The sequence below is a fragment of the Streptomyces sp. NBC_01549 genome, assembly GCF_026339955.1.
Taxonomy (GTDB): Bacteria; Actinomycetota; Actinomycetes; order Streptomycetales; family Streptomycetaceae; genus Streptomyces.
In genome coordinates, this window is sequence record NZ_JAPEPW010000010.1 from 1 (window position 1) to 46,049 (window position 46,049).

Annotated in this window: 37 protein-coding genes and 7 pseudogenes; 20 read left to right on the top strand and 24 right to left on the bottom strand. The window is 68.8% G+C overall.

Features of this window, described 5'->3' with window-relative positions:
- Positions 1-703: 703 nt before the first annotated feature.
- A complete protein-coding gene (locus tag OG819_RS57925; protein ID WP_266638807.1) occupies positions 704-1,843 on the bottom strand; it encodes a CdaR family transcriptional regulator in 1,140 nt (379 codons plus the stop codon).
- 87 nt (positions 1,844-1,930) lie between these two features.
- On the opposite strand from OG819_RS57925, the gene OG819_RS57930 reads away from it, so the two are divergent.
- The 4 genes from OG819_RS57930 (at position 1,931) to OG819_RS57945 (ending at position 5,691) form a co-directional block, all read left to right on the top strand.
- Positions 1,931-2,986: a ferredoxin reductase gene (locus OG819_RS57930; RefSeq protein WP_266638808.1), complete on the top strand. Its 1,056-nt coding sequence runs from the start codon at positions 1,931-1,933 to the stop codon at positions 2,984-2,986.
- Positions 2,987-2,993: 7 nt separating this feature from the next.
- Positions 2,994-4,112 (top strand): acyl-CoA desaturase, encoded by a 1,119-nt coding sequence (locus OG819_RS57935; RefSeq protein WP_075033503.1) that lies wholly within the window; start codon positions 2,994-2,996, stop codon positions 4,110-4,112.
- A 276-nt stretch (positions 4,113-4,388) separates the two neighbouring features.
- A complete protein-coding gene (locus OG819_RS57940) occupies positions 4,389-4,622 on the top strand; it encodes a hypothetical protein (RefSeq protein ID WP_266638809.1) in 234 nt (77 codons plus the stop codon).
- A 139-nt stretch (positions 4,623-4,761) separates the two neighbouring features.
- Positions 4,762-5,691, top strand: a complete 930-nt coding sequence (locus tag OG819_RS57945) for an ADP-ribosylglycohydrolase family protein (RefSeq protein ID WP_266658297.1) — start codon at positions 4,762-4,764, stop codon at positions 5,689-5,691.
- A gap of 231 nt (positions 5,692-5,922) precedes the next feature.
- On the opposite strand, the gene rox is transcribed toward OG819_RS57945, so the two are convergent.
- Positions 5,923-7,467: a rifampin monooxygenase gene (gene rox / locus OG819_RS57950; RefSeq protein WP_266658299.1), complete on the bottom strand. Its 1,545-nt coding sequence runs from the start codon at positions 7,465-7,467 to the stop codon at positions 5,923-5,925.
- Positions 7,468-8,030: 563 nt separating this feature from the next.
- Here rox and OG819_RS57955 point away from each other — a divergent pair.
- Positions 8,031-8,537 (top strand): hypothetical protein, encoded by a 507-nt coding sequence (locus OG819_RS57955; protein WP_266658301.1) that lies wholly within the window; start codon positions 8,031-8,033, stop codon positions 8,535-8,537.
- Here OG819_RS57955 and OG819_RS57960 read toward each other — a convergent pair.
- Positions 8,531-10,432 carry a hypothetical protein gene (locus tag OG819_RS57960; RefSeq protein WP_266658303.1) on the bottom strand — a complete coding sequence of 634 codons (1,902 nt, stop codon included), beginning with the start codon at positions 10,430-10,432 and terminating at the stop codon, positions 8,531-8,533. The genes OG819_RS57955 and OG819_RS57960 overlap by 7 nt on opposite strands.
- A gap of 244 nt (positions 10,433-10,676) precedes the next feature.
- Between OG819_RS57960 and OG819_RS57965 the strand changes: the two genes are divergently transcribed.
- Both OG819_RS57965 and OG819_RS57970 read left to right on the top strand, forming a co-directional pair.
- A complete protein-coding gene (locus OG819_RS57965) occupies positions 10,677-11,171 on the top strand; it encodes a hypothetical protein (protein WP_266638818.1) in 495 nt (164 codons plus the stop codon).
- Between the two features lie 281 nt (positions 11,172-11,452).
- The gene (locus tag OG819_RS57970; RefSeq protein WP_266638819.1) at positions 11,453-11,875 is read left to right on the top strand and encodes an SsgA family sporulation/cell division regulator; all 423 of its coding nucleotides are present in this window, start codon (positions 11,453-11,455) and stop codon (positions 11,873-11,875) included.
- Between the two features lie 141 nt (positions 11,876-12,016).
- On the opposite strand, the gene OG819_RS57975 is transcribed toward OG819_RS57970, so the two are convergent.
- Positions 12,017-12,721, bottom strand: a complete 705-nt coding sequence (locus OG819_RS57975; protein ID WP_266638820.1) for a TetR/AcrR family transcriptional regulator — start codon at positions 12,719-12,721, stop codon at positions 12,017-12,019.
- A gap of 248 nt (positions 12,722-12,969) precedes the next feature.
- Between OG819_RS57975 and OG819_RS57980 the strand changes: the two genes are divergently transcribed.
- Complete coding sequence (locus OG819_RS57980; RefSeq protein WP_266658326.1) at positions 12,970-13,422, top strand: hypothetical protein; 453 nt, start codon at positions 12,970-12,972, stop codon at positions 13,420-13,422.
- A gap of 120 nt (positions 13,423-13,542) precedes the next feature.
- A complete protein-coding gene (locus OG819_RS57985) occupies positions 13,543-14,079 on the top strand; it encodes a hypothetical protein (RefSeq protein WP_266656980.1) in 537 nt (178 codons plus the stop codon).
- On the opposite strand, the gene OG819_RS57990 is transcribed toward OG819_RS57985, so the two are convergent.
- The 8 genes from OG819_RS57990 to OG819_RS58025 all read right to left on the bottom strand — a co-directional run bounded on the left by OG819_RS57990 (position 14,036) and on the right by OG819_RS58025 (position 23,076).
- Complete coding sequence (locus OG819_RS57990; protein ID WP_266656978.1) at positions 14,036-14,953, bottom strand: IS5 family transposase; 918 nt, start codon at positions 14,951-14,953, stop codon at positions 14,036-14,038. The two genes, OG819_RS57985 and OG819_RS57990, sit on opposite strands and share 44 nt — an antisense overlap.
- A 143-nt stretch (positions 14,954-15,096) precedes the next feature.
- Positions 15,097-15,459, bottom strand: a complete 363-nt coding sequence (locus tag OG819_RS57995; protein ID WP_266658305.1) for a hypothetical protein — start codon at positions 15,457-15,459, stop codon at positions 15,097-15,099.
- A 175-nt stretch (positions 15,460-15,634) separates the two neighbouring features.
- Positions 15,635-16,024, bottom strand: coding sequence for a hypothetical protein (locus OG819_RS58000; RefSeq protein WP_266638822.1), 390 nt, complete (start codon positions 16,022-16,024; stop codon positions 15,635-15,637).
- Between the two features lie 97 nt (positions 16,025-16,121).
- On the bottom strand, positions 16,122-16,319 hold the full coding sequence (locus tag OG819_RS58005) for a hypothetical protein (RefSeq protein ID WP_266638928.1): 198 nt from the start codon (positions 16,317-16,319) through the stop codon (positions 16,122-16,124).
- A gap of 792 nt (positions 16,320-17,111) precedes the next feature.
- On the bottom strand, positions 17,112-17,759 hold the full coding sequence (locus OG819_RS58010) for a sigma factor-like helix-turn-helix DNA-binding protein (protein ID WP_266638823.1): 648 nt from the start codon (positions 17,757-17,759) through the stop codon (positions 17,112-17,114).
- A 449-nt stretch (positions 17,760-18,208) separates the two neighbouring features.
- Complete coding sequence (locus tag OG819_RS58015; RefSeq protein ID WP_266638824.1) at positions 18,209-19,411, bottom strand: epoxide hydrolase family protein; 1,203 nt, start codon at positions 19,409-19,411, stop codon at positions 18,209-18,211.
- A gap of 376 nt (positions 19,412-19,787) precedes the next feature.
- Positions 19,788-21,218: an NAD(P)/FAD-dependent oxidoreductase gene (locus tag OG819_RS58020; protein WP_266638929.1), complete on the bottom strand. Its 1,431-nt coding sequence runs from the start codon at positions 21,216-21,218 to the stop codon at positions 19,788-19,790.
- Positions 21,219-21,876: 658 nt separating this feature from the next.
- The gene (locus tag OG819_RS58025; protein ID WP_266638825.1) at positions 21,877-23,076 is read right to left on the bottom strand and encodes an epoxide hydrolase family protein; all 1,200 of its coding nucleotides are present in this window, start codon (positions 23,074-23,076) and stop codon (positions 21,877-21,879) included.
- A 546-nt stretch (positions 23,077-23,622) separates the two neighbouring features.
- On the opposite strand from OG819_RS58025, the gene OG819_RS58030 reads away from it, so the two are divergent.
- The 4 genes and pseudogenes from OG819_RS58030 (at position 23,623) to OG819_RS58045 (ending at position 30,505) form a co-directional block, all read left to right on the top strand.
- Positions 23,623-26,469: an AAA family ATPase gene (locus OG819_RS58030; protein WP_266638826.1), complete on the top strand. Its 2,847-nt coding sequence runs from the start codon at positions 23,623-23,625 to the stop codon at positions 26,467-26,469.
- Between the two features lie 171 nt (positions 26,470-26,640).
- A pseudogene (locus OG819_RS58035) lies at positions 26,641-28,083 on the top strand (SWIM zinc finger family protein).
- A 1,619-nt stretch (positions 28,084-29,702) separates the two neighbouring features.
- Positions 29,703-30,071 (top strand): annotated as a pseudogene (locus OG819_RS58040) (redoxin domain-containing protein); the annotation flags it as partial.
- 119 nt (positions 30,072-30,190) lie between these two features.
- Positions 30,191-30,505: a hypothetical protein gene (locus OG819_RS58045; protein ID WP_266638827.1), complete on the top strand. Its 315-nt coding sequence runs from the start codon at positions 30,191-30,193 to the stop codon at positions 30,503-30,505.
- A gap of 110 nt (positions 30,506-30,615) precedes the next feature.
- On the opposite strand, the gene OG819_RS58050 is transcribed toward OG819_RS58045, so the two are convergent.
- Positions 30,616-31,191, bottom strand: coding sequence for a TetR/AcrR family transcriptional regulator (locus OG819_RS58050; RefSeq protein WP_266638828.1), 576 nt, complete (start codon positions 31,189-31,191; stop codon positions 30,616-30,618).
- 243 nt (positions 31,192-31,434) lie between these two features.
- Here OG819_RS58050 and OG819_RS58055 point away from each other — a divergent pair, with 243 nt between their 5' ends.
- The 4 genes and pseudogenes from OG819_RS58055 to OG819_RS58070 form a co-directional block, all read left to right on the top strand.
- Positions 31,435-31,905: a VOC family protein gene (locus tag OG819_RS58055; protein WP_266638829.1), complete on the top strand. Its 471-nt coding sequence runs from the start codon at positions 31,435-31,437 to the stop codon at positions 31,903-31,905.
- A 325-nt stretch (positions 31,906-32,230) separates the two neighbouring features.
- Positions 32,231-33,673, top strand: coding sequence for an NAD(P)/FAD-dependent oxidoreductase (locus tag OG819_RS58060; protein WP_266658307.1), 1,443 nt, complete (start codon positions 32,231-32,233; stop codon positions 33,671-33,673).
- 230 nt (positions 33,674-33,903) lie between these two features.
- Positions 33,904-34,194, top strand: coding sequence for a hypothetical protein (locus OG819_RS58065; RefSeq protein ID WP_266658309.1), 291 nt, complete (start codon positions 33,904-33,906; stop codon positions 34,192-34,194).
- Between the two features lie 85 nt (positions 34,195-34,279).
- Positions 34,280-34,545 (top strand): annotated as a pseudogene (locus OG819_RS58070) (ATP-binding cassette domain-containing protein); the annotation flags it as partial.
- A 231-nt stretch (positions 34,546-34,776) separates the two neighbouring features.
- Here OG819_RS58070 and OG819_RS58075 read toward each other — a convergent pair.
- On the bottom strand, positions 34,777-35,277 hold the full coding sequence (locus OG819_RS58075) for a hypothetical protein (protein ID WP_266638832.1): 501 nt from the start codon (positions 35,275-35,277) through the stop codon (positions 34,777-34,779).
- Between the two features lie 308 nt (positions 35,278-35,585).
- On the opposite strand from OG819_RS58075, the pseudogene OG819_RS58080 reads away from it, so the two are divergent.
- A pseudogene (locus OG819_RS58080) lies at positions 35,586-36,146 on the top strand (transposase); the annotation flags it as partial.
- Positions 36,147-36,270: 124 nt separating this feature from the next.
- Here the strand turns inward: OG819_RS58080 and OG819_RS58085 are convergent.
- The 3 genes and pseudogenes from OG819_RS58085 to OG819_RS58095 all read right to left on the bottom strand — a co-directional run bounded on the left by OG819_RS58085 (position 36,271) and on the right by OG819_RS58095 (position 38,862).
- The gene (locus OG819_RS58085) at positions 36,271-37,011 is read right to left on the bottom strand and encodes a class I SAM-dependent methyltransferase (protein WP_266658311.1); all 741 of its coding nucleotides are present in this window, start codon (positions 37,009-37,011) and stop codon (positions 36,271-36,273) included.
- Positions 37,012-37,226: 215 nt separating this feature from the next.
- Positions 37,227-37,588, bottom strand: a pseudogene (locus tag OG819_RS58090) (GNAT family N-acetyltransferase); the annotation flags it as partial.
- A 2-nt stretch (positions 37,589-37,590) separates the two neighbouring features.
- Positions 37,591-38,862, bottom strand: coding sequence for a transposase (locus tag OG819_RS58095; protein WP_266658323.1), 1,272 nt, complete (start codon positions 38,860-38,862; stop codon positions 37,591-37,593).
- A gap of 85 nt (positions 38,863-38,947) precedes the next feature.
- On the opposite strand from OG819_RS58095, the gene tnpA reads away from it, so the two are divergent.
- A complete protein-coding gene (gene tnpA, locus OG819_RS58100) occupies positions 38,948-39,364 on the top strand; it encodes an IS200/IS605 family transposase (protein ID WP_266658313.1) in 417 nt (138 codons plus the stop codon).
- 102 nt (positions 39,365-39,466) lie between these two features.
- On the opposite strand, the pseudogene OG819_RS58105 reads toward tnpA, so the two are convergent.
- The 4 genes and pseudogenes from OG819_RS58105 to OG819_RS58120 form a co-directional block, all read right to left on the bottom strand.
- A pseudogene (locus OG819_RS58105) lies at positions 39,467-39,619 on the bottom strand (DUF6461 domain-containing protein); the annotation flags it as partial.
- 108 nt (positions 39,620-39,727) lie between these two features.
- Positions 39,728-41,431 carry an IS1634 family transposase gene (locus tag OG819_RS58110; protein WP_266647505.1) on the bottom strand — a complete coding sequence of 568 codons (1,704 nt, stop codon included), beginning with the start codon at positions 41,429-41,431 and terminating at the stop codon, positions 39,728-39,730.
- Positions 41,432-41,492: 61 nt separating this feature from the next.
- Positions 41,493-41,729, bottom strand: a complete 237-nt coding sequence (locus OG819_RS58115) for a DUF6461 domain-containing protein (protein ID WP_266658325.1) — start codon at positions 41,727-41,729, stop codon at positions 41,493-41,495.
- 2 nt (positions 41,730-41,731) lie between these two features.
- Positions 41,732-42,157, bottom strand: a pseudogene (locus OG819_RS58120) (DUF6461 domain-containing protein); the annotation flags it as partial.
- A gap of 969 nt (positions 42,158-43,126) precedes the next feature.
- Between OG819_RS58120 and OG819_RS58125 the strand changes: the two are divergent.
- Positions 43,127-43,324: a hypothetical protein gene (locus tag OG819_RS58125; protein WP_266658315.1), complete on the top strand. Its 198-nt coding sequence runs from the start codon at positions 43,127-43,129 to the stop codon at positions 43,322-43,324.
- A 30-nt stretch (positions 43,325-43,354) separates the two neighbouring features.
- Here the strand turns inward: OG819_RS58125 and OG819_RS58130 are convergent, their stop codons facing one another.
- From OG819_RS58130 to OG819_RS58140, 3 genes are all read right to left on the bottom strand, one after another.
- Positions 43,355-44,164, bottom strand: a complete 810-nt coding sequence (locus OG819_RS58130) for an AAA family ATPase (protein WP_266658317.1) — start codon at positions 44,162-44,164, stop codon at positions 43,355-43,357.
- A gap of 31 nt (positions 44,165-44,195) precedes the next feature.
- The gene (locus OG819_RS58135) at positions 44,196-45,440 is read right to left on the bottom strand and encodes a DDE-type integrase/transposase/recombinase (protein WP_266658319.1); all 1,245 of its coding nucleotides are present in this window, start codon (positions 45,438-45,440) and stop codon (positions 44,196-44,198) included.
- A 207-nt stretch (positions 45,441-45,647) separates the two neighbouring features.
- Positions 45,648-46,049, bottom strand: a 402-nt coding sequence (locus OG819_RS58140) for a helix-turn-helix domain-containing protein (protein ID WP_266658321.1), incomplete at its 5' end; no start/stop codon positions are given.

Sequence of the window (46,049 nt, forward strand, 5' to 3'; positions counted from 1 at the left end):
AACGCGGCGATCACATCCGGAAAGACAACAGCTTCTTAGATGCCAGAGACCATCACCAACACCACACCGCCGTTATCAGCGAAACCCCAACAACCGCAGACCAGAAGCCTCGCCACCACCGCCGAAGCACCCCGAAGGCGCCTGTCCCCTTCTCAGGAAACCCCCAACACTGCAGCTCACACCCAACCCACCACACCAACTATGAACCTCGCAATCACACGGTCGGTCGTCCGGTTGACGGAAGGGAGGTACGGGGCCGTCGCAGAACCACGGTGGTCCCCGGCGCGAGCGGCCCGGCCCCCCGCCCCTGGTGACCCGGCCTGGCCGCCCCGCCGGTCACCCAGCTGCAGCCCGCCGCGCGCCCGTGGGTCAGCTCGTGCCAGGACAGCGCACGACGACATGAAAGCCGTTTTCCAGGGCATAGAGGCCCAGATCACCGACCAGATGCTCGATGAGCGCGTCGACGAGCGGGCCGGTGCGCATCGTCCACCGGATCCAGTCGAGCCGTATCCGCCACCCCGCTTCTCAGAGACAGCGCCCCCGACGGGCTTCCCGAGGCCTTGTCTGGTCTTCACATCAACCCCCGGTCTCAGCTGGCTAATACCGCTCTTCCCCGGGCCGCATGAGCCAGCTGATGGCACCGAGAACGAGGCACGATTCCTGGACCGCTCGCGGGCGCGGTCGTGGACGGTCGAAGTACGCGTCAGCTGACCCGAAGACCGACCGCCAGCGTCAGTTCAAGGACCCGGTGTGGCGATGCGAGATCCGGAAACAGCTCCCGCAGCTGCGACATCCGGTACCGGACTGTCTGGGGATGGACGAACAACGCCGCCGCCACCTCGTCCCGTCTGCCGTGGTGCAGCAGCCACGCCCGCAACGTCTCCTCCAGCCGCCGTGCGGTCGCGACAGGCAAGGTCCGCAACGGTGCGAGAGCTCGGGCACGCAGGTCTGCGAACGCGTCCACGTCGGCGCTCAGCACCAGCTCGGGCAGGTGGTCCTCGGTGTCGCGAATATCAGAGGAGAGGGAGCGCGCGCGTACGGCTCGTGCGTACGAGGCTGACGCACGAGTCCACGGCCGGGCCGGGCCGACCACGGCGGTGCGGTCGGTCAGCTGCCGCAAGAGATGTGATCGGTCGGCATCGGGGACGAGCAGCACACCGGTGGCGTCCGGCAGATCGTCGAGGACGAGGGTGCTCGGGTCGAGCGCGCGGTAGGCAGGCCGGGCCTGGGCGGCGGGCAGCAGAACCGCGGTCAGCGAAACCGGAGGCTGCCACCCGGCCCGTTGAACAGAGGCCAGCAGCACGTCCGGGCTCGCGTCGGCGAGGAGGTCGCGGGCCAGGTGTTCCAGGTGGCGCTCGTGGGCCCTGCCCCGGGCGGCCAGTTCGTCGGCGTGGCCCGCGGCGCTCGCGGCGGAGAGCTCGTCGATGTAGGCGAAGGTCAGCTCGGCGAACTTGGCGACCTCGGCGGCGGGCAGACCTGCGGGTACGGCACCCGCTGCCAGGCATCGCCAGGCCACGCGGGCGCCGACGCGGTAGGCGCTGAGTAGGGCGTCCATCGAACGGCCGTCGCGCACCTCGCCGCGGCCCAGCTCGTAGGCTGCGTCACCGGCGTCGCCGCCTGTGGCGTTCCCGCTCGCGAGGTCCAGGTAGTGCCCCAGGGCGGTGCGGACGGCTCGGCGGATGGTGCCGCCCATGCGGCCCGAAAGGGCGTTGGCGTAGGAAGGGACCTCGTCGATGATCGCCTGGACGACCTCGTCGGCGGTGGTCTTCAGCGCGGCCCGAAGTGCGGTGACCGTCGTCTCATCCAGGGCCAGTTCGCTGGCCCTCCGGATTGCATGGCTCACGTTTTTGTTCCCTGCGAACAATTCAGCCGACCAGATTTACGTCCTGCGGTCAGGACTTTACGCCTTGAGGCGCAGCAAGCTGGAGTCATGACGAGTGCAGCCCTCCGCAGCAGGGCGTGGAAACTGCTGGAGATGGTCACGACGCCGCTGCTGCCGTCGGACTACCTCGACCTGGTCAGCCCGCTGCGTGCGGGCGCTGACCTGCGTGGGCGCATCGAGGCCGTGCACCCCGAGACGGGTGACGCCGCCTCCATCGTGATCAGGCCGGGACGGGGCTGGCGCGGCCACACAGCCGGTCAGTACGTGCGGATCGGGGTCGACGTCGACGGGGTGCGCCTGTGGCGTGCCTACTCCATCACCTCGCCGACAAACCGCCAGGACGGCCGCGTCACGATCACCGTGAAGGCGATCCCGGACGGCAAGGTCAGCAACCACCTGGTCCGCAGGGCCAAACCGGGCACGCTGATCCAGCTCGACCAGCCGACCGGTGACTTCGTGCTGCCGCAGGCCAAGCCCGCCAAGGTGCTCTACCTGACGGCCGGCAGCGGCATCACGCCCGTGATGGGCATGCTGCGCGACATCGAGTTCGACGACGTCGTCATGGTCCACTGCGCGCCACAGCCGCAAGACGTGATCTTCCGCAACGAACTGCACGACCTGGTCGCGGACAAGAAGCTGCGGCTCACCGAGGTGCACACCGACACAGACGGCATGCTCGACATCGCCCGTCTCGACGAACTCGTGCCCGACTGGGCCGAGCGCGAGACCTGGGCTTGCGGGCCCGCGGGCCTGCTCGACGCCGCCGAAGAGCACTGGACCGAGCACGGCGTCCAAGAGCGCCTGCACACCGAACGCTTCCGCCCCAGCATCGTCGTCGCCGGCGACGGCGGCGAGGTCACGTTCAGCGCCACCGGCAAGACCGTCGACGCGGACGGCGCCACGCCGTTGCTGGACATCGGCGAGGAGGCCGGCGTGCTCATGCCCTCCGGGTGCCGCATGGGCATCTGCTTCGGCTGCATCACGCCGCTCAAGGCGGGCGCCGTCCGCGACCTGCGCACCGGCGAGATCACCGAGGCCGAGCCGGGCGTCCTCATCCAGACCTGCGTGTCCGCCGCGGCGGGCCCCTGCGACATCGAACGGTAGGAGCACCTTGACCGCCATCGACCCCACCGCCCACCTGACCGCGGAGCAGATCGAGGAGCTTGGCCGCGAGCTGGACGCGATCCGCGACGAGGTGATCGCCAGCCGCGGCGAGAAAGACGCCGCCTACATCCGTAAGGTCATCTCGGCGCAGCGCAAGCTCGAGCTGGTCAGCAGGGGCGTGCTGCTGTTCTCGATCTTCCCGCCCGCGTGGCTGCTCGGCACCGCCGGTCTGTCCGTGGCGAAGATCATGGACAACATGGAGATCGGCCACAACGTCCTGCACGGCCAGTGGGACTGGATGCGGGACCCGAAGATTCACTCCACCACCTGGGAGTGGGATCACGTCTCGCCGTCCGAGCAGTGGAAGCACTCGCACAACGAGCTGCACCACACGTACACCAACGTGATCGGCAAGGACAACGACCTCGGCTACGGCATCATGCGCGTCGACGAGGACCAGAAGTGGCACCCGTTCCACCTCGGCCAGCCGCTGTGGAACTTCATCAACGCCTGCTTCTTCGAGTACGGCATCGCGGCGTACGACCTGGAGCTCGGCAAGAACCTGCACAAGCGCCGCCGAAAGAACCCGGAGTTCCGCGCGCGGGCCAAGGCCGTGGGCCGCAAGATCCGCAAGCAGGTGCTCAAGGACTACGTGATCCACCCGCTGCTGTCGGGCCCGTCGTTCCTCACCACGCTCGCCGCCACGTTCACCGCGAACCTGGTCCGCAACATCTGGTCCCACTCGGTGATCATGTGCGGGCACTTCCCCGAGGGCGTGCAGGTCTTCGAGCGCCGGTCGATCAAGGGCGAGACGCGCGGCCAGTGGTACCTGCGCCAGATGATGGGCTCGGCGAACATCAGCGGCAGCAGGGCCATGCACTTCATGACCGGCAACCTGTCGCACCAGATCGAGCACCACCTGTTCCCGGACCTGCCGAGCAACCGGTACGCCGAGGTCGCGGTGAAGGTGCGCGCGCTGTTCGAAAAGTACGAGCTGGAGTACGTCACCGGGCCGCTGCCCAAGCAGGTGTTCTCCGCGTGGCGCAAGGTCTTCCGGCTCTCGCTGCCGAACAAGAAGCCCAAGGTCAAGACACCGGACCGCGAGCAGGAGCTCGTCGCGGCCTGATCCCGGTATTGGTTCAGATCTTTCGGCCGAACCCGGCGGCACCGCCGGGTTCGGTGAGATCCGTTGCGGACGGTGGGCGGCCGCGACATCAGACCGTACGACACGGGATCCGGGCAGCCCGGTGTCCGGCTGCGCTGCCTGGACGTGCGCCAGGAGCTCAGCACACAGCCCCCGGCGAGGTGTTGTAGTGCGCTGACCTGCCGTGGTCGGGCCGGTAGTCGGGTGCGTACGCGCACTCGGTTTGCCGACGGGCGGGCTGGGTGGAAGGCATGGGCTGTGACGTGGACACTGCCGGAACCGATGCTCGCCGCCCCTGTGTCCGACCCTGCGCTGCTGCCGGGATGGGCGGGTGAGCCGAAATGGGACGGGTTCCGGGCAGGGGTCTCCGTCGACGCGGGCCAGGTGGTGCTGCGCTCCAGGCGCGGCACCGACATGGCGCCGGCCTTTCCGGAGGTGGTGGCCGGGGCTGCGCAGCTGCCGGACGCGACCGCGCTGGACGGCGTTATGTGACCTGTACGGGTGTCTCAGGCCCAGGGTGTCTCACGCGGCGCGCCTCTGTAGACGAGACGCGTTCGCCGCCGATGGTTCGGGGAGCCGGAGAAGAAATAGGGCCGCGCGGCCGTCGGCGCGGCACAGATAACCTGCGCGAATGAAGCGGATTCAGCGGGCCGCTGGCGCGGTCGTCGGCTCAGCGGTGGGTGACGCTCTGGGCGGCCCCTTCGAGTTCGGTCCCCGGGGAGCGTTCTCCGCGCGGTTTCCCGTGCCTGGTGCCGGTGGCGAGATGTGCGGAGGCGGTGGCTGGGACCCCGGCGAGGCCACTGACGACACGCAGATGGCCGTCCTGGTCGCGGAGTCGCTGCTGGAGCGGGACGGGCTGGATCTGCCGGACGTCTTCGCCCGCTTCCAGCGGTGGGCAGCATCAGAACCGAAGGACATCGGCTTGCAGACCGAAGACGTCCTGACCAACGGCATGCCCTGGGACCTCGCCGCCGCGATCCATTTCCAGGTCAACCAACGAGCGGCGGGAAACGGCTCGTTGATGCGGGCATCGACCTCCGCGGTCCACTTCGCACCCGCCGGCCAAGAAGCCACCATGGACGCGGCCCGCCGCATCGCTGCCCTCACCCACGGTGACCGCGCGGCCTGGGAAGGCACCGCGATCTTCCACGAACTCATCCGCGTCACGTTCGAGGACACCGACCCTCTCACCGCGCTCCCGGACATCCTGGCTCTTGTCCACCCCGACCACCGCGGCCGTTATGCCACTGTCCTCGCGCCCGACTGGCACCCCGATCAGGCGACCGAGTTCAACGGTGCCGTCTGGCCCTGCCTGGGCTCCGCCGTCTGGGCCCTGCGCACCACCACCGGCTTCGAAGATGCGATACGCGCGGCGATCGACCTCGGCGGCGACACGGACACCGTCGCCGCGGTGACCGGAGGCCTCGCGGGGGCGTACTACGGGCTGGATGCAATCCCCGCCCACTGGACCCAGCCGCTCCATGTCCCCCTCCCAGGATTCAACGGACGGGTGCTGCACCTGGCAGATCTGCTCCACCTTGCACACCGCCTCGGAGGCTGAACCGGGTCCTGCTCATCAACCGGCCGTCAGACGAACGCATGGCCGTCTGCGCCGATCCACTCCGCGGTGCTCTTGCGCCGTCTTCCGGTCGCCACTCGGAGGCTGACCCTCCTCGCAGGCCGGCCCTGGCGCCAGAGCACCGCGGCTGATGCTGTCTCCAGCCTTCCGATGGTCAGTCGCTACTGGCCGTTCCGATCATCCTCACGGGCCTTTTCGGTTGCTCAGGGGACATCAGTCGGCGGGCTTGCCGAACCAGCGGGAGAGGTGGTCGTCCAGGTCCTGCTGATCGTCGCCGATCCAGGCGACGTGGCCGTCGGGGCGTAGCAGGACGCATGGAACATCCAGTACCGCAGTGGGATCCGCGAGGTGATCGACCCGGTCTGACCAGCCGCCGACGGTCAGGCGTTCGGTGCGGTCCAGCAGCAGGCCGCGGCCGCGATGCAGCAGACCATAGAGGTGGCCCTGTTTCACGTCGATGTCGCGCAGGCGGCGGCCGAGCAGGTCGGGGCCTTCGCCGAAGTCGTAGCGGATGCCGATCGCGGTGATCTTCTCGATCAGAAGGCGGTTCACCTCGTCGAGGTCCATCAGTTCGGTGAGCAGCCTGCGCATGGCCTGCGGGCCCGGTTCGGTGGACAGCAGTTCCATCTGGGCGCGGGTGTTGTCCAGCACGTCCTCGGCGACCGGATGACGTTCGGCCTGGTAGGTGTCCAGCAGTGTTCCCGGCGCCCAGCCGCGGATCTGTGCGGCCAGTTTCCAGCCGAGGTTGAATGCGTCCTGGACGCCCAGGTTGAGGCCCTGTCCGCCGGTGGGCGGATGGATGTGTGCCGCATCTCCGGCCAGCAGCACCCGCCCGACCCGATAACGTTCCGCCAGCCGGGTGGCATCCCCGAAGCGGGACAACCAGCGCGGGGAGCGCACGCCGAAATCGGTTCCGGCGATGGCGCGCAGCTGTTGTTTGAAATCCTCGAGGGTGGGCGGTTCCGCGCGATCGCTGACTTCCGCGACGGGGACTACGACGCGGTAGACCTCTTCGCCGAAGGGCCTGAGACTGAATCGCTTATCGGTCTCGTGGATTTCGGTCACCTTGGCGGCGATCTCCTCCTGCGGCACGCCCACTTCCATCTCGCCGATCAGCGTCTCGGTCCGCGAGGGCTCGCCGGGGAAGCCGACGCCGAGCAGTTTGCGCACCGTACTGCGCCCGCCGTCACAGCCGACGAGATAGCGCGAACGCAGCTGTTCGCCGTCGGCCAGCTCGACGGTCACGCCCTCGTCGTCCTGCTCGAAGTCGGCCACCGCACAACCGCGCCGAACCTGCGCACCCAGTTGGATCGCATGTTCTTCGAGCAGGTGAACGATGACCGGCTGCGGGATGCCCAGCAGATAGGCGTGCGCGGAATCCAGGCCCTTGGGCGCGGGTTTGGTGATGGCGGCGAAGAATCCGCCGGCCGGACGCTGTCTTCCGTGTTCGAGCATGCGATCCAGCAGTCCGCGCATTGCCATCAGCTCGAGACTGCGAATATGCAGACCGACTATGCGGGCGAACGGCACGGGCTCGGTTTCCTTCTCCAGAACGAGTACCCGCACATCGTGCAGCCGCAGTTCGGCGGCCAGCATCGCGCCAGTCGGCCCGCACCCGGCAATGATCACGTCGAACATGAGGGGCGCGCGATCAGCGCCGGAGGTCGGCGACCGGAGTCCGGGGACGTCGCCCACGGTGACGTCGCGCTCGACCGTATCGTTCGACGACGGCTCGGTGGTGAACTGCGGAGAGTCCATAGGTGTTGCCTTTCGGGAGTGCCTTGTTGGTGAGGCGCTCCCGGCGACACCTACGTCAATCGCCGGCCGTGACGGATAGGGGGAGCACCCACATCGATACAGCGTTCATGGGTCTCACCTCCTCGGGCGGTGTCACGGTCCACTGCAAGCTACAAGCCCGAGCATCACACCGTCCAATCCTTATCCCAGCCACGTGATACGACTCCGAACGGGCCCGTGGGGTCGCAGGGCGAATCCGGCGTGGCGGCCCGGCTGGTCACGGTCGGCGGTCCGATCCCGGCCGCCCCGAGGCGGACCGGATCTCGGAAGGCGCTTTCCTGATGAGGTTCGCTCGTGGCCACTGCGTGAACTGGTGGTAGGCGGGCTTGACGGCCAGCGCGATGACGACGTACAGCAAGACGACCCGAATGAATCGACTTCCGCGTTCGAGCGCGCAGTGGACGCCAAGTCGGGCACCCGTGAGGCTGCATGCGGCCATACCGCACGCCGGAGCGATCGGGGTCCGTCGCATCGGGTGGGCAGGCTGATCTCCAGGCTTGGCTGACCGGACGCAAGAGCCGTCAGTGTCGGCGCAGTTCCGCAGACCAGTCCCGGAGCTGGTCGGCGAGGGCGAGGTTGTCCCCACGGCTCACGGTCTGCAGCAGCTGGGCGCACACGGTCGCTTCAGCGGCGAGGCCGGCCGGGCTGCCCGGGACGGGGAAGGTGTCGCGTGCCTCCTCCTCCTCGCCGAATTCGGCTCGTGCGCGGGCGCGATGATCGTCGACATCTCGCTGGGCTCACTTCAGACGGCCCTCATCCCCCACGCCCTGCGCGCCCGCGTCAACGGGGCTTACCGCACCCTCACCCACGGGATGCGCCCGCTGGGCGCGCTCGCGGGAGGAGCGCTCGGCACGGCCATCGGGCTACGCCCGACACTGTGGATCGCAACAGCCGGGACCGTGATGTGCCTGGTCTGGGTGCTGCCTTCGCCGGTCCCACGTATCCGCGAACTGCCCGACTCCCCGCCAGAGCCGGCACACGGCGCACCATCGGCATCGGCGAGCGCATCCTCACCCTCGTCCGGCTACTGAACTTGAATGGGTGCTGTCGGGACAGGAGGGTGCACGGGCACGCTCGGCGACGGCCCGTGCGGATGCTCGTGCAGCTCGCACGCCAAGATGTGCGAGTGCCTGAGAGCGAAGTAGATCTGCTGACATTGCTTCGTAAGTTTGATGACCCGCAGTGGCTGGAGTGGCCGCAGCACTACAAGCGCACCGAAACCGCCACCCTGTTCGGCCGCCTGACAGCCCGGATGGAGGCTCGATTCTCTGAGAGGAGCAGACCGGACGCTGCGGCCCGGTGAGGTTCCAGACGATGTATCCGCCGATCTTCCAGCCGGGGGCCGTGGACAGGTCGTAGATGTACTGCGGGCCTTCGTCGTCCTTTGGCCCCTCCCATACGTCGATACGGGCCTGCAGGGAGGGGCAAGGGCCTCGAGGTAGGGGTGCTCGACCATGTCCTCGGGGTGCAGCACGCAGGGGGCCGGTACGAGTTCTTCGCGGCCGACGGCCTCGGGGACCGGATGCTCGGTCAGCGGCGTGCCGATGTCCTCGGAGTGGCGCCGGAGGAGTCGTACGTGGAGGTTGTGGCGGGTGTCGGCGAGGTGCGGGGCGTGCCGGCCGCGTTTGAAGCCGTCGATGATCTCGATCTCTCCGGCGGTCGGTCCGGATCGCGCGTCGCGCCGCCGGGCCTGCTCCAGGATCTCCCGCTTACGCATTACCTCGGTGTAGCGGAAGCCGCTGGATCGCTTGTGGGGGATGGCGCACACCGGCCAGGGCTCGTCGGCGGACCACAGCATCGGTCCGCCGACCGAACTGTCGCGTGCCGTGGGGTGCCGCGGCGCGGGTGCAGGAGTGTCGAGCCAGCCGGTCAGCTCGAATCCCTTGTTGCCGTAGGCGGAGTACTCGAGGCGGACGGGGACGGAGTTGGCTCCCCCGTAGATCGGAGTGATGTCGTACTGGATGACCTCGTCCCTGTCGTCCACGGCCCGGTAGATCTTGTCCTCGATGAGGCCGCGCTGGTAAAGGGAGTTGGTGGGGTTGCTCGTCTGGGTCACGAGGTTGTGTTTGGCCGCGTGACCCACACCTGCGCCGCCGAGGCGCCGCCCCCCCTGCTCCCGCTCCCGCAACCGCTCGAATCCGACCGACTCGTCCCTCTCGACGTCCGCAGACACGACCGCCTCGGCGGCATCCCCCGCGAGTACCAACATGCCGCGTAACCAGCACGGACGTGGTTCTCGGCACCTACAAGGTCGGTGGGGGCGAACTCGAAGTACATGCGGTCCGACGTAGCCGCTGCCGCAGGAACAGCCGTCAGCTGTACCGCACCTGCCGACGCCCTTGTCGCCGTCGGACATCCAGAACTTGCCGCCGTCGGAGAACAGCTTCGTGCGCTCCGAGACGCCCAGTCCGACCGACGAGTCGATGTGGACGGGGTAGGCGGTGTCCTTCCGGTTGGAGAACCCGACGGCCAGGTGCCGGCGGCGCACGGAGAGGCTCCGCGGGAGCGTCTCTTCGGGAACTCGACGCACAGGCGCGCGCGGAAGTCTCGCGGTACGTCGCGGAACTCGTGGCGGACACCGCCGATGTGCACGCTCTTGCCGCTGAGGGCGGCGCCTGCGGCCCGGGCGTCGGTGCCAGGGGCGGGCGGTGCGGCAAGGGGGGGACGTGTCGTCGTGGTCGACGAGGAGGCGGGTGGGCAGCGGGCTGCCGCCGGTGGGCTCGATCACCTCCCGCTTCCCGTCGAGCAGGAGCCGGATGAGGAAGTGACCGGGGCGGGCCGCCGTCATGGAGCGGGTGCAGTCCTCGCAGGAGGTGTCCATGAACCACCGGACGAACTCGGCCGCGCTGCCGCCTGCCACATGGAGCTCGTACACGGAGGTGGCGCGTCGGCCGCGGGAGAGCCGGGCGGTGATGTTGGACGACATCCCCGATGCGCAGGTCGCGGCGCAGGCGGCGCCTGATCCCGGCGGCTCCCAGCGCGAGTCTGGCGTCGGCACCCCGGGTCCCGGATGCCCGTTCCCGCAGGTCAGACCCGGTGCCCGCTGCCTCGGCCGCCGTCGCGCCACTCGTGTCAGTCGCCCCCTCCGACGTGCTGTGATGAGCCTCACCGCAAACATGAGGGCCCCCTCGAGTACGCTGGGCAGCGTCGAACATGAGGGACCCCTCCGGATGATCCTCACCGTTCGGCACCCGGCCGATCCGGATTCCCCGGATCACGGACAGGACGGCCGCCCGGTCAACGGAATCGCGGCACATCACATGGAGATGACCATGAACAAGTGGATCAAGCGCGTCTCGACCGCTGTCGCTTCTACGGCGCTGGCAGGCGGAGCCCTTCTCGGAGTCAGCGGCACGGCGTCAGCGGCGACGGCCTCGGCGCCCGGGGAGCACACGCAGTCCGCGATCACCGCCTTCGCCACCAGCGGCGACCGCGCGGACGGCTACCAGAGCGCTCACCACCAGGCACAGGACGACAGCTGGGGCGCGCCCCGCGGCTGGTACACGAACGACGACCGCCAGGGCCACTACGGGGAAGAGCGCTGGAACGGCAGCCACGCGTACGTCTGGAACGGGTACCGCTGGGACGAGGCGACGACGTGGTACCGCGTCAGCGCCGAGCGCTGGCACCTCGACCAGGTCGCATGGTACGCGGACCAGCGCTGATGTGGCCGCAGGCCGGCACGGTCGGTTTGACCGGCCGCAACGACGTGGCTATGGGCTGCGCCGTTGCGACTCGTCAAACCGACCGCTCACCGAGCCGACATCGAGCGCGAACCGGTGAAATCACCGCCCGGCCGAACGGGAACAGCACGCGGGAGCCGTGTGTACTGCTCCCGTCCTCCGCCGCTACTGGCCGCTCCGGTGGCACCGCCACACCCCGCGACTCGAAGCATACGGGGAGCGATCACAGCGCCGGGCGAGCGGGAACATGGAAATGAGGGACAGTGAGATCGGTCAGAACCGTGGCACACGAGCTGCCCGTGCGGCTTGTCGTGTCGCACGACCTGTCGGTGCCGATACATGCAGCACTGCAGTACGACACGGATGACCCCTATGCCGTGCACGCCGTCTTCCACACCCTGGACCAGAGCGGAACGGTCGAGTGGTTCCTCAGCCGCGACATGCTGGCTCAGGCTCTGAGCGAGCACACCGGGCACGGAGACGTGCACATGTGGCCGACCGGCGGCTCGGGACGCGATGCGGTACGCATGGCTCTTCGTTCGCCTGTGGGATCGGCCCTGCTCGAGTTCCCCGCGCAGGACGTGGAATCCTTCCTGCGCGAAACGTGGTCCGCGGTGCCGCCGGGGGCCGAATCCAGCCGGCTCGACCTGGACGCCGAGCTGGCACAGCTGCTGGCGGAAAACTGAACACCATCCCCTGGATGGTGACGCCCCTCGCAGGACCGCGGGCCCGGATGCCGACCGCGGCACCGGGCCCGCCGCATGTCCCGCTGTATGCCGTGTTGCCCGACGTGGTATGCCCTGTTGCCCGACGCCGTCAGCCGCGGCTCATGCCTCCTCGCGGCACTCGCGGCACTCCTCTTCGGGACACTCGAGAGTGGTGAGGGTCTGCTCGACCTGCTGGGGGGTCAGCGGGGGTTCGGGCAGCTCGTGGGCGCACTCGGCGCGGAAGGCGTCGAGCAGCAGGTGCAGGTGGCGGCGCCAGACGTTGGGGGCGACGGCACGGGTGGCCTGGATGATCCCCACCTGGGACCAGATCACGAAAGCGACGTCTTCCGGAGTGACATCGTCACGCAGGACGCCCTGCTCCTGGGCGTTGCGGAAGATCTGAGCAAGCCGTTCCTTCGTGCGCTCGAACATTCCCCTGCCGAGCGCATGGACCGGCAGGCGAGCCGAGGCCAGGTCATTGAAGGCGCGGTCACAGGCCTGCAGTTCACAGAGCTTTTCCAGGTAGAAGCAGAACCCCTCCCAGGCGTCGTCCATGGCTGCGGCCTCTTCGGCTGCGGCGAGCAGATCCGTGAACTTCGCGGTGAAGAGCTCTTCGACCAGGTCGAGCCGGCGGGGGAAGTGACGGTAGACCGTGCCAATCGCCACGCCCGCCTCGCGGGCAACACCCTCCAGGGAAGCGTCCAGCCCCTGCTCGGCGAAGGCCTTGCGGGCAGCGGCCACGATCGCATCCCTGTTGCGCTGCGCGTCGCGGCGCAGCGGTTTGGCCGGCGCCTGGGGCGCGGGCGGGACGTGCTGGTGACTCATGCATCCAGACTAACATGAGGGACCCCTCGAATTAGGTTGTGATCTTACTCACGGTGCGGACGGAACGTGGTCCAGGAGCACGCACTCAGGGCGCGCCGAAGACGACGAGCCTCCGGCTCAGGCCGCTAGGACCAGCTGGGTGATGGCCCGTTGGGTTCTCCGTACGGCACCCGGCCGGCCGGTGAAGGCGTCCAGGAGCATGCGGTCGCCGAGCGGCCTCCAGTTCCGCCTTCACGCTCTGTTCGGTCATGACGGCGGGGCAGGGGCGGCTCCGCTCCCCCGCGACGGAGGCGTACAGCACCACGCTCCCGTCCGTCTCCAGCGTCTTGACGACGGGGCCGTCGTCGCAGGATCCGTGTGTGGCCCTCACCGTGACGCAGCGGCCGTCCGCCGCCGTCTCGGCCAGCCGGGCGGCAGGCATGAGACCGCCGGCAGAGCCTTGCCGAGCTGGTCCGATCGGCGACTTCGGCAGCGAGAACGGCCACCACATCGACGACCCGTCCGAGGACGCCCTGTTCGACCTGATCAGCGAACTCAACGACGCGGACAACACCTTCACCGTCATCCAGCAGTACCGGAAAAGGGCCGGCGGCCTCACTGACTTCCTTGCCCGAGCACTTCGCGCACGCGGTCGCGAGGTCGAAGTCGAGCACCTCCACGTCCGCCTCCCCCGCGTGCTGAAGACGGCGACGTCGCTATGAGCCCCTTAGAAGCTGTTGTCTTTCCGGATGTGATCGCCGCGTTTGCGCTGGTCGGGCGTATGAGTGGTGGTTCCGTGGGAGTTGTGGCCTGTCGAGTCATCGCTCCCCGGGAGGTCGCGAATGCCGTCAGTCGTCGGACTGCTGGAACAGCACGAACTCGCCGCTCGCCGTCGAGTCGACGGGCTGCGGGAGGAGGCCGACCGCATCCAGGCCGAACTGGCCGCGGCCGAGCAGGAATGGCAGGAGTGGGCGATCGCCCGCAAGCGGGTCGACACGGTGCTGGCTGCAGACGGCGGCAGCACCGCCGACACGGAGGTCACCGAGGATCCGAGGGATGCAGACGCGCAGTCGGCGCCCCGGGATGCGGCGAAGCCGAAGTCGCAGGTGCCGGTATGGCGAGAGGGGCTGGCCTGGCCGGCACTGTCGGTGGACTACCAGCGCATCCTGCAGTTGGGGGCGGACCGGGTCCGGCTCGGGCAGGGGCCGGTAACCTGCCAGGAGATGGCCGCAGCGTTCGGCATGGACGTGGTGCCGGCACGGGTGGAGGCACTGCGGTCGAAGGCGAAACGTCTGGTCGCGCGTGGCTGGCTGGCTGAACCGGCGCCGGGCCGGTTCACGCCCGCCCGCGGTGTGGCCCAGCCAGACGGCGGCTCATGACCATGGTCATCGACCACAGGATCATCGCCTCGGCACTGGCGGTGCGCCGCTCGTAGTCGCGTGCCAGGCGGCGGCTGCGCATCAGGTGGGCGAAGAGACGCTCGACGATCCATCGTTTGGGCAGGACTACGAACCCCTTGACGTCGTCGCTGCGCTTGACGATCGCCAGCACCAGCGCGAACGCGGCCAGGCAGTGCTCGACGAGGCTGCCGGTATAGCCGCCGTCAGCCCAGACGAGGGCGAGGCGGTGGTGCGCGTTGGCCACCCGGGCGAGCAGGACCTGCGCGGCCGAACGGTCGCCGACATCCGCAGCGGTGACCATCACGCCCAGCAGCAGGCCGAGGGTGTCGACCACGACATGCCGCTTGCGCCCGTTGATCTGTTTGCCGCCGTCGTAGCCGCGGCTGTCTGAGCCCACCACGGCGTCCGCCTTGACCGACTGTGAGTCGATCACACCGGCCGTGGGCTCTGTGTCCTTGCCCAGCATCCCGCGGACCCGCTCACGCAGCCGGTCGTGGAACTCCCTGACCAGGTCATGGTCGCGCCAGCGGCGGAAGAACGCGTACACCCGGTCCCACGGCGGGAAGTCCACCGGCATGGCGCGCCACTTGATTCCGTTGTCAACGAGGTAGCGGATCGCGTCCAATATCGCCCGGTGGCAGTACGCCTCCGGCTGCCCGCCGCGACCGCGCATCCAGCCCGGCACCGGCAGCAGCGGCCGGACCTTGGCCCACTCCCCGTCGGTCATGTCGGTCGGGTAACGGCGCTCGCGCATCCCGTTGTCGGTGGCGTTTCCGAACCGGTGAGCCAGACAGTCACACGCGAGGGTGACCGGGGTGGACTCCGTCTCGGCGGTCGCGTAGAACTGCGACAACAGGGCCTCCTGGATCGCTCGTTGGCATAGACACCCTCTGAGCTACCAAGAGGCCCTGCTCTCATGCCCGGCGCCGACCGCAATCACCCGATCGAGACTCCCGTTCGAAGCGCATCTCTCAAGATCGAAAAGACAACAGCTTCTTAGCTCTGGTCACCGTCTTCGAAGCAGGACGCGATGTTGTTCCACATGAAGGCGTCCTTCCAGCCCGGCTCTCCCTTCACCCAGCCGAGCACAGCTGCGACCACCTTCTCGCGCGAGACCGTCCGGGTCTGGAAGTGCACGGTGGGAACCCCATCCCGGTACTCCGACTGGAAGGTGTTGTCCGCGCGCATCAGTACCTGCACATACCAATCGCCTGGCTCCCCCTCAACGACGCCTTCGACGATCAGGGCATTGCCGCGTTGCAGGTTGGCTATCGCCGCGCTGATCTTCGGCTTCGTCGGCCGCCTGGCCACCACGCGTGCACCATCGCTCATCACCAGCACATCCGGATCATCGCGCATACCTCTGACAGCTCCGTAGTCCGGAAAGGGCCAGCGGACTTACAGAACTCCTTGCCCGAGCACTTCGCGCACGCGGCCACCAGGCCGAAGTCGAGCACCTCCACATCCACCTCCCCCGCGTGCTGAAGCCGGCCGCCTCATGATCGGTACTTCGACCGGGAAGGCGTGGCGCCCCTCAACCGCGTCGGCCCGGCGTGGAGCTGCGGAATCGTTGAAGCAGTTCAAGGGCCGGAGGACTGTCCGGATCAAAGCCGTGGATCCCATCCAACTCGGCGGGCACGTCCGGCCCCCACAGGCGGGCGCCATGGCACTGAAAGCAGAAGGCGATCTGGAAGAGCAGATCGGTGGCGCTATGAGCACGGATACCCCAGCCCGGGATGAAACAGCGGTGCAGCTCACTGTCTGGAGCAGAGCTGATCAACGTCAGGGCGTTGCTGACCTGAGCCGCCTCCCAGATCGCGACATCGTCACCCACCAGGTTCGCGGCGCTGAGATGCCTCATTGGGTCGGTGATGCGGACGACCTCGATCAACTCGGTCTTCTCCTGAACGGGCGGAAGCATCATGCGCACACACTCACTGATCAAGGCGCCGCGCACCAGAGGCAAGCAGACCTGACGACAGCCAAGATCCGCTTACAGGTTGTCCCGGTTGGTGTGCAGCTCACATTCCACGCTCTGGCCCGTAGGCCTCCTGGGTGCGTTGGCCCGGTCCTGTCGGCGGGTACTCCAGCTGAACGGGGCCCCGGTAGAAGGCCGCGCTGTCCCAGCCGGCCATCTCCTCGCCGATCAGGTAGCGGTACAGCCACTCGGAGAAGCCCATCGCGTATCCGACCCAGTCGCCTTCTGCCCCCTGTACCACCAAGCCATCTGAGGACCCGTAGACCCGCGGCGCTCCGAAGCCGCGGCCCCCTGATCCGTGGCGGCGAGGGGGATGAGGCCCTCGGCGGTACCGAAGCTGAGCTGTGGGACGTTGCAGAAGACGCGGGGATCGTCGTCGGGCCCCGTCCTGCCGGCATCCGCCCGCGACCGCAGGAACGTACCCCCGGCCGGTTCAAGCCGTACCTTCAGGCCGAGTTCGCCGCCGGCAACACCGTTGCCACCGAGCTGTAGCAGCCGATCCGCGAGCAGGCTTCCGCGGCGGGTACTCAACACTCTCCCGCTACATGGGGACCCTGCGTGACAGCACAGCCGTCCCCGCCCCTGCGCCCATCCCGGCTCCCCGCAAGATCACCGGGTGGATCATGCGGCCTCGGGAGAACCTCCCACCGCGAGAAACCCGTGCTCTGGAGCAGGTCCGCCTGGCCTGCCCCGACATCGCCAACGCCTGCGACCTGGCCCACGCCTTCGCCGACCTGGTCCGTCACCGCCGCGGCCACCTGCTCGGCGAGTGGATCCGCCAGGCCGAACTACGGCCTGAGGCCGATCCGCTCCTTCGCCAGCTTCCTCCGCCAGGACATCGATGCCGTCACCGCCGGACCGCCACCATGGCGGCTTCCATGGCGTTCGTAGGGGCCCACGCAGCCGACGGTGCCGGCTCACCGGGTATCCGCCATGGCAGAGGATGTTGCGCGGGCACTGCAAGAGGTCGTGAGTCAGGCTCGCGGACAGGCGAGGCTGCGGGGCGACAGCCGAAACGAGCCCCGCGCCGTGGTCAGTCGAGTAGCCCGCGTCGGCGGGCGGCGTCGGTGAGGGTTTGAAGGAGACTGTTATGTCCCTGGCGGAGCCGTGATGTCGCGGTGCCCGGGGAGAGGCCCAGGATCTCCGCGATCTCGGTGGGCGGGAAGTCTTCGACGTCGGCCAGGTACACAACGATCCGCAGCTCGGTGGGCAGTTGCTGAAGCGCGGCCGTCACCTCGTCGTCGGGCAGCTGGTCCAGGGCGTGCGTTTTCAGAGCCCGGTCATCACAAGGCCTCGGGTTCCGTTCTCCTGTCAACCGTTGTGGGCTTCCTGCTGTGGGGAGGACAGAGCTCCGTTGGCGGTTCCGCTCGCCACAGGCACCGAGCGCGGTGTCAGCCAGGATCCGGAACAGCCAAACTTTCAGACTGATCCGCTCGGAGAGCGACCCGAGCGTGTGAAAAGCCTGAAGATACGTCTGCTGAACCAGCATTTCAGCGTCAGCGCGGTCACACGCCATCTGTATCGCGGCTGCGTACAACCGGTCGAGGAGTGGCATGGCCTCGCGCGCGAACTGCGTGATATCGGTATCCCCGTAGGCCGCGCCTGGACTTCGGCGGCTGCCGCGGTGTTCCTGACCCGGGCAGCTCTCCCGTTCGGCACGCTGGAAGGGGGCTCGGTTCACGCCTGCTCCCGAGAGGAAACGAGCACTGCGGCACGGCGATGCCGTCCTTGTCCGGCGAGCCAGAGGTCTCGCAGGCGTTCGGACGCCGCTCCCCCACGGTGCCGGCCCTTCGCGTAGTCCGTGACGACCGGCAGGCTCGCGGCGTCAACGGGCAGAGTTGCTGCTGAGGACATGGGTTCTCCAGAAATGACGATGAGATCCTTCCGAGGCGAAAGAGGGCTGTGGCGAGATCTGGTCACCGCCATGGCGGCCACGGGAAAATGATCAGATCGTGAGGGTGTGATCTGCGACGTTCGCATGCTTCGGTGGGGGCCTTCGTACGTGCCTGGGGAACTCGTGGACAGGACGCTCGGTGTGGCCGTGTGCCCCGGGGCGGCCGGGCAGCTCGGTGTCGAGCCGCTCGGCCGCCCCGCCGGGCTACGGCCTGCGCATGTGTCGGACGCAGCCGGTCACCGCAGGGAGCGGAAGCCTGCGCGGACCTCGTTCACGAAGAACTCCGGCTGCTCCCAGGCTGCGAAGTGGCCACCCTTGGGGAGCCGGTTGTAGTGCACGAGGTTCGGATAGGCCTGCTCGGTCCAGCTCTTCGGGGGCTGGTAGAGCTCATCGGGGAAGACGCTTACGGCGACCGGGAGCTTGACGCCCTTGACCGCGAAGAACGGAGAGATCCGGTTTTCGGCGTAGAGGCGGGCGGCGGAGATCGCGGTGTTCGTCAGCCAGTAGAGCGTGATGTTGTCCAGGACGTCGTCCCGGGACAGGCCCTCGGTCACTCCATCGAAGGCCCGGGAGATCATTTCCAGACTGGCCGCGTCGTGGTCGAGCAGGAAGGCTGCCAGGCCGACCGGAGAATCCGCCAGCCCGGTCAGCGTCTGCGGGCGAGAGGCCATCATGTAGGCGTAGTAGACGTGCTTGTAGAAGAAGTCCAGCTGCTCGACGGCGCGCTTTTCTTCGTCGTTGGAGAGAAGGACGTCGGACGGCAGCGGGTTGCCGGTCGCGACGGCCTGCTCGATGGCGGGCGGGAACACGCAGGCCATATTGGTGTGGATGCCGACGAGGCCCTCGGGCTCCTGCACGCCCATGAGTTCGGTGACGAGCGCGCCCCAGTCGCCGCCCTGCGCGACGTACTTGGTGTAGCCCAGGCGCTTCATCAGCTCGGCCCAGGCCTGGGCGATGCGCTCGGGGTCCCAGCCGGCCGAGGTCGGCTTGCCGGAGAAGCCGTAGCCGGGCATGGACGGGATCACCAGGTGGAAGGCGTCCGAGGCGTCGCCGCCGTGGGCCGTCGGGTTGGTGAGCGGCCCAATTATCTTCATCTGCTCGATGACCGTGCCCGGCCACCCGTGCGTGACGATCAGCGGCAGGGCGTCCTCGTGCTTCGAGCGGACGTGAATGAAGTGGATGTCCAGGCCGTCGATCTCGGTGATGAAATGCGGCAGGGCCTTCAGCTTCGCCTCGAGCTTGCGCCAGTCGTACTCCGACGCCCAGTAGTGCGCGAGCTTCTGAAGGGTGGCGAGCCGGGTGCCCTGGGACTGGTCTTCGGTGGTCTCCTTCTCGGGGAAACGCGTCGCCGCGACGCGCGCACGCAGGTCCTTGAGCTCTGCCTCGGGGAACTCGAAGGTGAACGGACGGATTGCGTGCCGGTCAGTGCCGACGGACATGTTGGTCTCCTTGATGTCTGAATGAATTGCAGGTAAGGCGGGATTCAGCGCCGGGTTCGCAGGAATTTTCGCGACTTGTCAATACGCCGACCGACGCTGGGGCCGTGCGGCCCGCCCTGTTTTCCGGCGTACTTCCCTGATGGGCCTGGTTGCCACGTCGGTAATCTGGAACGTGAGCTGGATTTCGCAAGGATGGTGGCGTGTTGTCTGGGAAATTTGACGAGGTACCGTCGGCAAACTTCACGGCAGTCGGTCGTCGATCGGGGCCAATTGTGGCGCACGCGCCCTCAAGCGCAGACGCGTGAAATCCGTCGGAAGGCTCTGCCGCCGGGAAGTCACACCGCCGTCAATCCCCGGCCCACCACAGTGGCAGTCTTCAGCCCCGGTGTGTCTCCAGCAGCCGCAGCCAGACCTCGCCGATCGTCGGGAACGCGGGCACGGCGTGCCACAACCGCTCCAGCGGCACCTCGCCGGCGACCGCGATGGTGGCCGAATGCACGAGTTCTCCCACGCCGGGACCGGCGAAGGTGACACCGGCCACGGTGCCATGGTCCAGATCGATGAGCATGCGCGCCTGGCCGCGATAGCCCTCGGCGTAAAAGTGGGCGCCCGCGACGTGCGCGAGGTCGTAGTCCACCACCTTGATCCGGCGCCCGCTGCGCTCCGCGTCGCGCGTGGTCAGACCGACGGAGGCGACTTCGGGGTGGGTGAAGACGACCTGCGGCACGGCCAGGTCGTCGGCCGTCGCGGCGTGCGTGCCCCACCGGGTGCCGTCGACCGGCTCGCCGTTTGCGCGCGCCCCGATGACGGCGCCGGCGATCCGGGCCTGGTACTTGCCCTGATGGGTCATCAGCGCCCGGTGGTTGACGTCGCCGACGGCGTAGAACCAGCCGTCGGCGACGTCGGTCACTCGGAAGGTGTCGTCCACCTTCAGCCAGTCGCCCGGGGTGAGACCTATCGTCTCCAGCCCCAGGTCCCAGGTGTTCGGGGTCCGGCCGGTGGCGAGCAGGATCTCGTCCGCCGCCAGCTGCCCGCCGTCGGCCAGAGTGATCCGCACCTCGCCGCCCTCCCGTGCCAGGGAGGCCACCGAGGTCCCGAACCGGATGTCGACGCCGGCTTCGCGCAGTCCGTCGGTCACCAGCTCCCCGGCGAACGGCTCCATCCGCTGCAACAGCCCGTCCTCGAGAACCAGCATGGTCACCTGGGAACCGAGCGCCTGCCAAACGGTGGCCATCTCCACGGCCACCACGCCCCCGCCGACCACGGCCAGACGTCCGGGGACCTTGTCGGCGCTGGTCGCCTCACGGCTGGTCCAGGGGCGGACGGTGTCCACGCCGGGGATGCCGGGCAGAGCGGCGCTGGTGCCGGTGGAGACGGCCACGGCATGCCGCGCCGTGAGGGCGACGGTGGCACCGTCGGGGGTCTGCACACTCACCTTGCGGGGGCCGGCAAGGCGGCCGTGGCCGCGGATCAGATCGACGGAGACCGAGTCCAGCCAGTCGACCTGGTCCTCGTCCTTCCAGTAGGAGGCCATCTTGTCGCGGTGTGCCAGGACCGCCTCGACGTCCAACGGCCCGGCCACCGCCTGACCCAGCCCGGGCGCTCGCCGCGCATCGGCCCGCGCCACCACCGGACGCAGCAGCGCCTTGCTCGGGTCGCAGGCCCAGAACGAGCACTCCCCGCCGATCAGTTCTCGCTCCACGATCACGGTGCTCAGCCCGGCGGCACGAGCGCGTTCGGCCACGTTCTCGCCGACCGGCCCTGCGCCGATGACGATCACGTCGTAAGTGCGGGTGGTCTCGTTCATCTCTGCTCCGTACTGACTGTGAGGGGATTGGGTCGGGCGATTTGGGCGGGCGATCGGGGCGGGCTTTTCGGTGGCCCGGACGCCGCCGTCCGCCGAGGCCGAGTCCGAGTTCGACGGTTGGAGGGCATGCCGGACGGTTTGACAGGAGGCTGTGCAGTGGATCTCCAGGCCGTCGATCTCGGTGACGAGGTTCGGCAGAGTCTTCAGCTTCGCCTCGGGGAACTCGAAGGTGAACAGTCGGATTGCGTGCCGGTCGGCGCCGATGGGCAGATTGGTCTCCGCGGTGTCCAACTGCATTGCAGGTAAGGCGGCCGGCGCCGACTGCGCAGAGAATTCCGCTACGTGTCAATCCCGCGGGCCGGCGCCGGAGCCATGTGGCCTGCTCCGCTTTCCGGCGCACTTCCCCGTGCAGTCGGCGGCGGACTCGCGGAACCTGTGCGTACCGGACCCGCGGCGCATCGAAGCGCCGCTGGATACAGGCGACCTGGGAAGGTCACTCGCTCCAACGGAGCTTCGACGCGTGCGACGCGCTCTCCACAGCATCGCCCCCGTGGCGCGCTGTGTGGCCGGGTGGCTCGAGGTTGCCGAGTGGTTCAGAGGGGAGCCGCTCGACCGCCCGGGCGAGTCAAGGCCCGTGCAGTCGTTCGTGGACGAGGAGTCACCGGAGGGAGCGGAAGCCTGCGCGGATCTCGTTCACGAGCAGCTTCGGCTGCTCCCAGGCGGCGAAGTGCCCACCGGTGTCGAGCTGGTTGTAGTGGACAAGGTTGGGGTAGGCCTGCTCGGCCCAGCTCTTGGGGGCCTGGTAGACCTCGTCGGGGAAGACACTGACGGCGGCTGGGAGCTTGACGCCCTTGGCACCGAGGAACGGGGTCTTGTTCTCCGCGTAGAGACGGGCCGCGGATATCCCCGTGTTCGTCAGCCAGAAGAGCGTGATGTTGTCCAGGACGTCGTCTCGGGTGAGGCCTTCGGCCTGTCCGGCGAAGGCTCGGGAGATCATCTCCAGGCTCGGCGCGTCGTGGTCGAGCAGGTAGGCCGCCAGGCCGACGGGCGAATCCGCGAGTGCGGCCAGCGACTGCGGGCGCGAGGCCATCATGAGGAACTGGGCGATGTTCTGGTACAGGTGGCCGACCTGCTCGACCGCGCGCTTCTCCTCATCGTTCGCCAGAACGACGTCGCAGGGCAGCGGGTTGCCGACCGCGAGCGCCTGCTCGACGGCGGGCGGAACCGTGCCGGGCAGGTTGACGTGGATGCCCACCAGCCCCTCGGGCTCCTGCACACCCATGAGGTCCGAGATGATCGCACCCCAGTCGCCGCCCTGCGCCACGTACTTCGTGTAGCCCAGGCGCTTCATCAGCTCTCCCCAGGCACGCGCGATGTGCTCGGCGTCCCAGCCGGCCGAGGTCGGCTTGCCCGAGAACCCGTAGCCCGGCATCGACGGGATCACCAGGTGGAAGGCGTCCGAGGCGTCGCCGCCGTGGGCCGTCGGGTTGGTGAGCGGCTCGATGATCTTCAGCTGCTCGATGATCGAACCGGGCCATCCGTGCGTGACGATCAGCGGCAGGGCGTTCTCGTGCTTGGAACGGACGTGGATGAAGTGGATGTCCAGGCCGTCGATCTCGGTGATGAAGTTCGGCAGGGCCTTCAGCTTCGCCTCGACCTTGCGCCAGTCGTACTCCGTGGCCCAGTAGCGGGCGAGTTCCTGCATCGTCTCCAGCGGCACGCCCTGCGAATGATCCGCGACGGTCTCCTTCTCGGGGAAGCGCGTCGTCTCAATGCGTGCGCGCAGCGCCTGGAGCTCCGACTCCGGGAACTCGAACGTGAACGGACGGATCGCCCGCGCTTCCGGCGTGACGGACATGTTGATCTCCTTGGGGTCGCCGGCGACCTCGTGCCGCCGGCTCGTCGTCCACCATTGCCGGAGGGGGGCGTGCGCAGCGCCCGGGACATCCCCGGGGGTTGGTCCCGTGGCCGCCGGCTCGTCGTCCACCATTCCCTGGGTTGGGCGTGCGTCGCCCCTGGGATACCCCCGGGGATCGGTCTCGTGGCTGACCCCGGGGGATCCCCGTTCCCGGCGGAAGGGACGCGGGTTCGGGCCACGTACGGTTGCGGACAGTCGCTCTCTGCGATGGCCGGAGAAGGCAGTGCCCCGAAGTGGGACGTCAGCGGGCCGAGCGGGGATCGGAGCGCGGTCGGCCCCACATGGACATAGGCCCTAAAATCAGCCTATAATACCCAAAAGATACTATGCTGATGACAGGTGCAGTCTGAAGGGAGCCCGCCCAGCCCGCTCGGTCGATTCGACCGGGCGCGAGCCCTGTGAGGTTGGGTCGCGCGTTGGGGCCCGCAAACGCGAGCCAGGTACCTCGACCGGTGGAACGCACCCAGCAGCGGGTCGGGAGATCCCATGGGCGTGCCCGCCATCGATACTCAGGGTGGTCTGCTGAGCCGCCGCCGGGAGCTGGCCGCGCTGGAGCAGGTGCTGGCCACGGCGAGGGCGGGCAGTGGCGCGATCCTGGTCCTGCGCGGGGAGGCGGGTATCGGCAAGACGGCGTTGCTGGACTACGCCGCGGACCGGGCCGTCGGGTTCCGTACCGCCGGCGTCGCCGGCATCGAGTCGGAGATGGAGTTTCCGTTCGCGGGCCTCCACCGGCTCTGCGCGCCGATGCTGGGTCGGCTTCAAGAACTGCCGGAACCGCAGCGCGATGCCTTGTCGGTCGCGTTCGGATTCCGGGAGGGCGAGGCGCCGAATCGGTTCCTGGTTGGCCAGGCCGCGCTCAATCTGCTGGCCGGCGCCGCCGAGGGTCAGCCGCTGGCCTGCCTCGTCGATGATGCGCAGTGGCTGGACGAGGGGTCCATGCAGGTGCTGTCGTTCGTGGCCCGGCGGTTGATGGCCGAACCGATAGCTTTGATCTTCACCTTGCGAGAGCCTGAAGACCATCTGGCGCTGGCCGGTCTGCCGGAACTGATCGTCGAGGGTCTCAGCGAGCCCGACGCGCGGGCCCTGCTGACCGCGGCCGTTCGCGTGCCGCTCGACCCGGTGGTAAGGGACCGGATCGTCGCCGAGGCCCACGGCAACCCGATGGCCCTGCTGCAGCTGCCACGCGCACCTGCGGAGCTGGCGGGCGGTTTCTGGCTCCCTGGCCGGTGCCCCCTGGCGAGCCGCATCGAGAGCGTCTTCTACCAGCAGTTCCGATCACTTCCGCAGGACAGCCGGCGTCTCCTGCTGACCGCCGCAGCAGAGCCGACCGGCGACGCCGGACTGTTGTGGCGCGCGGCGGGTCTGCAAGAGATCTCGGTGGACGCCGCAGCGCCGGCCGAGGCCGCGGGACTGGTCGAGTTCGGCACCAGGGTTCGGTTCCACCACCCTTTGGTGCGCTCGGCCATCTACCGCAGGACGCCGGCGCCGGATCGCCGGGCGGCGCACCGGGCACTGGCGGAGGCCACCGATCCCCACCTCGATCCTGATCGCAGGGCGTGGCATCGCGCTCACGCCGCCACCCAGCCCGACGAGGGCGTCGCCGTCGAGCTGGAGCGCTCAGCCGGCCGGGCGCAGGGCAGGGGCGGAGCCGCCGCGGCAGCCTCCTTCCTGCGGCGGGCGGCGGAAGTGACACCCGACCCCGCACACCGCGTCACCCGTGCCCTGGCCGCGGCTCAGGCCCAGATCGAAGCCGGCGGGGCCGACCAGGCCTGCACCATGCTGGCGGCCGCGGAGGCCGGCCCGCTCGACGACCTGCAGCGTGCCCGGCTCGAGCGGCTGCGAGCCCGGCTGGTCTTCTCCCGGCTGCGAGGCAGCGACGCACCCCGGCTTCTGCTCGACGCCGCGCACCGGCTGGCGCCTCTGGACACAGCCCTCGCCCGTGACACCCTGCTGGAAGCGTTCGGCGCGGCGATCTTCACCGGCCGTCTGAGCACGGGAGCCGGGCAGCGAGAGGTGGCCGAGGCAGTCCGTGCCGGACCGCCGTCCCCGACGCCACCGCGGATGGTCGATGTGCTCCTGGACAGCATGACCAGCCTGGTCATCGACGGCTACCCCGCCAGCGTCGACGCTCTCAGGCGGGCACTGCGCCTCGTACGGCAGGAGCCGGCGTCCGACGCGACGGATGCGGACAAGCGCTGGCTGTGGCTGGCGTCCCGGGTTACGCCCGAGCCTCTCGCGCCGGAGTTGTGGGACGACGAAGCGTGGCATGAACTGGCGACCGGCGCTGTCAGTACCGCCCGCGAAGCGGGGGCGCTCGCCGTCCTCCCGATGGCGCTGACCTACCAGGCGGCATTCTGCGTACATGCCGGGAATTTCGATACCGCAGAGGCTCTGATCGACGAAGCGACGGCGATCTCGGAGGCAACGGGCGGCGTACCCATGATGTACACGTCGCTCGTGCTCGCCGCCTGGCGAGCACAGGAATCCCACGCACTGGACCTCATCGAGGCCACCGTCAACGAGGTGTGCGCCCGGGGTGAGGGGCGCTCGCTGGCTGTGGCCGAGTACGCGACCGCACTGCTGTACAACGGCCTCGGCCGCTACGACGCCGCGCTGGCAGCCGCGACGCGCGCATGCGAGTTCGAGGATCTGGGCTTCTACGGGTGGGCACTGATCGAACTGATCGAGGCCGCCGCCCGCAGCGGGCAGCCGGAAGCCGGCTCGGCGGCCCTGGACAAACTCACCGAACGCACACACGCGAGCAAAACTGAGTGGGCCCTGGGAGTAGATGCCTGCTCGCGCGCGCTGATGAGCGACGACCAGGCTGTCGACACGCTCTACCAGGAGGCGATCGAGCATCTCGGACGCTGCCGGATCGCTGTCCACCTGGCCCGCGCCCGTCTGTTGTACGGCGAGTGGCTGCGTCGTCAGAACCGCCGCCGGGAAAGCCGGGCTCAACTGCGTCCCGCCTACGAGGCGTTCCACCGGTTCGGAGCCGACGGCTTCGCCGAGCGCGCCCGCAAGGAGCTTCTGGCGACCGGAGAAACCCCACGCACGCAGACGACGGGCAACCTCGCCCAACTCACGAGCCAGGAAGCCCAAATCGCCGGGCTGGCCAAAGACGGCCACACCAACCAGGAGATCGCTGCCCAGCTGTTCCTCAGTCCACGCACGGTGGAATGGCACCTCGGCAACGTGTTCACCAAACTCGGGGTCAGCTCTCGCAGACACCTCCGCTCAGAGCTGTCTCCCGCGAAACCGACGACGCCGATTACCAGCAGCGGACGCAGCGGCCCGAAAACTCCCCACAAGACGGCAGAACGAAAGGCATGAGGTCCGGCGCTTCACCGAAACCGACGGCTTCTGGTCCGATGAGGAGGGCCGTCGTGGGCGCGCCGCGGCAAGGCAGCGGCGGCATCCGGCTCCTCACCGCAGCAGGGGCGCCGGCGGTGTGCGGGCGCCCCCTGCTGCCTGGTGTCAGTGCCCGGCCATTAGCGTGTGCGCTTGACCCGACTCCTGCAGACCTACTCCTACTTACGGCCTTCGGCCGTGCGCGATTCCACGGCCGGACGCACCCTCGCGCTGGAGACCTCCGGCGGTGCCACCCCGGCCGGAGAGGTGGCCAACCCCCGGTTCTTCAGCGGGTTCCTGACCGCACCGGCCGCCGCGGCGACGGCGCTGCTCGCGGTCGCCGACGTGGCCGCCGCCCGCTACTACCGGCCGAGCGCCAATGCCTCGCTCGACCCGGTGGTGACGGCCGACGGCGACCGGCTGCGGCTTGAGTCCTTCTCCGGCTGCTGCGGTGTCTATGCCCGGCTCGACGTTCTCGCGTCCGGCCTGGACGGTGACGACGTCGGGCACGGCACCACGAACGTGGACGTCAACCTGCCGCTGCGGCGGGCGCTGGCCGGCCTCGGCGGGCTCGACCCCCTCCATCTGGCCGTCGGGCCCGAGGAGTTGACGGTCAAGACCTTCGACGGCGAGTTCGCGGAGAAGAAGGTTCCGCTGCCGGAGCGCTGGCTGCGCGGCTTCGCCGAGGCCCAGGCACTCGCGGCGGGCTTGGCCCTTCGGGCCGAAGTGCCCGCCGTGGAGGCGGCCGCCGTGCTGCGGGCGCTGCCCCGGCCCACCCGCAGGCCCGATGCCCGTACGAGCCGCTGGGTGGTGCCCGCGGGCCGCACCCTGCGTCCCACGACCAGGCCGGCGCCGGGTGCCGTGTGCCTGCCCGGCCCCGAGCGGCTGCTGACCCTGCAGACGGTACTGCGGCACGCGACGACCGTACGGGTGTACGCGCCGACCGCCCCGGCTGCCGCGGACGGGGCCGCCGCCGTCGCCTGGGAGGTCGAACTGCCGGGAATGCGGCTGACGTTGATGCTCTCCCAGAGTGCCTCACGCGGCTTCTCCGGCGAAGGCGCAGTGCTGCACGACCTCGCCACCGGCCGCGCGGCGGCGGACGCGGAACGGGTCGCCGAACTGCTGGCCTGGGAACCGAGGATCGATGTCGCCGAGCTGTCCCGGCAGGCCGGTCTGCCGGCCTGCCGGGTGCGCGCCGCGCTGACCATGCTGGGGACGTCCGGCCAGATCGGCTACGACCTCGCCGAGGAGGCGTACTTTCACCGCCACCTGCCCTAGCGCGCGGGCGCCGCTGAGACGCGCAACCCCCGGCTGCGCGGGGCGCGGGCGCTCGTCGCGGACGGGGCGGTGCGGCTCGAAGGACCGCTGGCCCGGGTCGGGAAGGGCGACGACGCTCATGTGGTCCGCACCGACGACGAGTCGGGACAGTTGAGCTGCACCTGTTTCTGGTGGGCGAAGTACCGGGGCGGACGCGGCCCCTGCAAGCACGTGCTCGCGGTGGGCATGGTGCGCGGCACGGCGGCGGACACGGAAGCGGCCGCTGCCGCGGAAGCCACAGCGCCGGCGACCACGGCACGATCGGAGACGGCACGATGACACTGGTCCACCTCGCAAAAGCCGGCGACGTCGAAGGAGTGCTCCGGGAACTCGGCGCCCTGACGCCAAACGAGCGCGCGGCGCAGGCCGAGGCCCTGGAGGCCCGGCGCGCGCCGATGCGGGCCGGCTGGTACCACGTCCCCGAGGAGGAGAAGGCCGCCCAGCTCGCCGCCGAACTCGGCTGCCGGACCGACCCCGTGGCCGCGGCCGACTGGATCCTGCGGCCCGAGAACGACAGGAACGCCATCCGCCTGCCCCTCGGCGGCGCCTGGATGCTCGAGGTGGTGAACCTCCATCCCGTCGCCTGGCGGGCCGAGTTGGCCGCACAGCTCGCCGATCGGTCGACGCCCGGGAACAGCGTCAGGTCCGACCTCGTCGAACATCTCGTCCTCGACACGGGCTGCCCCGTCCCGACCTCCGACGGGTTCATCGACAGCTGGCTGCGCTGGCAGAGGGAGCGCGACTTCACCGCCCGCCTCAAATTCAACGCCTTCTCCCCGGCCGGGGAGCTGCTGAGGGCGCGCCTGGCCGAGGTGGTCGACATCATCAAGGCCGACGCGCAGCCGTTCCTGCTGGCCGTGCCGACCGACGCCACGGGTGCGCTGGACGCCGCCGTACTCGTGAGGCGTCTGTCGGTGCTCGACGGGCTGGGCATCACGCCCGCGCCGGTCGACCTGGCCCAGGCACTGCTGCGCGTCACCCCGACCGCGGACGCGAAGGTGCTGGGCGCGGCCGGGCGGCTCGGGTCCGACGCCGGGCCCCGGCTGTCGCGGTGGCTGCGCGAGGGCGGTCTGCCGCACTGGGAATCCGGTCCCGCGAACTGGCCCGACGCCCACTCGGGTGTGCACCTGGCGGACTGGGTGAGCCACATTCGCCCCGAGCCGGCCCCCGGTCCCTCGCTGCTCCCGCCCGCCAAGGCCCTGATCGGGCCGTACCGGAAGAGCGGTCTCTGCGACCCGATGGTCCCCTTCTGGCTCGCCCAGCTGCCACACCACCGCGAACTCGTGCTGACCCGCGACTACTTCAGGTACCGCGTGTCCATGCGGGGCTGGGCCCACGCCCTGCCGCTCGCCGCGGAGTCCGGCGGCCCGGCAGGATTCGCGCTGCACCTGGCACTGGCGTACACCCTCACCTACGACCAGCAGGGCGAACGCGACGCGGCGGTGGACGCGCTGCTCGTGCTCGCCGCGCGGGGGCAGCTGGACACCGAGCTGCTCGGACAGCAGCTGGCCGGGATGCTGCGTGGCAGGGGGATCGAGGCGAACCGGGTGACCGCCTCCCTGCGTACGGCGGCTGCCTTTGCCGTCGGCCGGGAGCACCAGCAGCGTGTTGGCGGTGCACGGCTCGGGAATGGGGCCCGGCAGAAGGCACCGATATCCACCGCGGCCTGGACAGCCAGGTCCTCGATCTGCCGTTCGCCGATCACCGGCCCGCAGCGGCGCATCAGCGCCGCCGGCGCGGTGTCGAACGAAGAGCACGTCGGCTCCAGGACCGCGTCAGGCGAAGTCCCGGCGGCGGCCCACCGGGACCGCGAGCAGGTACAGCGGCGGCAGGAGCGCGGCTGCGCACACCGTCCACAGGGCCGCGTGCGCGTCCGGTCTTTGAAGCCATCTTGCGACGGCTGGGCCGACATCCCGGGCGCCATCGGCTGCACGCTGGAAAACCGGCTGTTCAGGGACGCGTACGACGACTTCCGCGCGGCGGGCGCCGAGGTGCGCGGCGTGAGCACTCAACGTCCGGACGAGCAGCAGGTGTTCGCGGTCGAGGAGGGCATCCCCTTCACCCTGCTCTCAGACGTCGACCTGCGCCTCGCCGCCGCTCTGCGGCTACCGGTGTTCCGTGCCGGGCAGGCACTGCGGCTGAAGCGGGCGGTGCTGGTGGTGGACCGCGAACGCGTGGTGCGCCAGGCGCGCTTCCCGGTGACGGACATCCCGGGGGCAGTGCGCGAGGCGCTGGCGGTGGTACGGCGGGTGGCGGCGGGGCGCTGAAGGGGGCGGGCGCGGGGACGGCCCCGGGCATGCCCGCCGAGTCCGTCACGGCGACAGCCGCTCCCACCCCGCCAGCCGTCCCCCGGAGTTGCTCCGTACCTGACGGAGCCTGCCGTGCCGTGGCAGCCTGGCTCACTCCTGCCCTGACCACCGACCATGTGGCCCGTGCTCTCCAGCGAGCCAAAGCGCCGACTCTCCTCATCGGCGGTAGCGCCGACAAGCTGTGGGATTCACGGATCGCCGAGTCCCTACGGCACGACGTCCTGGAGGTTCCCTCAGCGGATCACGCCCTGGAGCTCGCGGACGACGCCGCGGGATCCGTTGATGTATCGCAGCAAGCCGTCTCACGGCTGGACCGCTTCATCGGCTCTCTCGGGTGTGAGAAATCACTGGACAAGACCGCCCGGACAGACGGGGAACTGGGATGCCGGTGACCTTGACCGCCTTGACCGCCTTGGCGAACTCGGCGTCGACCCGCTCCTGCCGAGCGCGCGGCCGGGTTCGCCGGTCCGCGTGCGCGACGATTTCAGCCACGGGCGCGAGGTCAGCGTTCCCCCTCGGCGTCACTGCTCGCCGTGCCGGTCAGGATCGCGCTTGCGACAACGTCGAAGAGGTGATCGGCGCGTGGCGCGAGCGAGCGTTGATCGCCGAGCCAAGCGAGCGCCTCTACCAGCGCGAACAGATCGACGCCGTCGATGTCGGTCCGCGCCATGCCCGCGGCCTGGGCGCGGGTGAGGAGCCGCGCACCGGCCGCGCGCAGAGTGACGCACGAAGCGTGGAGTGCGGACTCGGTGTCCTCGATGGCGGCTGCCATCAGCACGACCGCGCCCCGATACTCGGTTGTCCACGCGACGCAGTCGCGTAGCCACGTGACGAGGGCATCGCCGGGCGAGCTGGACGTTTCGAGGGCGCCTGCCTTAGCGGTCAGCTCGTCGAAGCTCGTATGGAGCAGGGCATCGAGCAGCGCCTCGCGCGTCGGGAAGTGACGCAGCAGCGTCGCGAGTCCGACATCGGCCCTGCGCGCGATGTCGCGCAGTGACACGTCGACGCCTTGCTCGGCGATGGCGGTGCCCGCTACTGCGAGCAGGTGATCGCGGTTCTTCTTGGCGTCGGCCCGCATCTGTCCCCCTTGACTATTCGGATCGGTGGTCCATATATTCGGATCAGTGGTCCGATTATATGGATCGCCGATCCGAATAAGCCTATCCCGCGCCGCTGGCGGCGGACGAGTCCCCCTCCGGCCGTCACCGCCGTCCGCCGCAGCAGCCGGGGGCGACGAGGCACCCCGGCTGCGACCACTACCTGTCGAACCGGTGACGCATTGGGCGTAATCCATCGACGTCAAGAAGCAAGGACACCCCCCATGAATCTGAAGCTCGAAATGATCGTGCTGCCCGTCTCCGACATCGACCGGGCCAAGGCCTTCTACGAGAAGGTCGGATTCCGCCTGGACGTCGACTACACGGCCAGCGAGGACGTCCGGGTGGTGCACTTCACGCCGCCCGGCTCCGAGTGCTCGATCATCTTCGGCGAGGGGATGACACCCATCGCACCCGGCTCGTTCCAGGGTCTGTACCTCATCGTCTCCGACATCGAGGAGGCCCGCGCGGAGCTCACCGGCCGCGGCATCGAGGTCAGCGAGATCTTTCACGACGCAGGCGGCCTCTTCCACGGCCACGAGGGCGGGGACGTCACCCACCGCGGCCCCGGCCAGGAGCGGCGGGCCGGCCTGCACCCCGAGCGCACCTCCTACGGCTCCTTCCTCACCTTCAGCGACCCGGACGGCAACGGCTGGGTGCTCCAGGAAATCTCGCAGCGCCTCCCCGGCCGCTGACAACCCCGCAAGTCACCGTCCAAGGGCTGCTACGGGCCGCGTCCGGCCCGGATGGCAGCCGGTCCGACCCAGCGGTTCCCGCGGTCCGGGCCGAAGGCCGGCACCACACCGCAGGGCGAGGGCAAGGGTGCTCTCCGCTGCCCGGCGGCCACGGGGCCGCGCCGGCCGAGCGGGCGCCGAGAGATGGCTTTGCCGCCGGGGCCGTCCGGCGGCGGGGAACGGCAAGCGCGGTCGGCAATGGGCTGCGGCCGCCGGAGTGTCCGGCCGAGTCACGGAAGCAATGAGGGACGAAACAGTGAGGAACGCGGCAGTGAGGAACGTAGCAGTGAGGAACGAGACACCCCGCACCTACGACGTGATCGTCATCGGCGGGGGGCCGGTCGGCGAGAACGTGGCCGAACGCGCCCGCGCCGCAGGGCTCAGCACCGTGATCGTGGAGCGCGAACTCCTCGGCGGCGAGTGCTCGTTCTGGGCCTGCGACCCGAGCAAGGCGCTGCTGCGGCCGGTGGTGGCACGTGCCGACGCGAGCCGCGTACCCGGACTCAGCCCGGCGGTGGCCGGCCCGCTGGACGTCGAGGCGGTCCTCGCACACCGCGACAAGATGTCCTCGTACTGGAGGGACGAGGACCAGGTCGACTGGCTGAACTCGGTCTCCGTCGACCTCATACGCGGCCACGGCCGCCTCACCGGCCCCAAGCAGGTGGCCGTGCAGACCCCCGAGGGCGACACCATCGCCCTGACCGCCCGGCACGCCGTCGCCGTCTCCACCGGCACCCGCGCCGCCCTGCCCCCCATCCCCGGATTCGACACCGTGCGCCCCTGGACCAGCCGCGAGGCCACCAGCGCCGACAAGGTGCCCGGCCGCCTCGCCGTCGTCGGCGGTGGTGTGGTGGCCGTCGAGATGGCCACCGCCTGGCAGGCCCTCGGCTCCCAGGTGACCATGCTGGTCCTCGAGAACGGGCTCCTCGAGCGGATGGAGCCGTTCGCCGGCGAACTGGTCGCCGACGGACTGCGCGAAGCGGGCGTCGACATCCGCTTCAGCACCACCGTCACCTCCATGGCCCGCGAGGACGGCGGGGACGGCGAGGTGCGGATCACGCTCTCCGACGGCGGACAGCTGGCCGCGGACGAGATCCTGCTGGCGACCGGCCGCGCCCCGCAGACCAGCGACGTCGGCCTGGAGACCGTCGGTCTCACCCCCGGCGACTGGCTGTCCGTCGACGGCACCTTCCGTGTCACCGGCGTCGACAGCGGCTGGCTCTACGCCGTCGGCGACGTCAACCGCCGCGCCCTGATGACGCATCAGGGCAAGTACCAGGCCCGGATCGCCGGCACCGTCATCGGCGCCCGTGCCAAGGGAGAGCCCATCGACGACGCCCCCTGGGGCACGCATGTCGCCACCGCCGACCACGCGGCCGTCCCCCAGGTCGTCTTCACCACCCCCGAGGTCGCCTCCGTCGGCCTGACCAGCCGCGAGGCCGAGCAGAACGGGCGCCGCATCGAGGTCGTCGACTACGACCTCGCCCGCGTCGCCGGCGCCCACCAGTACGGCGAGGACTACCGCGGCCGGGCCCGCATGCTCATCGACACCGACCGCAACACCGTGGTGGGCGTCACCTTCGCCGGCCCCGGCGTCGGGGAACTGGTGCACTCGGCCACCATCGCGGTCGCCGGCGAGGTGCCCCTCGACCGGCTCTGGCACGCCGTCCCCGCCTTCCCCACCCTCGGCGAAGTCTGGCTGCGGCTGCTGGAGACCCACCGCGGCTGAGCATTTACGGCCCACCCGCGCCCCCCTGTCGCAGGCGCGCCGATCGAACGATTCCGCACTCGGCGCCCCTTCAGGACATCGCCCGCCCATTCCTCAACATTCAGGTGATTTCATTCACCACACTAGTTCATTGTTCAACTACATGTCGGTGCGTAGCTTGGACAGCGCCTAAAGAAAGGCAGGTCCGCCGTCGCAGCCATGAGCGGCGGACACTGCAAGGAGGAAAGACCATGAAGAAGCTCATGCGGCGTATCGCAACCGCGAGCGTTTCCGCGGTATTCGTCGGAGGCACACTCCTCGCCACCGGCGGCTCCGCGGCGGCGGCCACTCTTCCCGATGGCGGGCTCACTCCCGCCCGGGTCGTCGTGACCGCGGACACGAAGACCACCAGCCTGGACAGCGGCCAGGTCGCGCAGCACCGCCTCGCCCCCTGGGTACAGGGCCAGCTGCTGGCGTTCAACCCCTGGATCCAAGATCAGCTGGCGCTGTTCGCCCACTACGGCGACCTCGGTCATCGGTAATGCGCGATCGACTCTCACGGGAGGGCGTGCACGTGGCGATACGACCACAGGCTGCGGCCCTGAACCCGCGCGAGGAAGGGCGACAATCCGCTTCGAATCGGTGAGCAAGGACTACCCTGACGGGGCGCTGGCTCTGAACGACCTCAGCTTCGAGGCCGGGTCAGGACCGGTCCGGTCCTGATGGGGCACTCCGGATGCGGCAAGACCACGTCGCTGCGCATGAGCAACCGCATGATCGAACCCGACTCGGGCCGGATCCTGCCGAACGGTCGGGACACCGCCACCATCGCCGCACACGAACTGCGCCGAGGCATCGGTTACGTCATCCAGCAGGCAGGGCTGTTCCCGCACCCAGCCGTGCACGGCCTCTTCCTCGCGCTCGCGCAGCGCCTCCAGGACCGACAGCACCTTCTCCCAATCGCCGAGCCCCCGCTCCAGCGCGTCCTCGACGTCGAAGCCGACCGACGTCGCCCACACCGCACCGCACGTCTGAGGGGCAGTCGTTGACGAGGCGCACAGTACGCACGGTTCACGCCGGTGCCGAGTGGGGGTCCGGCCCTGGTGGCCGGACCCCCACTCGTCTCACCGGTTGCCGTTGTAGTACAGGATGTCCCAGTGGGAACCTTCCCTAGCGTAGACGTTGCCTGCCGGGGACTTGTACATCTTCGCGTTGTCACCACCCCGCCGTCCCGCGTAGCGGAAGTTGCCGGTGATGTAGTTGTCCGCGCACTGGTTTGGGCTGATGTCCACCTTGTAGCCGTTCCAGTGGCTGTAGGTGCCCGGCGAGTGCCCCTTCTCCGTACCACCGGTGATGTTCACCGTGCACCTGCTGGCCTTCTTGAACGCGATCACACCCGCGATGGTGGCCTTGTTGATCTGCGTGAAGGAGGTACAGGTGCTCCTGTTCCGGTCACTGCAGCGACCGGACGAGGACCAGGTGATGCCCGCTTGCCTGAGCTGCTGCGCGGCGGCTTCGTGCGTAGGGTACTTCGCCGGATCAGCGCTGACAGAGGGCACGGCCGCTGCGAGCATCCCAGCAGCCAGCAGGGACGCGCACGCCGTCAGAGTGGCATGGTGCTTCATCAACAGTGCTTCCTTCCGGATCGGGGTTTTGACCCCTGCACCCTGTCCGCACCTCCTGCCCAACGAACTTCTCACTCAGGGGCGCGATATGGCATCAGGCGCACTGCCCTGCCGCTCGCGCGCCGTAACTCCGCATCAACACTCCGATCATCCGATCGAACCCGCACGGAACGCCCGGGTGACAGCGGCTCACTGCTGTGCGATCAAGCAGTACTTCAAGGAAACGGGGGCAACGAGCAATGCTCAGGGCCTGTGGATCGGGACTCGGGGCTCGGGGAGCACGCGAAGGGCGTACCTTCCCGGGTGATCGAGCCGAAGTCGACGCGCACACGGCCGAGTTGGCAGACCAGCGCGACAACGACGGCCGCCGCCTGGTGGTGCGCAGCGGCCACCATCAGCGGCGGGAGGTGACCACCGCCGCCGGGACAATCAAAGTGAAGGCCCCGCGTGTGAACGACAAGCGCGTCGACGAGGCCACTGGCGAGCGCAAGCGGTTCTCCTCGGCGATCCTGCCGCCCTGGTGCCGCAAGTCCCCGTAGGTCAGCAAGGTGCTGCCGCCGGCGACTTTGTGCCCGCGCTCAAGCAGTGCCTCGGCAGCTCGGCCGGGCTCTCGCCCGCCACGGTCACTCGGTTGACCGGCCAGTGGCAGGCCGACCACAGGGCCTTCGACGAACGTGGCCTGACGGGCAGCGACTACGTCTACGTCCGGGCCGACGGCATCGACCTGCGCATCCGCCTGGCCGAGGCCAAGTCCTGCGTCCTGGTCGTCGTGGGCGTGCGCGCGGACGGCACCAAGGAGCTGCTTCTGCAAGGCCCTCGCGAAGGTGTTCCCCGAAACCCGCCACCAGCGGTGCTGGGTTCACAAACGACGAATCCGCCGAACGCCCCGAGACCCTCGCGGCATGACCGACCTCAACCACCCTCACGGTATTGACAATTACCTACGTGAAGGCCCGCGCCTGCCTGAGCGTGGAGTCGGTCGCTCACCTGTTCCTACAGGTCGGCAATGACAAGCCGGTAGCCGACGTCGAGTGTTTCGCGGTCGAGGAGGTCGGCATGACGTTCGTGCCACAGACCGGAAGACAGGTCGTCGGACAGCCGGGCCAAACCCGGACAGAGGACCTTCTCGCCAGTCTGGGCGAGCATCGAAATGCCGGCTCGCACTTCCGGATCAAGGTAGGCCTCAGGTCGGCGCCAGAAGGCGGCGCCGAATCCGTCGGTGCAGTCATGCGGGACTGGAACCGTCTCGATGCGGGCGCCTCCCAGCAGTGCAGCCAGCCGGTCGACCGCGACGGCCCGCGTGTCGTCGAACGCGGCTACCTCCGGCAGGTACTCGTCCACCAGCCAGAACCTGCGGAATGTGATCTGGTCCCAGGTGAAGATGACGATGCGCCGCCGGGCGATCCGAAGCAGTTCCCCGATACCGGCTTCCAGGTCGGTCCAGTGGTGCACGGTCAGGAGGGCCATCACCGCGTCGGCCGAGTCGTCGGCGAGAGGGATCGACTCCGCGGATGCCTGCAGGGTCCGCACGGATCCGGCCGGACGCTGGGCGATCATCACTGAACTGGGTTCAACTGCCAGCACCGTTTGCGGCGGTTCGTAGGAGCCGGTGCCGGCACCTACGTTGATCACCGTCGCAGCATTGCCGAGCGCCGCGTGGATCTTGGCAGCGATCCGGGGATCCGGTCGTCGGGTTTGACTGTAGGTCGCACCAATGCCGTCATAAGTCGCCACGACGACAGTATGCCGCTTCGCCCATGACCATCTGCCGCTGCCGCTGCCGGTGAACCATCCACAGGTACTGACAATTTCTCACGGGCAACAGCATCGGAGTTCCTCGGGCCAGTTCCGGAACTGGTCGGCGAGGATGAGGTTATGCCGGACTGCCTTGAAGGCCCGTTGCGTCAGCAGGGCGACCGCTGCTCGCGGCAGGCGGCATCGGCTGACGGCTAGAGCCTGTCCCACCGATCGTCTGTACAGACTAAATCGCCCCGTACATGGGCGTGCAGGTGCATGTCGTGTCGGCCGTCGTCGTGCACAGCGGCGCTGCGCTTGGTGCCCTCCAGGCGATAGCCGGCTCTTGTGGCGACCCGGCATGAGGCTTGGTTTCGGGTCGAGTGGTCCAGTTCCAGGCGGTGAAAGCCGACTTCAGCGCCGCAAGGGCGAGGGTGGCTACGCCGGAACCGCGGGCGGCCGGGAGTGTCCAGTACGCGACACCGGCAGTGCCGTCGTCGAAGTCCATGCCACGCAGTGCGATCCGGCCGAGCACGTCGCCGCCGTCACGGGTGACAGCCCAGTGGCCCCCCTTCTCGCCTACCTTGCGGTGGCGGGCTTGACGCCACGGGGACGCCTGACGACTGCCCTCCCGGCAGCCGGGGTGAGCGCGTGGCCCATCCGGTACAGGTGCAAGACGTTGCGGGCCGCGTTCCAGTCCGCGTTGCCGGACCATCCGCAGTCGGGGCTCTTGCACACGAACGTGGCCTGGTCCTCCCGGCTGCCCGGTGTGGTGAAACCACATGTTGAGCAGCGCAGGGAGGTGCCGGGGGCGGGAACCTTGTGCAGGGCGCCGCCCTGGCGGGCGGTCTTGTACGTCAGCATCGCCACGGTGCGGCCCCATGCCTCCTGGCTGATGGAGCGGTTCAGGCCGGACTTCTGCGCGACGTTCTGGCCGGGTTCCTCGGTGGTGCCCTTGGCGGACTTGACCATGTTCTTGATGTTGAGCTGTTCGACCACGACGGTGCCGTACTGCGTGGCAATGCTGGTGGTGGTCTTGTGCTGCCATTCAACGGCGCGGCGCGTGGCTTTTGCGCGGAGCTGCTTGATCTGGTCGTAGGTGTGCTGCAAGCGGCGGGACGTCTTCTCCCCGCGCTCTCGGTGCTGCTTACGCCGGGCGGCGCGTCGTTCAAGACCCAGCAGCTTGGCCTTCTCCTGCGGGTTCAGCCATTTGTCACGGTCGGCCGTCCCGGCGGGCAGACGGGGCGGGCGACCGTGGTCGCGGTGGTTACCGTCCGAGAGGGCGAGGGGCAGGTTCACCCCAGCATCGATGCCGACTTGCGGGCCGGTGTGTGGCTCCGGCCTGGCTTCGATGGTCTGGACGCGGAAGGCGATGTGCCAGCCGAGAGCGTCCTTGACCAGTCGGGCCCCGGTGACACGGTTGCCGGTGGTGGCGTGCTTGCCGACCGGGATGTCCTTCGTCCAGCGGAAGCGAACGCGGCCGATCCTGGGGATGTTGACCATGCCCCAGCGCCGGTGCACACGGGTGATGTTCAAGTCCCGGCCCTGCGGGATGTCCACGGACATCACCGTGCGGATGCGGGCCTTGAAGTTCGGGGCGTCGGCTCGGCCGTCCCAGCAGTTCCGCCAGGCCTGGAAGTACGTCTTCAGCACGGCCTGCGCGGCCTGGGCGGGGAGCACGCCGAGCCAGTCGATCTCCTTGCGGGCCTGGCGGATCGCCATGTCGGCCGCGGCCAGGGAACGCCTGTCCTTGGGGAGCATCGACCACCAGTCGTGCAGGCAGTTCCACATGGCGCGGGCCGCGTGCGCCTGGTCGTCCATGAGCCGGATCTGTGCAGGTGTCAGCGCCAGCCGGGCGCGGTGCCCGAACCGCCGCTCCTCATGAACACGTACCGTACTCACGCGATCACTCTACCGTTTGGTTCATGTCACCACGATGAATCCAAATCCCGATGTGCGAATGGGCCGTCACGTCGTCTATAACCTGCACGTCCACTTGGTGTTCGTCACCAAGTACCGGCGAAAGGCGTTCACGGGCGGGATGCTGACCAGGTGCGAGAAGATCATGCGAGAGGTCTGCCAGGACTTCGAGGCCGAACTGAAGCAGTTCAACGGCGAAGAGGACCACGTCCACCTGTCGGTGCACTACCCGCCCAAGGTCCAGCTCTCCAGGCTGGTCAACTCCCTGAAGGGCGTCTCCTCCCGATATCTGCGCAAGGAGTACGACTCGCATGTCCGCCGGTATCTGTGGGGCGGCCATTTCTGGTCCGGCTCGTACTTCGCCGGAAGCTGCGGCGGGGCACCCCTGACCGTCGTACGCCAGTACATCGAAAACCAGCAGCGCCCCGTGTGATCTGGCTCAGGTCAACAGCGCAGATCCGTGCCCAAAACCGAGGTCAGAGCAGTATTGAGATGCGCTTCACCTCCCCCGTGAACGGGGGAGCACCGCGCAAGATCAAAGGTAGAAGCGTTCCCCGTGGGCGTCGGTGATGTCGATGACGATGCTGGTCCACTCCTCGGCGGGCTCCTCGGGTACATGCCCGAGCTGGTATGCGCCATCCCGGAGCAGTTCCTCCGTCACCCGAACCCCGGTCAGCCGTTCCCTGAGTTCCACAGTTAGCGGTGTCGACTAGGGAACGAAAACGTGGGTTGACCTGCGGAAACGCCTGTGAGCACGCCGAGATGGCGTGTCACTAGGCGGGGGGATAGTGCCTGGTCAGCGGCCTGCGGTCAGATCGATGATCTTCTTGGGCGGGGTGACGTTCAGGGCGGTGAAGATGTCGCGCTGGGGCTTGGTGAGGTCGGTGGACTGGCGGAAGGTGCCGGCCGGGCCGGTGTAGGTGACCGCGTGCAGGCGCTGGAGTTCGGCGCGCAGGCGGTTCCAGGTCTGGCCGGTGGAGGTCTCGGCGACGCGGATCAGCAGCAGGGCAAGCCAGCAGAGCAGGACGTGGGCGCGGATGCGGTCCTCGCGGCGGTGGTAAACGGGGCGGAGATCGAGAATTTGCTTCATGTCGCGCCAGCCGCGCTCGACTTCCAGGAGCTGTTTGTAACCCAGGGCGATGTCCTCGGCCGACAGCTTCGGATCCGAGGAGCGCAGGAGGTACTTCCCGTCGAGGTTGGCCTCGGCGGCGATCTTCTTCTTGTCCACCCGCAGCAGCCCGCTCGGGGTGGTGCGCAAGAACCGTTTCAGACCGGGCTTGGTGGACAACACCCCAGCCAGCTTGTCGCGTTCGGGCCTGGGCAGCTTGTCCGTGGCCTCGATCGCCTCGGTGAGCTGGGTGACCATCCGCTGACGGATCGCGGCGTCGCGGGTGGCCTGGTCGGGGTTGAAGCAGATCACGAACCGGTCGTCGGTTCCGATGTTGACCTCCTTGACCTGGAGGTTGTCGCGCACGGACGCATAGCGGCCCTGCCGCGAGAGGGCGGCGCGTACTTCGGGTGATCCGGTGCGGAGTTTCTCGCCGATGATGTAGCCGCCGCCTCCGCGCATCAGCGCCCGGCGGTTGGCGGCGGAGGTGAAGCCGCGGTCGGCGACCCACACGATCTTCGACAGCGTCCACTCGCGCAGGTCGTCGCGGACCTGCCGGATCAGGGCCTGGTCACCGGTGTTGCCGGGCCAGGACCACACCCGCACCGGGATCCCGTCGCGGGTGACGGCCATGCCGATGACGACCTGGGGCAGATCGTCGCGGGAGTCCTTGGACTTGCCGTGGGTGCGGAACCCGTCGTGTCGCACCGCGTCTTCGGCCGGCGCGTCGGCGGCCAGGCGCTCGCCGTGTTCGTCGCGGGCGACAGGTTCGTCGGCGTCCTCGGTCTCGAAGTACGTGGAGCTGGTGTCGAAGAACAGCAGGTCCACCTCCAGGTTGAGCAGGTCGGTGACCTGGAAGTACGTCTCCTTGGCCAGGGCCGGCTCGATGGTCAGCAGGTAATCCATGGCTCGGTAGCAGGCTTCGTCACTGATCGCCTCCAGGCCGTCTATGTGGACGTCGTCGGCGATCCACTCGGTCGCGGCGAGCTTGCTGGAGGCGGCCAGGGCCCGGTTGGCGACCAGCGCGAACAGCACCCGTTCGACGCGCGGATCCAGCCGCCGCCCGGCCAGTTGGCGGTGCACGACACCGTCGAGGCCGAGCCGGTGCCAGAGTCCGTCCAGCGCGTGCACCCCGCCGCACGGCCTGGAACTGATCAGTGACAGGTCTCCCGAGCCGGTCGCGGCCAGCGCGGACGCGGGGTCCAGCAGCTTCGAGAGCGCGCCGACCAGTCGGCGCACCGCCTCGCGGTCGAGCTCGTCCTCCCGGCCGAAGGAGTGCAGCACCTTCGTACGCGAACGCCCCACGGCCGGGTCCCACTCGTTGTGGGCCAGCTGCAGATACCGGACCGTCTGCCCGTCCTTGTTCCGCCGGGACGTCGTCTTCACATACATGCCGCTAGACGATACGCACATCATTCCATGTCACAGGCATGGGGGTGACAACATCGTGCCACTAGGCGTTTTCGGCCTTTCGCGCTAGGTGCAACCGCCTGACCTGCACCGATGCCCTGCCACACCCCCGAGAACCCCGCTCAACTGTGGAACGCAGGCGTTCGGCGAGGGCGAAGACCGCCGCTTTGGTGTCGACGCGCCCGTTCGTCTCTCCCTCGTCGTCCGACAGTTCGAAACCGACGTCAGCATCACCGAGTTGAGGGCATCGGGCGTGCTGCCGCCCCTGTCTGTGGGCCACTCGAAGGTGGTCCGGAGTTCGCCGTCCTCATACCAGTGGAAGAAGTGCATGGGCTTGCCTCCATTGCTGGAGTGCACCGCGGCGCACCCGCCGGCCGACAGGGCCTCCAGGAAACGCGGCTGCATCCCCATGCCCCCGTCTCCTACGTGCAGGACGAGCGTCCAGTCGCCACCTTCGCCCGGGACGGTGAACGCGCCCGCGATGAAGGACTCGTCCCAGTAGTCCGTCGGGCCGAGCAGTTCATCCTGCCGCCCGATCAGCGCATCCGCTCCTGTGCACGTGCCCTGCGGCTCCGCCTCCATCACCCGCAGCACCTCCCTCGGGGCGACGCCCCGCACCAGGGTCAGGGTGTACCCGGTCTCAAGTGCGTAGCGAAACAGCGGAGAGGAACGTATCCAGGCATAGTCATGTGCGGTCACCGATGTCATGCACCGCAGTCTGCCTGCTGCCACTGCCAAGCCCGTGCATCACGGCTGGGCGCTGCCGCAAGTGGATCTTGATGTGTCAGATCCACTTCTGAGCGCACCCTAGGGGCTGTCCGGCGGATCAAGTCGCAGGAAAGCAGCGGTGACTGATCAGCCGAGGTGAGCGGGGTCTGGTGCGTCCAACTGCAAGGCGGAGGAGGGAGTCGACGCGGAGCGTCGGCGACCGACGAAAACGCCGCAGGTGGGCGTGCCAGAACCCGCGTCTGCGGCATGATCCGCCGGACAGCCCCTAGTGCCCGCCTCGCCCGGACCCGGGCACCGTCACCGGCTTCCCCCGGAAGCATCCGATGGAGTACGGATACTCTCCGTTGAGGTGGTAGTGGTACATGACGACCTTCTTGCCGTCCCACATGATCGCGTGTGTGTGACCGTGGCAGACGTCCAGATCCCTGTTCCTGACGATCCTTCCGTCCTCGCCGCGCAGCCCGAAAATCCCGAAGCCGTCGATGGCGTATCCCGAGCGGTGAGTGCCGGGAACGGGGACGGGTGTTCGCCGCCCCCTTCGGAGGCTTGCTGCCGAAGCAGGTCTGCGAGGGGCCGTGGTAGTGGTACTGCGTGTCGTACGGATGCCCCCAGCAGCGGTCCAGCGGCAGGGCCGCGTTGGGGTGTTGGGCGACGCTGAAAATGCCGACCGGCGCGGCACTGAGTGTGCCGATGAGTGAAAGCGTGATCGCCCTGCCGGGGTGGTCCCGGCAGGGCGATCGTCGGCGAGGTGCCGGTTGGGTCGGCAAGGTGTCGGACTGTGACGCCGTGGGAGTGCCAAGATCGTGACAGTCATTGACCAGCAGACCGAGAGAGTTGGGTTCAGCTATGCCCCGATGGATAGTGCTTGTCACCCCCGTTGGAGGGGTCGCCTCTGAAGCGTCCAGCGTTCGCACTCTGGCCGAGTTTGAAGGCAGTGCGGAGGAGGCCATGACGGAGTTCGCGAAGAGTGTGAACACCTATGACCGTGACGTCACGAAGGTCAAGCGACGCGAGGTGTTCAGGTGCTCGGACCGGTCCTACTTCGTTCGGGTCAACGGGCGCCTCTATGAGTTCGAGTACTTCTTCCAGCTTGCCGAGCTGGTGGCCGACACGAAGTCCCCTGACCTTCCTGACACGATCAGCTAGCAGCGGCGTTGGCTCTGTTCTCGCAGTCACTTAGTCGAGGACTTCGGTGACGGCGGACTGGGCGGCTTTCTCGTCCACGAGGGACTTGCCTGCGGCGAAGGTGGCGACGAGGGATTGCAGGCAGAGGTTGTTGACCGCGCGGGGGAAGCCGCGGGACGTGGTGTGGATGAGGGTGATGGCGTCGTCGGTGAACAGCTGGTCGCTGCGGCCGGCGAGGCCGAGGTGGTGCTTGATGTAGCTGGCGGTCTCGGTGGAGGTCATGCCGGGCATCGTGTAGCGCAGGGCGGTGCGTTGTTCGAGGGCGGCCAGGACGGCGAGTTTCATGGTCCGCCGCAGGGTCGGCTGGCCGACCAGCAGGCAGGACAGCGGCGAGTCCTGGTCCATGGCCGTGTTGGTCAGCATCCGGATGGCTTCGAGCTGTTCGTAGGACAGCAGGTGGGCCTCGTCCAGGACGAGGACGGGGGTGCGGCCGCGTTCTTCGCGTTCGGCGGCCAGCGCCAGGCCGGTCTGGGCGGTCAGGCGGGAGCCGAGGTGGGAGGGCTGCTGGCCGAAGGCGGTCACGATCGCCTCGTGGATCCCGCGGACCCCGATCATGGGGTTGGGCAGGTAGATCACGGTGTGTTTCGACGGGTCGATGCCGTGCAGGACGGTGCGGACGGAGACGGTCTTGCCGGCGCCGACCTCGCCGGTGACGACGCCGATGGAGCGTTCGGAGATGCACCAGGTGATGCGGGCGACGGCTTCGTTGTGGGACGCGTGGCGGTGCAGCATGCCGGGGGCGAGGTCGCGGCCGAAGGGCATGCGGCTGAACCCGTAGTGGGCCTGGAGCTTCTCAATCACGCTTCTTTTCCCGGGAGTTGGGGGTCGGGGGTCATTCGCCGGTCAGGTCGGTGAAGTCGACGGCCGGCGTGGGCTCACCCAGGGCCGCGTAGTTGACCTTGTCGGCGAGCTCGGCCTTGTGAGCGGTGTCGATCAGGCCGAGGTAGTCGATGCCGGTGGTCGGCCTGGGTTCCTCAGCGGGAGTCTCGGGCCGGGCCTTGGGGTGGGAGTGACGGCTGACCTGGAAGGGCAGAGCGGTCCCGGCGTCCTGGCCGTTCGCGCGGACCCGCAGGAAGGACAGGTCGAAGGGGTCGAAGACCAGCTCGACGCGCTGGCCGACCAGCAGCGGGTCGACCTGGTAGCGGTTGCCGTGCAGCGATACCAGCGCGGTCTTGGACACGGTGCGGTGCTCGGACCAGCGGAAGGCTTCCGCGAGGTCGGCGGGGTTGGGGACCACGAGGGGGCGGTCGCCCATCCAGCGAGCCAGCGGGGCGGCTCCTGTCTCGGAGTGCACCCGGCGGTGGTAGACGTTCTCGGTCCAGGCCGTGAACAGCCGGTTCATCTCCAGCAGGCTGTCGACCTGCCGTCCCGCCTGGCCGTCGCCGGAGGCGATCTCGACGACGAACTCGCTGTTCACGGTGCGGAAGAACCGCTCGATCTTGCCCCGGCCCTGGGGACGTCCAGGCGTGGAGTGGACCAGCTTGATGCCGAGTTTCGCGCAGGCCCTCAGCAGCCACGAGTCCACGAACGCGGATCCGTTGTCGACGTAGATGTAGCGCGGGACACCACGGGCGGCCAAGGCCGGCCGCAGGGCCGCGGCGAGGCGGACGGTGTCTTCCGCGAACCCCCAGCGGTGCCCCATCACCGCCCGCGAGTGATCGTCCACGAACGCGAACAGATACGTCTTGCGGCCGGCGACCATCGGCCCGTGCAGGGCGTCCCCGGTCCACAGCTCGTTGGGACCGTCGGCCTCGAACCGTCCGAACACCGCGGCTGCGGTGGGAGCCTTCAGCGCGTCCAGTCCCTCACGGACGATCATCCGCTGGATGGTGCGTTCGTCCGGTGCCCAGCCCCGCTGAGCACCGATGATCCGGCGGATCTGAGCCGCCGACCGCGAGGGGTTCTCCTTCTTCAGCGACGCCGCCAGGTCCAGGATCTCCTGCGGCGTGCGGGGCCGGGACTGGCGCGGCGAAGGCACCAAGGCGTCGAACCCGGCCCGCTTCCACTCGTAGATCCAGCGGTCCAGGGTCCACCGGGTGATCCGCACCGCCCGGCCGTCCGGGTCGATATGGGTCATGGCCGCCAACTCCCGTACCAGCGATCCGCGTTGGCGTCGCGACAGAGTCGGATCGGCCGCTTCTCTGATCAGCATGTAGCGGAACAGGCCAATCGCCTGAGCCCGCTCCAGCCGTGTCTGGTCTTCCTGACCTGGCACCCGATCACCAGCCCTCTCACGCAGCATGAACACACACGCGTGACGGTGACAGACAGTGTCGGCGTGGCGTCAGAGTCGGCTCGTGTTGATCATTTCCGAGGGCCAGGACGGCGCCAGCAGTATCCCGCCGGAGACCGCGCAGGCCACCAGCCACGGCGACACCTTGCCGACGCCCGGCCACCGCGACATGACCGACCACCAGGCCCCCACCACCGCGCTGACCGCGTCCGCGAAGACCGTGCGGGCGGGCCCAGGAGGAGCCGGGTCAACCCCGGTATCGACCAGCAACACCGTGAAGTACCGCCGGACCACCTCCGCCCTGGAGGTGAACCTGCGCAGCCAGCCGCGAACGGTCTCGACCGGGCGGCCCAGCCTCTCAGCGATCGCCCGGACCCCGGCCCCGGCCGCCTTCGCCGCCAGGGCCGACCCGATCACCTCCGCCAGATCCGCTCGCCTAGCGAGTAGCCGGGA

Bases quoted from the DNA above. Each gene is read 5' to 3' on its own strand.
- OG819_RS57930 (WP_266638808.1), top strand. From the start codon at position 1,931: ATGACGAGTGCAGCCCTCCGCAGCAGGGCGTGGAAACTGCTGGAGATG.
- OG819_RS57945 (WP_266658297.1), top strand. From the start codon at position 4,762: ATGAAGCGGATTCAGCGGGCCGCTGGCGCGGTCGTCGGCTCAGCGGTG.
- rox (WP_266658299.1), bottom strand. From the start codon at position 7,467: ATGGACTCTCCGCAGTTCACCACCGAGCCGTCGTCGAACGATACGGTC.
- OG819_RS57960 (WP_266658303.1), bottom strand. From the start codon at position 10,432: ATGTCGTCCAACATCACCGCCCGGCTCTCCCGCGGCCGACGCGCCACC.
- OG819_RS57965 (WP_266638818.1), top strand. From the start codon at position 10,677: ATGATCCTCACCGTTCGGCACCCGGCCGATCCGGATTCCCCGGATCAC.
- OG819_RS57975 (WP_266638820.1), bottom strand. From the start codon at position 12,721: ATGAGTCACCAGCACGTCCCGCCCGCGCCCCAGGCGCCGGCCAAACCG.
- OG819_RS57980 (WP_266658326.1), top strand. From the start codon at position 12,970: ATGACGGCGGGGCAGGGGCGGCTCCGCTCCCCCGCGACGGAGGCGTAC.
- OG819_RS57985 (WP_266656980.1), top strand. From the start codon at position 13,543: ATGCCGTCAGTCGTCGGACTGCTGGAACAGCACGAACTCGCCGCTCGC.
- OG819_RS57995 (WP_266658305.1), bottom strand. From the start codon at position 15,459: ATGCGCGATGATCCGGATGTGCTGGTGATGAGCGATGGTGCACGCGTG.
- OG819_RS58000 (WP_266638822.1), bottom strand. From the start codon at position 16,024: ATGATGCTTCCGCCCGTTCAGGAGAAGACCGAGTTGATCGAGGTCGTC.
- OG819_RS58015 (WP_266638824.1), bottom strand. From the start codon at position 19,411: ATGTCCGTCGGCACTGACCGGCACGCAATCCGTCCGTTCACCTTCGAG.
- OG819_RS58020 (WP_266638929.1), bottom strand. From the start codon at position 21,218: ATGAACGAGACCACCCGCACTTACGACGTGATCGTCATCGGCGCAGGG.
- OG819_RS58025 (WP_266638825.1), bottom strand. From the start codon at position 23,076: ATGTCCGTCACGCCGGAAGCGCGGGCGATCCGTCCGTTCACGTTCGAG.
- OG819_RS58030 (WP_266638826.1), top strand. From the start codon at position 23,623: ATGGGCGTGCCCGCCATCGATACTCAGGGTGGTCTGCTGAGCCGCCGC.
- OG819_RS58050 (WP_266638828.1), bottom strand. From the start codon at position 31,191: ATGCGGGCCGACGCCAAGAAGAACCGCGATCACCTGCTCGCAGTAGCG.
- OG819_RS58055 (WP_266638829.1), top strand. From the start codon at position 31,435: ATGAATCTGAAGCTCGAAATGATCGTGCTGCCCGTCTCCGACATCGAC.
- OG819_RS58065 (WP_266658309.1), top strand. From the start codon at position 33,904: ATGAAGAAGCTCATGCGGCGTATCGCAACCGCGAGCGTTTCCGCGGTA.
- OG819_RS58075 (WP_266638832.1), bottom strand. From the start codon at position 35,277: ATGAAGCACCATGCCACTCTGACGGCGTGCGCGTCCCTGCTGGCTGCT.
- tnpA (WP_266658313.1), top strand. From the start codon at position 38,948: ATGAATCCAAATCCCGATGTGCGAATGGGCCGTCACGTCGTCTATAAC.
- OG819_RS58110 (WP_266647505.1), bottom strand. From the start codon at position 41,431: ATGTATGTGAAGACGACGTCCCGGCGGAACAAGGACGGGCAGACGGTC.
- OG819_RS58125 (WP_266658315.1), top strand. From the start codon at position 43,127: ATGACGGAGTTCGCGAAGAGTGTGAACACCTATGACCGTGACGTCACG.
- OG819_RS58135 (WP_266658319.1), bottom strand. From the start codon at position 45,440: ATGACCCATATCGACCCGGACGGCCGGGCGGTGCGGATCACCCGGTGG.